Genomic DNA, 57,671 nt, shown 5'->3' on the forward strand with positions numbered 1-57,671 from the left:
GCTCCCTGCAGAGCCTGCATTAAAACCAAACCAACCAATATAAAGTACCGCTGTACCAGTAAAGACCATAGGTAAATTATGTGGTTTAATCGCAGTATGTTGATAATCACCTCGTTTACCTAGTAAGTAAGCACCAACAAGCGCTGCTACAGCGGCATTAATATGGACAACCGTTCCTCCCGCAAAATCTAATGCTCCATCATCGATAAGCCAACCACCTTCTCCCCATACCATATGGGCAATGGGAATATATGAAAAAGTAAACCAAATAACAGTAAAGATAAGCAGTGCTGAAAAACGAATACGTTCACCTAATGCGCCAACAATAAGGGCCACGGTGATCACCGCAAAAGAGCCTTGAAATACAACATGCACATATTGATTAATTGCACCAGCAACAGAATCGACTGAAATATTATTGAGAAAAGTAAGTGACCACCCACCCCAAATCTTATTTCCAGCAGTAAACGCCAAACTATAGCCAAACATAATCCAAAGGATAATCACTACACTGAAAATCAACATCACTTGCGTCATTAGTGATAATACATTCTTACTGCGTAGTAACCCGCCATAAAAGAGTGCGATACCGGGAATAGTCATAAAAAACACCAATGCACTACAGATCAGCATAAAACTGTTGTCCGCTTTATCTATGTCTATTGTGGTGGCTCCGATAGCTAACTGAGGTAATAAAAAGTATGTAAGTGCTAACGTAAAAAAATAACTAATAAATCGTTTCATTTGTTAGCTCCTCTACAAGGCTTCTTCACCAGACTCTCCTGTACGAATACGGATCGCCTGTAATAACTCTAAAACAAAAATTTTGCCATCTCCTACTTTACCAGTATCAGTAACTTGGCTTATGGCTTGTAGCACAGGCTCTAATTGCCCATCACAAACCGCTAATTCTATTTTTACTTTAGGAAGAAAGTTAACCTCATACTCAGCGCCCCGATAAAGCTCGGCATGTCCTTTTTGTCGCCCATATCCTTTTACTTCACTGATTGTCATTCCGTTAATCCCAAGCTCAGAGAGTGACTCTCTTACATCTTCTAATTTAAATGGTTTAATAATCGCGATGATATATTTCATATAATTGCTCCATACGGTTTTAGAAAGCGCCATACTGATAGAGCAAGAGATATGCCAATAGTTATTTCATTGATAAATAAATAAAAAATAAATATCACTCACTAACTTAGTGCAATAAATGCTCTTATCATGTCCACAATGCTAAAAATTGGGGCAAAAAGTGAGGCAATAAAAAACCCAGCATTGGCTGGGTTAGGATGAATGGAATTTAGATAATATCACTCAACAACGGCTGGCTCTTGAACTTGTAATGACTCTTTAACTTGTTGTAATTGGTACATATTGTAATAGCGACCTTTTTGTGCCAATAGTTGTGCATGTTTACCTTGCTCAACAATCTCACCACGATGAAGCACTACAATTTCGTCAGCATCGATAATGGTTGAAAGGCGATGAGCGATAACAATTAATGTGGTTTTTTCTCTTATTTCCGTAAGGGCTTTTTGAACAGCTTGCTCTGTACCCGAGTCGATATTTGCCGTTGCCTCATCTAAGATAAGAATACGGGGTGGAAATAATAATACTCGAGCTAATGCTAATAACTGTTTTTGTCCCGCGGATAAGCGACTACCCTGTTCACCTAAGGGGGTTTCTAAACCATCAGGTAATGTTTTTACCCAGCTATTTAATTGTACTGTTGCTAATACTTGCCATAAGTGAGCTTCAGAGCAGTGACGCCCTAAAGTAATATTGTCACGCAAAGTGCCTGATAATAAAACAGGATCTTGCTGTACCATCGCAATACCGCTTCTTAATGCCTGATGGGAATAACATTCTAATGGATGGTTATCTAAGTAGATATGTCCTTTCTGCCATGGATAATTTCCCATAAGCAAACTGGCTAAGGTACTTTTTCCACTGCCAGTATGCCCCACAAAAGCGACAAAGTGGCGAGCAGGTATATCAAGATTAATCTCTTTTAATACCCACTGCTGTTTTAGATACGCAAACCACAAGCCGTTAATGGCTATATCTCCTTGGTTAATGGTATAGCTTGCATTGCCATATTGCTGCATCGGGGCGTCCATTAACTCAAAGACTCGTTCACCGGAAACAACCGCTTGTTGTAATAAAGATTGTTGAGACGTCAGAGTAATAAGAGGTTCATTAAGACGACCTAAATAGCTGATAAAAGCATAAATTACTCCAACACCAATCACAGCACTACCTTGATATCCAAACAGTATCAATAAGCCACATAGCACCAATGCAGAGAGCATACTGAGTAACGGGCGCAATAATAACCCGTCAAGTTTTAGTGCTTTCATACGTGCTTGATAATGTTGCCAGCTATCATCTGACATTCTCTTACCGAAGCGAGCTTGTTGACGAAATTGCTGGATAACCGACATACCATTAATCACTTCATGAAAGCCATCATTAATATTGGCAAGATAATGACGCACATTGCGGACAATCGGTGTACTTAGCCGTTGATAAAGCATCATCACACCAATAACCGCTGGGAAAATCGTCATCGCCACTAATGCCATTTGCCATTCGAGTAGAAACATAGCGATTAACATCACAACCACCAATGCTATAGCACGAAATAGAGCAGGAAAGACGTTAACAAATAGATCTTTGATAGTTTCTGTATCATTGGTAACACGAGAAATCAGCTGTCCTACAGGCTGATTATCAAATGCACTTAATGGCTGTTTTAGCGCAGCACTCATCACATCTGCTCGTAACTGTTGTACCACCCCAACAGCGGCATAATTAAAGACGATTGTTTGGTAATAGTGCAATAGTGCCGCAATAATTTGTAATAGAATAAAAGCAGCAGCAAGACCTAATGCGCCTCGCCATTCAACTTGATGAGTCGCTACTTTAGCATCAATAAAATAACTAATAAGTAAAGGTCCACCCACTTCTGCAATCGCTGCCACCCATAACATCACCACACCTAATGTCATCGGTTTGCGATAGGTTTTGCCATAAGCTAATAATCTTTTTAAGGCCGGCAATAACGTTTTAATGGATTTATTATTATTTATCGTCATCTAATGCGGCCTCGAGTTGTTGATAATGGTACATATCTTGATACCAACCTGGCACTGCAATAAGTGTTTGATGAGTACCTTGCTCTATGATTTCGCCTTGTTTTAATACCAATATATTTGTTGCATCAACCAGTGCAGATAAACGGTGAGCACTAATAATAATGGTTTTCTCTTTACGCCATTGAGCCAGATTTTGTAAGATCTGGTATTCAGTTTGTCCATCAACGGCTGATAACGCATCATCTAATAACAAGATTTCCGCATCTAACAGTAAAGCTCTAGCAATGGAAATACGTTGCTTTTGTCCCCCCGAGAGCATGACCCCTTTTTCACCAACTTGAGTCAGATATCCTTCGGGTAAATTTAAAATATCATCGTGAATATTGGCGATTTTGGCTACTGCCTCTATCTCTTCTTTGGTAGCATCAGGGCGTCCTAAGGCTATATTTCCGGCAATCGTATCCGAAAAAAGAAACGGTGTTTGGTTGACAACAGCAAGTCTTCCCCGCCATTCATCCAATTTTAATTGGTAAAGGGGGACAGATTGAAAACGAATATCCCCTTCACTGACATCATATAAGCGCTGGATCAGCGCTAACAAAGTGCTTTTCCCCGCCCCAGTCATACCGCAAATACCCAACATCTCACCAGGAGAGAGTGTAAAATGAATGTTTTTTAGTACATCAACTTGCTGTTTGGGGTAATGAAACGCTTTAATATCTACCGCTAAAGTTCCTTTTTGATGCATTGGTGATAATTGACCATCAACCATAGCCGGTTGCTCATTGAGTAATGCATTGATCCTGCTATAAGCCGCACTACCACGCTCAACAATATTAAACATCCATGCCAGCGCTAACATAGGCCAAATCATTTGCCCTAAATACATTACAAAACTGGTTAATTCTCCCAATGTCATCGTGCCATTGAGAACAAAATAACTTCCTCCCGCCACAGCAAGTAAGTTAGCAAAACCAATTGCCATAAAAATCGTGGGGTCAAACAATGCATCGACTTTTGCCACTCGCATATTTTGTCGACCCGTCTCTTTTGCAACCGTTTCAAAACGTGAAGCATGTTGCTGTTCAAGACCGAAAGATTTGATCATACGAATGCTACTTAAACTTTCTTGCGCTTGATTATTCAATGAAGAAAATAGTGCTTGTGCACTTTTAAAGCGGTGATGTAGTTTATCGCCATAGCGTTTAATTAATATTGCCATTAATGGCATAGGTAACAATGAGATAAGTGTCAATTGCCAACTTAACTGAATACTCATCATCACTAACACCGCAAGTCCCATTACCATAGAGTCAACAAGGGTTAACACCCCTTCCCCTGCGGCAAAAACGACTTTATCAACATCATTAGTGGTACGTGCGATTAAATCACCCGTGCGATAGCGTTGATAAAAAGCCGATGATTGAAGGCTAAGTTGGCGATAGATTTGCATACGTAATTTCACCGCCAGTTGGTAAGAAGCACCAAATAACCACAGTCGCCAAATATAACGTAATAAATAGACAGCAAGGGCGATCAATACCATGATCCCGATCCACCCCATAATTTGCTGAAAAGACAGGCTATGGCTATCAACACCATCAACAATAATCCCGACGATTTTCGGAGGGATCACTTGTAGAACGGCGATAACCATCAATAAGAAAATAGCACCGACATAACGACGCCATTCGCTGATAAAATACCAACTGAGCTGTGAAAATAGAGCCACGCCTTAAATCCTAAGGTTGTACAAAAATAAAAGTGCCAGTTGGTAAAGAGGGATCTTATTCAGGTATCGGCATTGCCGTTGTGTATTTAATTTTTTCCATTGCAAAGTTAGAAGTTACGTCAATAAGCCCAGGAACGCCGTTAACCATGCGTTTGTAAAATTGGTCATAACTTTTCATGTCTACAACTTCAACATGCATTAGATAATCACACTCACCCGCCATTCGATAGAATGTCAGTACTTCTGGCATTTGCTTAACGAATGATACAAATTGTTCATACCACTCGCTATTATGTTGCTGTGTTCTTATCATAACAATAACTGTTAAGCCAAGCCCAATTTTTTCGCTGTCGAGTAATGCAACACGTTTACGAATATACCCTTCATCCTCGAGTCTTTTCAATCGTTTCCAGCAAGGTGTTGAGGTTAGGTTAACCGCCTCTGCCAAAGTATTCAGTGAGAGGCTTGAATCTTCCTGTAATAGCGTTAATAGTTTTCGGTCAATCTTATCTAACATAAATACTCCTTTAACATATGCCCCTACAAAAAATAGTAATTATCTACCCCTGCTATAAGAATAATCTCTTACTGATAATTTGGTGATAACTTGTCATAATATCTGCAATATTATGCGTATTAATCCTTAAAAAATATCAATATTCAGGAGTATTCTGATGAAAAAAACGGTCGTTGTCTTTAGTGGTGGACAAGATTCGACAACCTGCCTAATCCAAGCACTAGAGCAGTATGATGAAGTTCATTGTATTACATTTAATTATGGACAACGTCATAAAGAAGAAATTGAGGTAGCACAAAGAGTCAGTCAATTATTAGGTGCAACCGCACATAAAGTTTTGGATGTCAGTTTACTCAATGAACTCGCTATCAGCAGCTTAACACGTGACAATATTCCTGTGCCTGATTTTAAACAGAGTGAACAAAGCGATATTCCTAGTACCTTTGTACCTGGTAGAAATATTTTATTTCTTACATTAGCCGCCATTTATGCTTATCAGATTGGTGCTGAAAGCGTTATTACCGGCGTATGTGAAACTGATTTCTCAGGTTATCCAGATTGTCGCGATGAGTTTGTTAAGGCCCTAAATCATGCGGTAAATTTAGGTATTGCTCGTGATATTCAGTTTATCACTCCGTTGATGTGGTTAGATAAAGCGCAAACTTGGGCACTCGCTGACTATTACGGTAAGTTAGATTTTGTACGCCACAACACCTTAACTTGTTATAACGGTATTCAAGGTGATGGTTGTGGTCAATGTGCAGCTTGCCATTTAAGAGAGCGTGGACTTCATGGCTATTTACAAGACAAAAATGCCGTCATGGACGCCATGAAAAATAAAGTTGGCCTTAAATAATCTGTCAAAAATGTGTTAGCTTTGTTTTCTGTGCGTTTACACCCGTAGCAGTTATTTTTAATTCGTGACCTGTTTGGTTGCTAATAAAGTCGTCGAAGCCGTGATAACTAATTAACCAGTTTTACCCTGTTTTCCCCTGTGATTTTCTCCGCCCTGAAAACAACAGAGCGGGGAATTATTCTATACCAAAACCAATTGACCACCTCCATGCCCTAAAGGACGTGGCTCCCTACAGCGGTTCAGACCACCGTCTGACTCGCCTCGGTGAGTTCCTGCTTCAGCGGGTGGGCTGACTACTCCCCCTTTCCACAGGCAAGCACGGTATATCCTGCCGCTAATATGTTACGAGTACCGATAAAATTAGACGGTTGACCGGATAACATCAATGCTAATCAGCAGACTGGCGTACATACTCCAATTTTTCTCGTAACTGATCTGTAAGTGTTAATGCTTTTTTAGTATTGATATCAACGAGTACAAAAGTCACTAATGCATCTGAAATCAATGCACCATCTTGTTTTCTCACTATTTTTTGAGACAACACGCCACTTTTAATACCGACTTCTGCAATATCACAACTAATGATTAGTTCATCGCCTAAATTAGCGGGCAAACGATAGTTGATATTAATATTCGCGACAACGAGTGCTAGACCATGCCGTTTAAACCAAGCGAGATCTAAGTGTTGTTCAATCCAATCCCATCTCGCTTGTTCTAAAAATTCAAGGTAACGTGCATTATTCACATGCTCAAAAACATCTAAATGGAATCCATAAACTTTAATTAATGTACTCATATGACTTTATTACCTCTTGATATCCCTAACAAACTTTAGCTAAGAGAAATTTCTATGTAATATCTTAAATATAGTCAAAAATATCAAATAGGGTATATTTCATCCGATTATTTATTACCCAAATTAAAATACCATCTGATTATTAATATTATATAAAGGCAATTCTGTACCCCTTTTTGATCACAAAAAAGGGGTACAGTATTATCGAGTAATTAGTTGATAATAATTAGATCTTTATTTTGTTCAATAAGCTTCATACCAATACCAAAGACCTTAGCGAGATCATCAAAAGAAGCAAAACGCCCCACTTTTTCTCGATAATCGATAATGGCTTGCGCTTTTGCTTTTCCGATCCCTTTTAGCGTCATTAATTCATCAAGTGTTGCACTATTAATATCCAACTTTCCTTGTGCACTAGCGTTTACCTCACTGACAGCACTCTCTTTTTGATCCCCTTTTTCAATCAACATGGTTGATGTTGAAGGCGATATATCATCGGCATAAGAGAGTGGTGATAACCCTAAACCTAATGTTAAACATATTGATGCCATAAATGCTGATAGTGTTTTTTTATCCATTTTAATCATCTCCTTTTTGTAAAAATAACTGTATATTCAACAGCAAACAGCGATTACTGAATGCCATCAAATAATGCCAAGCCTTAAATAATTCAGCAATTAGCAACCATATGAATTACGAGAGAGTAAGAAAAATAAATTGAATAAAAAAATAGCGTTACAAAAAATGACGTGACTGCTCGCAATTTCTAATCTTGAATATAATTTTAGCCATAAAAAAACCCAGTCGAAACTGGGTTTTTATTCAATCAATCTAAGATAGTTTATTGATAATCTTTATCAAAAATCTCGATTTTTGCTTTTTCTCTTAAATCGCTGAGCATAAGTTGTAAAGCTTCTTCTCCCATTTGGGCGCGATAGAGATTAGTCATAAATTCAAGCTGTTCTGCCGTTGGCTTACCATCAGTGACACTATCTAATTGGATTAAGACCACTTTTGAACCCGGTACATTAGACATACCGTACTCTTTTTTACCTTCTGCTGGTTTTGGCATAGCAAAAATAGCACTTTGTATCGGATCTGTGGCTGATGAATGAACCACGCTTTCTACCTCACCAAACGAGATATTTGCTTCTTTCAATGCCGCCTCTCCTTTACCTTCTTTTAAGGCTGCAAGGAGTTTCTGAGCTTGCGCATTCATCGCTTGAGAAGCTTTTTGCTGTTTGACCAGTGTAATAACCTTGTCACGTACTTTATCTAATGGTTGGGTTGATGCAGGTTTATATCCTTCGACACGAACAATATAAGCACTATCATTACCAAGGGTAACCATATCTGAGTTCATGCCTGTAGGGCCATTGTCATCAACCAGTGAACCACCAAAGATAAGCTGTGTTAACTTTTCGTTATTCAAGGCTGCTGGTACATTGTTTTCATCAAACCAATCTGTATTGATTACAGTGACGTTCCCTGCTTTTGCTGCTGTCGCTAGCGTGTCGTTATCATTTGAAGCGGCTTGACTCACTTTTTGCTGCAATGCGAAGAAATCATCAATGGCTTTGTTTTCACGCATTTTTACTAATAAGTCAGCTTTAATGTCATCAAAAGGTTTTACCACCGAAGGTTTAATATCATCAAGACGGAAAATAGCATAACCGTTGCTGATTTTAACTGGCTGTGAAATTTGCCCCTTCTCAGTCAAACTCGCATTTGCTAATTCTGGTAGCTCTTGACCAATAGTGATCCAGCCTAATGAACCATCTTGTTTAGCAGAAAAAGTATCAATGGATTTTTCTTTTACTAAGGTGACGAAGTCAGCGCCATTTTTCAACGCATCTTCAGCTTCTTTCGCAGCGGTTTCATCTGCTAAGACAAGTAGACTGTATTTTTTTTGTCCGGGAACAGTAAATTCACTGATATTACTATCGTAATAAGCTTTAACTTCATCATCTGAAATAGTGATGTTGCTTAAATCTTTTTGGGCTTCTAACTGAATATAGCTCACTTTAACTTGTGCTGGAGCGATAAACATAGAGGTATTTTGGTCATAAAAGGCTTTTAATTCTTCATCTGATACCGTCTCTTTTTCAAGGAATGGCTGAATATCTAATGAAGCGAGACGCACATTACGGCTTTGCAGCATTAAGCCGGCAAAGTCCTTAACTTCACTCTCTAAAGCAAAGTCAGTGCCTTGAATAGAATAACGTAATTGTTGATTAATCAGGTTTTGACGAATTCCTTCAGCAAAGGCATCAGCGTCAATATTATTCGCCGTTAATAATTCAACGTATTTTTTGTTATCAAATTTACCATCAGTTTGGAAATAAGGTAGCGCAAAAATCGCGTCTCTGATTTGCTGGTCGCCAGCAGAAATACCTAACTCTTGAGCAAATTGATCCAGCAAAGCTTGGTTAATCAGCACATTCAATGCTTGTTGGCGGATCATTTTTTGTCCCTCATCTGATGATGCGAGGGAAGCAAAATTGTCACCCATGTCTTTTTGTAGTTGTGCTCGGCGTTGTTGATAAGCTTGCTCTAACTGAGCACGACTTATTTTATAACCGTTAACTTCAGCGGCATCATTAACACCAGAACTAAAGAGATATCCGCCCACACCAGTTAGGACGAAAGAGAGGATGATCACAGCTAATAGTATCTTAATAAAAGGATTATTAGCAGTTGAACGAATGTTGTCCATCATAACGAGACTAGGCTCCGTTTGGTGAAAAAATTATTTTTTATTGGTGTTACACGACTATTTTGAGCACAGCTAATTTAACATGCTCATCGCTGGCTTAATATCAAAATGTCGCAACACGCGACAATCCTTAGAAATAGCCAATCCCGTATAAAATTTGAGTCTTAACACACATCTTACAGATACAAAATAAACAGCTCTAATTGACTCATTGGTCAGTTAAGTCTTTAGCTAACCATGAGATGCTTTCATGTTGTCTATTTCAGTTATAGAACAACGCGCTATTCTATCAAATGACTACTTTAGTTTCACGTCTTATCACCAGAGAATACTCGGTTTAATCCCCTTTTCTGTGGTAAAAAAGAAAAGCGCATCCTTTAAAGATGCGCTTTATTTCTTAATCGATTCGTTTTCTGTTTATCCATAACGTCAACCCAATAACACATTAGGCAGAAAAACGATTTACTCAATTATTGATTTACTGCGTCTTTTAGACCTTTACCCGCACGGAATGCAGGCACTTTGGCCGCAGCAATTTGAATTTCTTTACCTGTTTGTGGATTACGGCCAGTACGTGCTGCGCGATCACGTACGGTAAATGTACCGAAGCCCACTAATGCAACGTCATCACCTTTTTGTAAAGATTCAGTGATTGAAGCTACCATTGCATCTACAACACGACCCGCTGCCGCTTTAGTGATATCTGCATTCGCAGCAATTTTGTCGATCAGTTGAGTTTTATTCACGCTTTTCATCCCCATAATTTATGCGTTATTTTTTACCATTAATGGCAAATTTTGCAAACGTCGTTATATCAAGCCTTTTTATATATAGCAAGACTGATAAAACAGGACTATTAATTAATAAACCCCATTAAATTAACGACACAAAAAAAGACTGGCAAGCTTTTATTGCTTATCCAGCCTTTTTTTTAGTGAAATATTATGATTCACATCACGATTTAGTGTTATTTGTTAGTCACTACTTCGATGCCAAATGGCGATTTCTCTAGGGCTAACGTTAAAACTTCCTCAATTGTTTTCACTGGGTGAATATCCAGATCAGCAACAATGTTTTCAGGAATTTCTTCTAAATCACGTTTATTTTCATCAGGGATAAGAACTGTCTTAATTCCGCCACGATGTGCCGCAAGTAACTTTTCTTTTAATCCACCGATTGGCAATACTTGACCACGTAAGGTAATTTCTCCCGTCATTGCAACATCTGAACGAACTGGATTACCCGTTAAACTGGAAACCAACGCGGTACACATTGCAATACCCGCACTTGGACCATCTTTTGGCGTCGCGCCTTCTGGTACGTGTACATGAATATCACGTTTTTCATAGAAGTCGCCATTAATGCCCAGTTTGTCAGCTCGAGCACGAACCACAGTCATCGCTGCTTGAATCGACTCTTGCATAACTTCACCTAACGAGCCAGTGAAGGTCAGTTTACCTTTACCCGGTACACTTGCCGTTTCAATCGTCAGTAGGTCACCACCAACTTCTGTCCAAGCAAGCCCTGTTACCATACCAATACGATTTTCTGTATCAGCACGACCATAATCGACTTTACGTACACCTAAATAATCTTTCAGATTATTTTCATCGATTTCAATATGCTTGATAGTACTATCCATCAGCAGTTGTTTAACCGCTTTACGACATAATTTAGAAATTTCACGCTCTAAGCTACGTACACCCGCTTCACGCGTATAATAGCGAATAATGCCCATAATCGCGCTATCGTGGATTGTTAGCTCATTCTCTTTCAGTGCATTACGTTCAATCTGTTTTGGTAACAGATGCTGTTTTGCAATGTTGAGTTTTTCATCTTCGGTATAACCCGATAAGCGGATCACTTCCATACGATCGAGTAATGGCGCCGGAATGTTCATGGAGTTAGATGTCGCCACAAACATAACATCGGATAAGTCGTAGTCCACTTCAAGATAGTGGTCATTAAAGGCGATATTTTGTTCTGGATCTAACACCTCTAATAGTGCTGAAGCTGGATCACCGCGCATATCTGATGACATCTTGTCGATTTCATCTAATAAAAATAGCGGGTTTTTAACGCCAACTTTGGCCATTTTTTGGATTAACTTACCAGGCATCGACCCAATGTAAGTACGACGGTGACCACGGATTTCAGCTTCATCACGTACCCCACCTAATGCCATACGCACATATTTACGCCCTGTCGCTTTCGCGATAGATTGACCTAGCGACGTTTTACCTACCCCAGGAGGCCCTACCAAACACAGGATTGGCCCTTTAATTTTGCTGACACGAGACTGAACCGCGAGATATTCAAGAATACGCTCTTTCACACGTTCTAAGCCATAATGATCCGTATCAAGTACTTCCTGCGCTTTCACTAAGTCTTTTTTCACTTTGCTACGGCTATTCCAAGGAACTTGTACCATCCAATCAATATAGCTACGGACTACTGTTGCCTCAGCAGACATTGGCGACATCATTTTTAATTTCTGAAGTTCAGCTTCTGTCTTTTCTCTCGCCTCTTTGGGCATTTTCGCCGCTTCAATTTTGCGTTTTAACGACTCCATTTCATCAGGTGCATCATCCATCTCACCTAATTCTTTTTGGATCGCTTTCATCTGCTCATTGAGGTAGTACTCACGCTGGCTTTTTTCCATCTGCTTTTTAACGCGGTTACGAATGCGTTTTTCAACTTGTAGCAGATCGATTTCTGATTCCATCATCGCCATTAAATACTCTAGGCGTTCTGTTACATCAGACATTTCAAGCACAGCTTGCTTATCTTTTAATTTCAAAGGCATATGCGAAGCAATGGTATCAGCTAACTTCGCAGATTCTTCAATCGCATGCAATGAGGCTAATACCTCTGGCGGAATTTTTTTATTCAGCTTGATATAACCTTCAAACTGATTGATCGCCGTGCGATTTAGTACCTCTTGTTCACGCTCATCAACAACGGGCGTGTCTAGATATTCCGCTTTAGCTTGGAAATACTCACCATTATCAGATAATGTGGTAATTTTTGCGCGGCGAATACCTTCAACAAGCACTTTTACGGTTCCGTCAGGCAGTTTCAGCATCTGTAAAACAGAAGCCACTGTCCCCACAGAAAAAAGATCATTAACACCTGGTTCGTCAGTAGATGCATCTTTCTGCGCAACCAGCATAATTTGTTTGTTGTCGTTCATCGCAGCTTCTAAGCAATGAATAGATTTTTCACGACCAACAAACAACGGGATCACCATATGTGGATATACAACGACATCACGTAATGGCAATACAGGTATTTCAATACGTTCTGGACGCTCAGGATTCATAGAGCTCTCTCTTCGTTTTTAGCTTAACGCTTTTACAGGTAATTTTATTCGCATCTCACCAAATAAAATTAATTCTACGGATTGTCAAAATATATAAGGGCAGTTTTCCGACATTCAATAGCATTCCCTATTAAAAAAACAAAATGAGGGAAAATTCCCTCATTTTTATTGCGTTGGCACGCGTTATCCTATTTTTTTGCCCTAAAAGGGAGAAAATAGATAATATCAGACAAGAGGTATTGCTGATTTTCGCTATATTATTCACCCGATGCCTGATTTTCAGGTTGACTATATATAATCAGCGGTTCAGATTTCCCATTGATTACATTTTCATCAATGACCACTTTCTCTGCATTTTCAAATGAAGGAAGATCGTACATTGTATCAAGTAATGCAGCTTCTACAATGGAACGTAAACCACGCGCCCCTGTCTTACGCGACATCGCTTTTTTAGCAATCGCGGTTAACGCATCTTTACGGAACTCTAAATCTACACCTTCTAATTTAAACAATGCTTGATACTGTTTAGTCAGGGCATTTTTAGGCTCTTGCAGAATTTGAATTAACGCATCTTCATTGAGCTCACCTAATGTTGCAACAACAGGCAAACGACCAATAAATTCAGGGATCAGACCAAATTTAATCAGATCTTCTGGTTCAACTTGCGCTAATAACTCCCCTTCACTCGCTTTCTCATTTTGGCTTTTCACTTCTGCACCAAAACCAATACCTGAATGGGTATTTAGACGTTGCGCAACTACTTTATCCAGTCCGGCAAAAGCACCACCACAAATAAAGAGGATCTTCGAAGTATCTACTTGTAAGAATTCTTGCTGTGGATGTTTACGCCCGCCTTGAGGAGGTACAGAAGCTACTGTCCCTTCAACTAATTTCAATAATGCTTGCTGTACACCTTCGCCAGAAACATCACGTGTAATTGATGGGTTTTCAGATTTACGAGTGATTTTGTCAATTTCATCAATATAAACAATACCACGTTGTGCTTTTTGCACATCGTAATCGCATTTTTGTAGTAGTTTTTGAATGATGTTTTCAACATCTTCCCCTACATAGCCCGCTTCTGTTAGCGTTGTCGCATCGGCCATGGTAAAAGGTACATCAAGATAACGTGCTAACGTTTCTGCTAATAATGTTTTACCACTACCTGTCGGGCCAATCAGCAGGATATTACTTTTCCCTAGCTCAACACCATCGGCTTTATCGCCATTACGCAGACGTTTATAGTGATTATAAACGGCAACTGCCAATACTTTTTTCGCCAGCTCCTGACCGATAACATAATCATCAAGATGTTTACGGATTTCATGTGGCGTTGGCAATTCACTGCGTTCATGATGAGGTGCTAATTCTTTTATTTCTTCACGAATAATATCAACACAAAGGTCGACACATTCATCACAAATATAAACCGACGGGCCAGCGATTAATTTCTTTACTTCATGCTGGCTTTTACCGCAGAAAGAGCAATACAGAAGCTTCCCAGAGCTATCTTTGCGCTTATCTGTCATCAGTTAACCTCACTTAGTTATTCCTCTTATCAGCGAATAAGAGGAAGAAAGACTTTTTTATCTAGAGATTAATAGCAGCTTTCTTTATATCAATCTATAACAAAGAAAACCTGTTAACTCCATAGCTATTACAACGGAATATGACTAGCTGCGTTGTGTATAAACTTTATCAACTAAACCATATTCTAACGCTTCGTTAGCGGATAAGAAACGATCACGCTCAGTATCTCTTTCTATTTCTTCAATAGATTTCCCCGTATGTTGAGCCATTAACTCATTCATACGCGATTTCACTTTCAAAATTTCTTGAGCGTGGATTTGAATATCTGTCGCTTGGCCTTGGTATCCACCTAAAGGTTGGTGGATCATGACACGTGAGTTAGGTAGACAAATACGTTTACCTTTTGCACCTGCAGATAATAAAAATGCACCCATTGAACAAGCTTGTCCCATACAAATAGTGCTAACATCCGCTTTGATATATTGCATTGTGTCATAAATCGACATACCTGCAGTGATCACACCACCCGGTGAATTAATGTACAGGTTAATATCTTTTTCTGGGTTCTCAGCTTCTAAAAACAACATCTGAGCAACAATGAGATTGGCCATATGATCTTCAACTTGGCCAGTCAGGAAAATGATACGTTCTTTTAATAAACGTGAATAAATATCGTAAGAGCGCTCACCTCGTGAAGTCTGCTCTATAACCATCGGCACCAAAGCCATATTAGGTGCGAATTGTTCCTGGGTGTCGTTAAATGACATATCTGTCTCCTATTGCATTCTTATTGGTGCCAATGACAACAATTTTACTTGAGATAATTGATCATGACCATTGCAAATGATCCAATCTCTCACAAGACATTCAAGGCGCCTCGCGAGGAGTGATAAAATGACTATAGAATTATCTGGAGATAATCGCTCAAATTTCAAGACAAAATTTGATAAATATACACAAACTGAAAAAAACCCGTGGTTTTTACCACGGGTTTTTGCTTAAAACCGATATCGCGGTTAAAAATTAACCCATCTGAACTTCGTTCATTAGTTCAGTGAAGTTAGTTTCTTTTTCCGTTACTTTAGCAGTTGCTAAGATTTTTTCTACCGCTTGCTCTTCTAATGCTAAATTACGGATGTTATTCATCAGTTGTTCGTTCTTATTGTAGAACTCAACAACTTCTGACGGATCTTCATAAGCTGAAGCCATTTCGTCGATCAACGCTTTCACACGCTCGTCTTCTGCTTTCAGTTCATTACTATTGATCACTTCACCTAACAGTAATCCAACGATAACACGACGTTTTGCTTGTTCTTCGAACAATTCACGTGGTAATTGCAGAGCTTGTTTTTCATCACCACCGAAACGTTGTGCTGCTTGACGTTGCAGAACTTCAATTTCGCTATCTACCGCAGCTGCAGGTACGTCAACTTCGTTAGCTTTCACTAAGCCATCGATAACTTGTGATTTAACACGTGTACGGATCGCATTTTTCAGCTCACGTTCCATGTTTTTACGTACTTCGGCACGTAAACCATCAACTGAACCATCTGCAATACCGAAGCGTTTGATGAACTCTTCAGTTAATTCTGGCAGTTCACGCTCTTCCACTTTTTTCAGGTTGATAGCAAATTGTGCTTTTTTACCTTTTAAGTTTTCAGCGTGGTAATCTTCTGGGAAAGTCACATCGATAGTGAATTCTTCACCTGCTTTATGACCGATAAGACCTTCTTCAAAACCTGGGATCATACGACCTTGACCCATTGCCAGTACGAAATCTTCAGCTTTTCCGCCTTCAAATTCTTCACCGTCAATAGAACCATTAAAATCAACAGTTACACGATCTTCTGCCGCAACTTCACCTTCTTTATCTTTCCACTCGGCTTGTTGTTTACGCAGAGTTTCTAACATGTTATCAACGTCTTCGTCTTTAACTGTCACGATAGGTTTTACCACTTCAATGCTTTCCAGATCTTTCAGTTCGATTTCTGGGAAAACTTCGAATTCTACAGAGTATACAAAGTCTTCACCTTCTTTGTATTGCTCTGGTTTGTAATCAGGTGCACCTACTGGGTTAACTTTGTTTTCGATGATAGCGTTGATGAAATTACGCTGCATCAGATCACCCAGAACATCATTCAGAACAGACATACCGTAACGTTGTTTAACCATAGACATTGGTACGTGTCCTTTACGGAAACCATCAATGCGAACAGTTTTAGCAGCTTTTTTCAGTTCGCTGTCTACAGCTTTTTGGATATCAGCGGCTGGTACGGTGATTGTGACACGACGCCCTAGGCCTTGAGTCGTTTCAACAGAAACTTGCATCTTGTTACCTCAAAATAAGTTTTAGTGCTCGGTCTACTTTAAAGGAAGCTAATCTACGGCAAGTAGTATTAGACTTAATACTCCTTTCAGAACCGGGGCCGCCACATTTAAAAAAACGAGGATCCCTGATATCAGAAGCATCCCGAAACCTTACTGAAAATTAGACGCGACATTATAACGATCTAGAGGGGTTGAGTCGAGAAAGAGCCGTTTTATTCCTCAATTTTTTCATAAAAACAAGGTTAACACTGCTTTTTAGCCCCATAAAGAACAAAAAATACGCATCTTAGTCATCATTTACTCACGATTAACAATCTTCTTATTAATCTTGTTGGCTTCCACCACGACATCCTGGAGAGTGTAATGCTTTATCTTGTTGTTCATCCCACTCGCTCAAGGTAAAAGTGTGCAGAGCTAAAGCATGAACGCCATTATCTAATTCATGAGATAACGTTTGATAAACATCACGATGACGTGACACACTGCGTTTATCATTAAATAAGTCACTCACAATAACGACTTTAAAATGGCTCTCCGAGCCTGCAGGTACATTATGACGATGGCTTTCGTTAATGACTTGCAAAAAATGGGGAGAAAAGCGTGAAATCAGCTTATTCTCAATATCATCACGGATCATCTCAGTCCTTATAACATAACAATCAAAAAAAGAAGTTATCTGTTAGTTAAGTGAATAAATAACTTTTCGTAATACAGATAAATGGCTTTCTTGTCTTAAACATTACCTATGATAATCGCTTATTTTTTCTCTTGAGTAAAATGCTCACCTTAACAAGAGAAATGGAGTGAGTTATAAATCTGTTCTTATCGCAATAAAACGCATTGATAAAAATCAGATAATTTCGTTCATTAAAGGGATATTAGCTACGCTTTTGCAGTGGTATGATAGGCAAAATAGCCACCCTTATCTGCTGAGAAAACGGCAGAATTACTTAATCGAGACACTATCATGATAAAAAATTTACTTTGTGCCGTGTTTGCGCTGACACTGCTAGCAGGATGTGCAACACCAAGCAATAAATTATCGATTGAGCCAGTGATGTCTGTACCACCATCAGATCCAACTATGCGCCCAATTACACTTAGTATCACCAGCCAAGATAAACGACCTTCGAAAAACTTAGCGGAAATGAGTCGTAATGGTAAGTTAGAGGTTTTAGTACCTACACGTGATTTAGCTTTTCTAATGCAAGAAATCGTTCAAAAACAGATGATGGCACGTGGCTATACTTTTGGCTCTCCAGCCGCAGCTGACGTAATTGTGGTGATAAATAAACTGAACGCAGATATTAGTGAAGGAAGTCTACGCCATAATATTAGTGCTAAAGCCGATATTTCCGTTGTTGTCAGCATGCCTAATGGCAGCACAAACACCAAAACCTATCGTACTAGCTACAATGTACAAGGCCCATTTGGCGCATCCAATGATAAAATAGCGGCAGCGATTAATAATGTTTTATCTGAGCTTGTCAGTGATATGGCAAAAGATCCTTCCGTCAGCCAATACATCAAATCTAACGCTCGTTAATTAATAAAAAAACGGCTTGTAAAGATAGCAAGAAACAAGCCGTTAAAAGGAATTTTGCATGCTTCAAGCCGCCTTTAAACAGACCACTTGGTATAAATCTTTTATTTTACTGTTACTTGGTTTCACTTCGGGCTTACCCCTTGCATTAACAGCAGGAACCTTACAAGCATGGATGACAGTAGAAAATATCGATTTAAAAACGATTGGTTTTTTCTCATTGGTTGGCCAAGCTTACGTGTTTAAATTCCTCTGGTCGCCGTTTATGGATCGCTATACACCTTCATTCTTAGGCCGCCGCCGGGGATGGATGTTATTAACACAAATCGGTCTTGTGTTAGGTATTGCGGGTATGGGCTTTTTAAACCCTAGCCATCATTTATGGTGGTTAGCCTCGTTAGCCGTCATCGTCGCTTTCTGTTCTGCCTCACAAGACATCGTCTTTGATGCCTATAAAACCGATATCCTAAAAGCCGATGAACGAGGCACAGGTGCAGCAGTCTCTGTCCTGGGCTATCGAATAGCGATGCTGGTTTCTGGGGGCATGGCGCTATGGCTTGCAGATAAATATATTGGCTGGCAAAACATGTACTGGCTAATGGCTGCCTTAATGGGCATTGGTATTATCGCCACGCTATTAGCTCAGGAGCCAGAAACCGCCGTCAAACCTCCACGTACACTCTATGAAGCCGTTATAGAGCCTTTATATGAGTTTTTCTCTCGTAATAATGCATGGTTAATTTTACTACTTATTGTGCTTTACAAAATGGGCGATGCCTTTGCGTTAAGCTTAAGTACTACATTCCTTATTCGTGGCGCCGGATTTGATGCAGGTGAAGTGGGATTAGTCAATAAAACGCTTGGATTGGCAGCAACCATTGTCGGAGCCTTATTAGGCGGTTTATTAATGCGCCGTTGGACTTTATTCAAGGCGCTGATGATCTTTGGTATTTTGCAAGGAGGTTCAAATATCGGCTATTGGTATTTAGCTATCTCTGAGCAAAATATTTATAGCATGGGAGCGGTAATCGCTTTCGAAAATATTTGTGGTGGTATGGGAACGGCGGCTTTCGTTGCTCTACTAATGACACTATGCCATCAATCTTTTTCAGCAACACAATTCGCCCTTCTTTCCGCCTTAGCGGCTATCGGCCGAGTCTATGTCGGTCCTGTTGCAGGCTGGTATGTAGAATCCCATGGCTGGGAAGCGTTCTATCTGTTCTCTATTGTTGCCTCTGTTCCCGGTATTCTTTTGCTGATGATCGCTAAAAATACACTCACTTATACGCAAAAAACTGGCGAATTTTTACAACGAACATTATTTATTAAACAATACCGTTTAGCGATTTATGGTTTACTCTTTGCCGTATTACTATTTTTGTGTAGCTTAATATTACTTATTATTAATTCGCTACCAAATTTAGAGATGTTTCAGTCAGTTGATTTTATACAATCTATTAATAGTGAATTATTAAGCGAGCTTACTTCTACACTCTTCTTATATGGTGTCATTATTGGCGCCGTTAGCTTAATTATCGGGACTATTTTAGATTACTTGGCACTGAAAAAAACGGCTAATTAAGTTGCCTCAATCTATTATCTATTCAAGGACAGCCTAGGCTGTCCTTTTTCTATGTTATCTCTTTATGCTCAAACAGAAAATGATAGGTGATATAACAAATTATCTAAACAGTCTGACTTTTACTGATTTACCTTTAATTTTACCTTGTTGAAGGCTTTTCCATACCTGTTTAGCAATGGACTGTTTTACCGCTACATAGGCATGAGTTGGATGGATATTTATCTTACCAATATCTTCTCCACTAAACCCTAAATCTCCAGTTAATGCACCAAGGATGTCCCCTGGACGCATTTTTGCTTTTTTACCGCCATCAATACATAGTGTTGCCATTGTCGCAACCAATGGTGTGATTGATAAACCTGAAGGGGCTGATTGCCAATCCAGTTTTATATTCAACATTTCTTCCAGAGCATTGGCGCGAGGGATCTCTTCTGGTGCGCAAAAACTAATCGCTAAACCACTTTCTCCCGCTCTGGCTGTTCGTCCAATTCGATGTATATGAACTTCCGGATCGTGTGATAATTCATAATTAATCACCATTTCTAGCGCTTTGATATCTAAGCCTCGCGCAGCGACATCTGTGGCGACTAACACTCGACAGCTACCATTAGCAAAACGGATCAATGTTTGGTCGCGCTCTTTTTGCTCCATATCGCCATGTAACGCAAGGACACTTTGGTTGCTTTCGGTCAAAGCTTCATACACATCTTGGCAATCTCTTTTGGTATTACAAAATACCACACAAGAATTAGGTTGATGATGACTCAAAAGCTCTTGTAATAATCCCAATTTGCCATAACGGGAGATCTCATAAAATTGTTGTTCAACCGCTGGCAATTCATCCGGTGAATTAATCTCAATAGTGACAGGATCGTGTTGAATTTTTCGACTAATTTTAGCGATTTCATCCGGCCAAGTTGCAGAAAAGAGCAAAGTTTGACGTTGTGTCGACATTTGAGAAATGATGTCGCTAATATCATCAAAAAATCCCATATCCAGCATTCTATCTGCTTCATCAAGTACTAATGTTTTTACATCAGCAAGTGTGACAGTCTGCTTGTTTAAATGATCTAACAAACGCCCCGGAGTCGCGACAATAATATGAGCAGCATGAATTAATGAATCCCGTTGAATGCTAAAAGGCACACCACCACACAGAGTCAGAATTTTAATGTTAGGCAGAAAACGAGCCAGTCGACGTAACTCATTAGCGACTTGGTCAGCTAATTCTCGTGTTGGACATAATACTAATGATTGAGTATTAAATTGTTTTGCATCAATACGTTGCAATAAACCTAAGCCAAAAGCTGCTGTTTTGCCACTTCCGGTTTTTGCTTGGGCTCGAACATCTTTCCCGGCAAGAATAGCAGGTAAAGACGCTTCTTGGACGGGAGTCATCGTTAAATAGCCAAGCTCATTAAGATTAGTAAGTTGCTCAGCAGGAAGTGCATGAAGATCAGCAAATGAGGTCACAATAAAATTCCGAATTAATAAGAAAAAAACAGTTATCTGTCATGATACTATCCCTTTTTTACGGTGTCGTGAGATATTTCACCTCACCTTCGTCATTTCTGTTAATTAAAACTTATTGCCATCATTATTCTTCTTCTCTCACTCTATATTCTTTTCATTAACACACCAAAATAATAAAAACAAACTAATCAATACTAAACTTCCGATAAACAAAATACAGATCAATATTCTAGAATATGATCATATTTTAGATACAAAACACTATAAAAAAACACTTTATAAATTATAGTATCAAAACAAACAGTGAGAATAATTCACACCACAAACAATACAACAGAAAAACTAATTATACGTTATGATAAGAAAATCAATTTTATTGTTTATTACAACAACATGCACTTTACCTGCACAGGCTAATTATCTCGGTGGATTTGCTAATATCAGTATCAATTATCTTGACTGGGCGACACATACCACCCATAAAACAGGCCAAACTTCCCATAAAGATGATTTTGCTTATTTAGAACTTGAAGGGGGAGCCCACTTTTCATGGGGTGAGTTTTATGGCTTTTTTGATTTAGAAAATCCTTTTAATAATCGACAAACACAGCCCGGCGATAATCAGCGCTATACCGTCAAAGGAACTAGTCGTATTTATTTAGCTGACAGTGGGTTAAACCTTTATGGCCATGTATATGGTACTTGGTCACTGCCCGGAAAAGAATATGGCGGTAATTTCCATGAGGTTAATACACTTTATGGTATTGGGTATAACACACAATTAGCAGATATCTGGTTTAAACCTTTTATAGCTTTACATTATGTCGATCAAACTTATTATTCAGGAAATAATGGCTATGTGGTTGGCTGGGTCGCCGGTTATGATTTTAACTTGATAAATCAAAAGTTTAGCATCACAAATTGGCATGAGATGGAGTTTGATCGTAATAAACGTTATGGCAATGGCGGAAAAAATGGCTTTAATGGAGCTGTCGCTATTTGGTGGCACCCCACGGCTTCCATTACTACAGGCATTCAATACCGCTATGCTTATAAAAAGTTAGGAGAAAACTTTTTACAAGATGGTGTGATCTATAGCTTAAAATATAACTTCTGATGGTTAATTGTTAATTTTTGTGACAGCGAATCACTTTTTATTCGCTGTTTGTCATTTTTAGCAGTTAATAAAAAATTTCTTCTATAATAGAAATATTCAATAAACAATCAATCTGCGATATAAAAAATCATATAGCGATTAAATAAAGATACGAAACATCAAGATAAAACGAAATTTGCTTTCTAATACTCCTCAGACCTGTATTGTGTTTACTTTTTAAACAAAAAACGTTTTCTTACACTTTTTGCTGTAATTTTTTTTGTAAAAATATGTATTTATTTTAAAAACATGCTACTTTATGAAATTATAGTTAATTCACAATAATTAAATTAACATTTATTTAATAGTTTAATTACTTGTGATCACATTAACACAAAAGACTAACCAATCACTTACTTACCATTACAATTGTTTACACTGTCGCAACCTTACCGTAAAATGTCCTTACTGATACTGATGAAACAACAATAGAACCTTTATCATTTGGGTCGTTGGATGAGACTTATGAAATACATAAAAAGTATTGGGACACTCTCGCTATTAGCAGCCGCTGTTCTTTTAAGTGGTTGCGATATGGCGTTAATGAATCCCAAAGGCGCTATCGGCGCTGAGCAAAAAACATTAATCCTCATTGCGCTTGGTTTAATGTTGATTGTTGTGATACCGGTAATTTTGATGGTGATTGTTTTCGCTTATCGCTACCGTGAATCCAATACTAAAGCAACTTATCGCCCTAATTGGGCTCACTCAAATAAAATTGAGCTTGTCGTATGGACCGTGCCGATTATCATTATCGTGATATTGGCAACCATCACATGGAAAACAACCCATGAACTTGATCCCTATAAACCACTAGTTTCAGATGAGAAACCGGTTACCATTGAAGTGGTTTCAATGGACTGGAAATGGTTGTTTATCTATCCAGAACAAGGTATTGCAACCGTTAACGAACTGGCTTTCCCAACCAATGTTCCTGTTAATTTCAAAATTACCTCTGATTCTGTCATGAACTCATTCTTTATCCCGCGCTTAGGTGGACAAATCTATGCCATGGCTGGAATGCAAACCAAACTTCACTTAATTGCTAATGAACCAGGTGAATACCAAGGTATGTCAGCAAGTTATAGCGGACACGGTTTCTCTGACATGAAGTTTACCGCCATTGCGACACCTGATCGTGCAGGCTTTGATGCATGGGTTGCAAAAGTAAAACAGTCATCAGATACGTTAAATACCACCGCTGCATTTGATGAACTTGCTAAACCAAGCCAGAAAAATCCAGTGACCTACTATTCAAGCGTGAAGCCGATGTTATTCCAAGAGACCATCTCTAAATTTGGTCATACAGGTCATGGCGCTCACACCGGTAGCAATCAGACTGAACACTCTGATGCAACAATGAATATGAACATGAGCCACGCGGCACATGCAGGAGCAGAGGAATAAAGGCATGTTCGGAAAATTAACTCTCGATGCAATCCCGCTACAAGAACCCATTGTTGTCGTAACCCTAATCGGCATCATTCTTGGCGGTCTTGCTGTTGTTGGCGCTTTAACCTATTTCCGTAAGTGGAAATGGCTATGGAGCGAATGGTTAACCAGTGTTGACCATAAAAAAATTGGTATTATGTATATCATCGTTGCAATGGTCATGATGTTCCGTGGCTTTGCCGATGCCATTATGATGAGAAGCCAACAGGCACTCGCCTCAGCGGGTGAAGCTGGTTTCTTACCACCTCATCACTACGATCAGATTTTTACCGCACACGGCGTTATCATGATTTTCTTCATGGCAACACCTTTCGTTGTCGGTCTGATGAACCTTGTTGTACCTTTACAAATTGGTGCGCGTGATGTGGCATTCCCATTCCTAAACTCACTGAGTTTCTGGTTCTTTGTCGTCGGTGTACTGCTTATCAATATCTCTTTAGGTATTGGTGAATTCGCACAAACAGGTTGGTTAGCTTACCCACCACTTTCGGGCTTGGAGTACAATCCTGGGGTCGGGGTCGACTATTGGATATGGAGTTTACAGATATCCGGTATTGGTACGCTTCTGACGGGGGTTAACTTCTTCGCCACTATCCTGCGTATGCGTGCACCAGGCATGACAATGATGAAAATGCCAGTGTTCTCATGGGCTGCATTATGTACTAACGTACTGATTATCGCTGCATTCCCAATTTTAACCGTCACTATCACACTACTGACGTTAGACCGCTATCTTGGTACACACTTCTTTACCAATGATATGGGCGGTAACATGATGATGTACATCAACCTTGTTTGGGCTTGGGGTCATCCAGAAGTTTATATTCTTATTCTGCCAGTCTTTGGTGTGTTCTCTGAAGTTACCGCGACGTTCTCTAAAAAACGTCTATTCGGTTATACCTCTTTAGTCGGTGCGACCGTTGTTATCACCGTCTTATCATTTATCGTTTGGTTACACCACTTCTTTACCATGGGCTCAGGTGCCAACGTTAATGCCTTCTTCGGTATAGCCACCATGATCATCGCTATACCCACAGGGGTTAAAATCTTTAACTGGCTGTTTACCATGTATCAGGGCCGTATCGAGTATAAAAGCCCTATGCTATGGACAATCGGTTTCTTAGTCACCTTCTCAGTAGGGGGGATGACTGGGGTACTATTAGCGGTTCCTGGCGCAAACTTTGTATTACATAACAGCTTGTTCTTAATCGCTCACTTCCACAACGTTATTATCGGTGGTGTGGTGTTCGGTTGTTTTGCTGGTATGACTTACTGGTTCCCTAAAGCATTTGGCTTCACGCTTAATGAAAAATGGGGTATCCGCGCATTCTGGTTCTGGTTTATCGGTTTCTTTATGGCCTTTATGCCACTGTATATCCTTGGCTTTATGGGTATGACTCGCCGTTTAAGCCAAAATATCAACCCAGAATTCCACCCAATGCTGATGGTTGCTGCAGGTGGTGCCGCTCTGATTGCTCTTGGTATTGTTTGCCAAGTTATCCAAATTTACGTCAGTATCCGCGATCGCCACTTAAACCGTGATTTAACAGGTGATCCATGGGGTGGACGTACTCTGGAATGGTCAATTTCTTCTCCTGCACCTTTCTATAACTTTGCCGTTGAACCGCAAGTGAAAGCTCGTGATGAGTGGTGGGATCAGAAAGAAAAAGGTACTGCTTATCAGCGCCCTGCAAAATATGAACCTATCCATATGCCAAAAAATACCGCAGCAGGCGTCATTATCTCTGCATTTAGTTTAGTGTTTGGCTTTGCCATGATCTGGCATATCTGGTGGTTAGCTATTGTTGGGTTCGCAGGAATGATAGTCACTTGGATCGCGAAAAGCTTCGATACAGATGTTGATTACTATGTCCAAGTACCTGAAATTGAAGCCATCGAGAATAAGCATTATGAAGAACTGAAAAAAGCAGGTGTGAAATAATGTCAACTCAAACTTTAAATAACGCAAACGCCCATGAGCATCATGGGCACCACGATGCAGGAGCGACGAAAGTTTTCGGCTTCTGGATCTATCTAATGAGCGACCTTATCCTGTTTGCCAGCTTATTCGCCACTTATGCGGTGCTTGTTAACGGGATTGCTGATGGTCCTTCTGGTAAAGAAATCTTTAGCCTGCCTTTTGTTTTAGTTGAAACCTTCTTACTACTGTTTAGTAGTATCACTTTTGGTTTCGCCATGCTTAGCATGAATAAAGGTAGTGTTAGCCAAGTCAATCTGTGGCTATTCGTTACCTTCTTATTCGGTTTAGGCTTCGTGGTAATGGAAGTATATGAGTTCCATGAACTTATCGCTGAAGGTTATGGCCCAGATCGCAGTGCATTCTTATCGGCATTCTTTGCCTTAGTATCAACACACGGTCTGCACGTAACAGCGGGATTAGTTTGGATTATTATTATGATGATCCAAGTATCACGCCGTGGTTTAACTGATGTTAATCGCACCCGTTTAAGTTGCTTAAGCCTGTTCTGGCACTTCCTTGATGTTGTCTGGATCTGTGTGTTCACCGTAGTTTATCTGATGGGAGCGATGTAATGAGTCATCCAAATACTTCTCCTTCAGGCGCAAGCCACGGCAGCATGAAGTCCTATCTGATTGGCTTTATTCTGTCCGTTATCCTCACCGTGATCCCATATTGGATGGTGATGGAAGGAACAGCTACAACCTCAACTATCTTATGGACAGTCGTTGGTATGGCCGTCGTACAGATTGTTGTTCATTTAGTCTGTTTCTTACATATGAACACGTCCTCAGAAGAGCGCTGGAACGTTATCGCATTCCTATTCACCTTGTTGATTATCGGCATTGTTGTGATTGGCTCACTGTGGATTATGTACAACCTGAACATCAATATGATGATGGATTAAGAGTTGTCGCTATGATTAAGCAATACCTACAAGTCACCAAACCAGGAATTATTTTCGGAAATTTAATTTCTGTGATAGGTGGTTTCCTTCTCGCCTCAAAAGGCGAGATTGACTACCCCCTATTTTTCGCGACTCTACTTGGGGTGTCTCTGGTCGTTGCTTCTGGTTGTGTTTTTAACAACTATATTGACCGTGATATTGACCGTATCATGGAAAGAACGAAGAATCGTCCATTAGTTCAAGGATTAATCGACCCGCAAATTAGCCTTATTTATGCCTCAGTATTAGGTATTGCAGGTGTTGTGCTGCTCTATGTAGCAGCCAACCCACTTGCAATGTTTATCGCTGTATTCGGCTTTATTATTTATGTTGGGGTTTATAGCCTCTATATGAAACGTAAATCTGTTTATGGCACACTGATTGGTAGTTTATCAGGCTCTGCACCACCGGTTATCGGCTACTGTGCTGTTAGCGGTGAATTTGATGCGGGTGCAGCAATTTTATTACTTATCTTTAGTTTGTGGCAAATGCCTCACTCTTATGCCATTGCGATTTTCCGTTTTAAAGACTACCAAGCAGCCAATATCCCCGTATTACCTGTTATTAAAGGGATCTCAGTCGCTAAGCGCCATATTATTCTCTATATTCTGGCCTTTATGATTGCAACGCTGATGCTAACTTTAGTGGGATATGCAGGGTATAAATACCTGATTGTTGCCTCTGCAGTCAGTATCTGGTGGTTGGGCATGGCATTATCTGGTTATAAAGCAACCAATGATAAAGTGTGGGCAAGAAAATTATTTATATTTTCTATCATTGCCATTACATCATTAAGTGTAATGATGTCTGTTGATCCCACCAGTTCAACAGAAACGGTTCTCGCTTATCTGAGATAATGTAATTTCAATTGCAAAAAATGCTAATGCCAGTCAATCATGACTGGCATTTTTAGTTTAAATGCCACATTCAGCCTTATCAGTACAATTTCGTCTTTTTTTGTATCCCATTTATTGATTAACCTCGTGACAAAATACTATTACAATGAGGTATCAGTAATACGAGGTAATCCATGAATGATAATAAAATGACTCCATTAGAGCGCAAAGCGACATGGGGACTAGGAGCTGTTTTCTCTCTTCGCATGCTTGGCATGTTTATGGTACTTCCCGTTTTAACCACCTACGGACTGCAACTACAACATGCGACAGAATCGCTAATTGGATTAGCTATTGGTATTTATGGATTAACTCAAGCAATCTTCCAAATTCCTTTTGGATTTTTCTCAGACAAATTTGGCCGAAAATCAATGATTGTTTTCGGCTTAATTATTTTTATTGTTGGTAGCATTATTGCTGCTTTAAGTGACAGCATTTATGGCATTATCATCGGGCGAGCATTACAAGGTGCTGGAGCTATATCTGCCGCAGTGATGGCTCTGTTATCTGATCTAACCCGCGAACAAAATAGAACCAAAGCAATGGCCTTTATTGGCATTAGCTTTGGTATTACGTTTGCCTTAGCCCTTGTTTTAGGGCCAATACTCACACATATTTTTGGCTTACAAGGCCTATTTTGGGGCATTGCCCTACTCGCTTTCTGCGGGATTATGATCACCCTCATTACCGTACCGAATAGCGAACATCATATACTTAATCGAGAATCAAGTTTTGTACGAGGAAGTGTCAAAAAAGTTTTATTTGATGCGCAATTATTAAAGCTTAATGTCGGGATTTTTTCACTACACACTTTATTGATGGCCGCTTTTGTCGCACTTCCTTTGATCATGCATAATGCCGGATTAGTTAATGAGAAACATTGGGTTGTCTATCTAGTCACTATGCTGATTGCCTTTATTTCAGTATTACCCTTTATTATCTATGCAGAAAAAAAACGTAAAATGAAACAAGTGTTCTTACTGTGTATCTTTCTGCTGATTATTGCTCAAGCTATCTTTATGATTTCAGGAACTAGCTTGTGGCTAATTATTTTAGGTATTCAGATATTCTTTATTGGTTTTAATATTATGGAGGCACTGCTACCTTCATTAATTAGTAAAGAAGCACCGGCAGGTTATAAAGGCACGGCAATGGGGATTTATTCCACCAGCCAATTTCTAGGTGTAGCATTAGGTGGTATTTTAGGTGGATGGCTCTACCAACATTACGATGCTCAAGCAGTCTTTGCTGGATGTTTATTGATTGGCTTAGTTTGGTTTGCCATTAGCTTAACATTACGTCAACCACCTTATGTTAGTAGCTTACGTATAGAATTGCCGGCACATTTATCAAATGCTCAACAACAACAATTAGAGCAGAAATTTAAGCAACAACCTGGTGTTAATGAAGTGGTAATTATGGCACACGAACAAAGTGCTTATATTAAAGTGGATACCAAGCAGACACCAAGAGCGACATTAGAATCGTTAGTGCTCGGCGTTTAAACCTCATATACCCTGTAAATGCGCTGAATAAACCAAACAGCGCATTTTTTTATACTTTCGTCATTAATCACGAAAATTGGTAAATTGGAAAGGCTGACCTAATTCACCCTCTCTAACTAATTTCATCACAGCTTGCAAATCATCACGTGATTTACCTGTTACTCGTACTTGCTCACCTTGGATCTGTGCTTGTACTTTTAATTTGCTGTCTTTGATCATTTTAACGATTTTTTTCGCTAAAGGAGTATCAATACCTTGTTTTAAGGTCGCTTCTACACTGTATGTTTTTCCGCTGTGAGTCATCTCTTCAGGGATATTTAAAACAGCACCATCAATCCCTCTTTTTGCCATTTTCTCACGCAGAATATCTAATAACTGCTGCACCTGAAATTCAGATACACTAGTTGTTTTTACTGACTCAGTTTTTTCGTTTAATTCAAAACTTGCTTCAACATTACGAAAATCCCAACGAGTAGTCAGTTCACGTTGTGCGTTCTCTACCGCATTGCGCACTTCATGCAAGTCAACTTCAGATACGATATCAAAAGATGGCATTCGTTCTTCCTCAATAAATAAAAACAACCTGAATAATAGCTGTTTTTCACTCAGCAAAAAAGCCATACTCATGTCATTACTCTTGACTTTCCATATAACAAAGCAGAGATAGCTTCAGCAAGTGAAGATAAACGATGTTATAATTTGATATAGCTCTCAATTTGCATTGATAAAATTACCGAACTGTTAATAATATTAGGTTAATGTTAGATGAATAATATGGAGCGCCTGTTTACCATTTAGCAGGAGAAAAATGATGAAAATAACCGTATTAGGATGTGGTTCAATTGGTAAACTTTGGATTGCAGGATTAACGCAACAAGCCCATGAAGTACAAGGATGGTTAAGAATACCTCAACCTGATTTTGACGTTAACGTTGACTCCATTAATGGTATCCCATTTCAACAACGCATTATAGCCAACCAAAAAACATGGCTACAACACAGTGAGTTACTGCTTGTTTGCTTAAAGTCTTGGCAAGTTTCAGACGCGGTTAATGCACTTATCCCTCACCTCTCTGCTGATTGCCCGATTTTACTGATCCATAATGGTATGGGAACACTAGATGAACTCACCCTACCTGAAACACCGACTAAAAGAGCGATATTACAAGGTATAATCACTCATGGTGCTTATCAACAAGATCAAAAAGTGCTCCATACAGCAGAAGGGATCACCCACATTGGCCCACTAAATACAACAGCACGTCAATACGGTTATTTAGCTGAAATTTTACATCAAGCTTTACCGGATGTAGCTTGGCACAATGATATTCATACTATTAGCTGGCTAAAATTAGCCGTAAATTGTGTTATCAACCCTTTAACGGTGTTTTATCAATGTCGCAATGGTGATTTATTAAAATACCCTGAGCATATCCAGAAAGTCTGTGATGAAGTTTATCAGGTAATGGAGCGAGAAGGTGTTATACCTACCTCTAGATCACATTTACATGGTTATATTATCGATACCATAGAGCAAACTGCTAATAATTACTCATCTATGTATCAAGATGTGAAATATCAACGCCATACCGAAATCGATTATATTACAGGCTATCTATTACGTAGGGCATCAGAGCAAGGACTCGTGTTGCCCGAAAATAAGCGACTTTTTCAATTTATAAAACAGAAGGAAGGCAATTATGACCATATCCGCACTCATCTGTCTAGCTAATGGTAGTGAAGAAACAGAGGTTGTTACCACCGCTGATTTACTCGTTAGAGCTGGAATTAAGGTCATACTTGCTAGTGCTGAAGATGATGTTGATGACTTAGTGATCACCTGCTCACGAGGGATCAAATTAATTGCTGATGTCCCATTAGTTCGTGTTGTTGATCACCATTATGATGCCATTATTTTACCCGGAGGATTAATAGGTGCAGAAACCTTACGAGATAGTCCTCTTGTTGTTGAAAAAGTACGCCGCATGCACAGTGAAAATAGACTAGTTGCCGCTATTTGTGCAGCTCCTGCGATCATCTTAGAGTCTCATAACCTCTTTCCAATAGGCAATATGACAGGTTTCCCCGGCTTAAAAGATAAAATCGAACCTAAAAAATGGGTTGATTATCGGGTTTACTTTGACGAAAGAGTCAATCTGATTACTAGCCAAGCCCCTGCTACCACTATAGATTTCGCACTTAAAATTATTGAGCGCCTAAAAGGTAAAGCAGTTGCAGCTGATGTCGCTAAACAACTTGTATTACCACCAGGTATTTATAATTATCAAGATGAATTTACTGGGTTTGGGGATAGGTAAATACCATATATAGGATCTCTTACTTAACACCTAATCTTATTAATAAACATATTATTTAATAGTTATAAATCTATTTTTAAGACTTATTTCAATGTTTGTTTCTTGTTTTTGATTTCAAAAAACATACTAACAGGTTAAAATGTAAAATAACTTCTGGAGGATAAGGCATAATGAAAACTCTCCAATATCACAAGAACTTACCCAAACTTGTTACTTTAATTTCTATGGGATTAGCCTCAGTGCCAGCAGAAAGCTTCAAACATAACCAACTATCATTTACACCGGATATCCAATATTCTTTCAGTTCAGCGCAATTTAACCAATTCGTTGCTATCCCTATTGATGAAGCTACTGAAAAAATGAATATTTTAGCCGAATCAATTAATAAATATTTAATTCATTTAAAAGAAAAATGGATAAATCCTCCTCATTATTTTATTAATGAAGATGATTATTATCAAATAAACAAAAGTATAAAACGTTTAGATAATTCTTTAACTGATATCAAAAATATTCTTCTTTCATTACCAAAGAGTGATGCACAAAAAAAACAAAGTGTACTCTTATTTGGTCGTTCTTTAGCTCATTATCGGAGTGTATTAACAGAGTTTATTTCATTTATAGAACAAACTCATCAACCATCAAAAACAACTAATAAGAAACCTAATATAATAAGTGCTGATATGCAAAGATTAATACAAACAGAGCATAAAAAGTTAGGTCTAAGTAAACCTAAATTTAATAACCATTAATAAATATGATCGAAATTTCAATACATCCTGATATTGAAAATAAAACTATTGCTAATGAATACGCTAAATTATTAAAACTTTGGAAAGAAAAAAAAGTATTATCTTGTTATTTAGGTGCTGATGGTAAATGGGAAAATAGTGCGAAATTATGTCAATCTCTCATTTCTAAAATACATATTAGAATACCTAATGAACCTAAGTGGCATGAAAATATGCCTCAAATACAAAGAAAATCAAATCATTACTTAGTTTATTGTCAACATTGGCTTTACCCAAATAGATATCAAATTATTGCTATTATGTCACCTAATGCACACGAGTTAGAAAAAACATCATTCCTAGCAGAGTTGGAAAAAAGGGCTGAAGAATTTCAAAATAATTTTTAATAAACACTGCATTTTAATATATCCCCCCAAAATCATATTAGCATCCTAATTATTGGGGGGTATCTCTATTATATTATTAATACGACTTTCATAAAAAATAACTATATTACTTCTTACGATACACTTTTACGTTATTAAAGCCTTGTTCACGTAAATATAGTGCTTGTAAACGACTCATCATACCTCGCTCACAATAGAGCAAATAAGTTTTGCTGTTATCTAAATCACCAAATTGTGTACTTAATTTATAAAATGGTAATTCTTTAACATCTACACCCTCTAATTTTAGAGGTGAGTTTTCTTGTTCTTCTGGAGAGCGGATATCCAGTACAACGTCATTCGTTGCAAACTCAGAGACCATTTCAACTTCTGTTACTTGCTGTACCGTCTCTTCAGCAATACGGCGAATATCCATATTCTTAGCATTTTCAACAACACTATCGAGAATAGAAAAATCAAATTTTTCTTCTTCAGCTTCGATTTTGGCTTTAACCGCTTTTACTGTAGGATTCTTGGAGATAACACCACAAAACTCTGGCATAGTACGAGCAAAATCTTCCGTACCAATTTGGCGAGCGATATTAATGATATTTTCTTTATCGTGTGTGATAAGAGGACGCAGAATTAAGGTATCCGTCGCATTATCAATTAAACGTAGATTGGTTAATGTTTGGCTAGAAACCTGCCCTAATGCTTCACCTGTTACAATAGCTTGTACACCATAACGCTCAGCAACACGAGATGCCGCACGCACCATCATACGTTTCAGAACAACCCCCATCTGGCCATCATCAATTTTCTCTAAAATTTCTGCCACAACGGGTTCAAAATCAACGGCAACAAAATGTACTTTATGAGAGCGTCCAAAGCGGTTCCAAAGATAATGTGCAACTTGTTTAACACCAATTTCGTGGGCTGAACCACCAAGATTAAAAAAGCAGTAATGAACACGACTACCGCGGCGCATCAACATATAACTTGATACACCAGAATCATAACCACCAGAGATAAGTGATAATACATCTTCTTGTGTACCAATAGGGAAACCACCAATACCTTCATAGCGAGCATTAACTAGGATCAGCTTATCATCTTCAATTTCTAGATTAATGGTCACATCCGGACGAGTTAATTTTACTTTTGCACTTTCAACGTGTTGGTTAAAACCACCACCCACATAACGCTCTACTTCATTAGAAGTAAAACTGTGTTTACCACGGCGTTTAGCTCTTACGCAAAACGTTTTGTTTTCAACTAAATGACCAAAGGCAGCAAAGGTCTGTTCAAAAATATTATGTAAATCGGTATAGCTATGCTCTTCAACTTGTAAAAAGTGATGAATACCTGGGATACGAGTTAGCGCATCACACACCGCTTCGCTTTTACTTTCGTCTTTACTGACAACCACAATGTTGTCCCAGTGGCGAACAACCGTGATATCATCACCTAATGTACTTAATACATTGCGAATATTACTGGTCAGAATTTTGATAAAACGTATACGAACAGATTGGCTTTTGATCGTGATTTCGGGGAATAATTTAATAATAAACTTCATAGTCAATGGTCATAGGTTATTAAGTAGAGACATAAACTACAGTGATATTAATTGACTGGAGTTTATAAAAGTCACAAAGTATATCACCAATATTTAGGCCTCACCCGCAAAAATCGCTGACTGAATAAGAAATTTTCTTCTCAATTGTAGTAAGATGATCACTATTATTCAGCTAACATGCTTTATCATCAAAAATATTATGGCTAAAAAAACGACATCAATTAACCAAGACACCACGCAAACTCCAAGTTTTGAAGCTTCGATGCAAGAACTTGAGCAAATAGTTAACCGCTTAGAATCAGGTGAATTACCTTTAGAAGAGGCCCTTAATGAGTTCGAACATGGTGTTCGTTTAGCTCGTGTGGGACAAAAAACATTACAAGATGCTGAACAACGTGTTCGTATCTTACTCAAAGAGGATGATGACGCTACACCTGATGATTTTATCCAAGAGGCTGAATAATTGAGTAACGCAACTTTATGTACGGATGCGTTCCGTCAAAAATTACATTCTGCACATCAGCGTGTTGATGAAGCACTCAACCAAGCGCTACAAACGTTGCCTTTTTCTGATATGCCACTCAGCCAAGCAATGCGCTACGGAGCACTCTTGGGGGGGAAACGTTTACGCCCATTTCTCGTTTATGCGGTAGGAGAAATGTTTAACGTACCTGTTGCTAATCTTGATGTGCCAGCAGCCGCTATTGAGTGTATTCATGCATATTCACTGATCCATGACGACTTACCTGCAATGGACAATGATGATTTACGTCGAGGAAAACCCACTTGTCATATTGAGTTTGGCGAAGCCAATGCCATTTTAGCGGGTGATGCATTACAAACCTTGGCCTTTGAAATTTTGGCCAAAAATGCGATGCCTGATGTCGCCATTGCCGATCGCGTAGCCATGATTGCTGAATTAGCCACAGCCAGTGGTTTAGCGGGTATGTGTGGTGGACAGGCACTTGATCTTGATGCCGAAGATAAATCAATTGATCTTGCTGCTCTTGAGAAAATTCATTTACATAAAACAGGTGCGTTAATTCGTGCAGCGGTTCGCCTAGGGGCACTTAGCGCAGGGCAAAAAGGGCACGATGTGTTACCTGCACTGGATAAATATGCCCACTCCATAGGCTTGGCTTTCCAAGTTCAGGATGACATTTTAGATGTTATTGGGAGCACTGAAGAGACTGGAAAGCGACAGGGAAGTGATCAAGAAGCTGGAAAAAGTACTTATCCGGCTCTACTTGGTTTAGCACAAGCACAAAAGAAAGCACAGGAATTGTATAACGAAGCATTGGATGCCTTAGCGTTTCTTGAACAATACGAGTACGATACCTCTACGCTAAAACAATTAGCGAATTTTATCGTAGAACGGAAAAACTAATAAAAAATAAAAAGAGCAGCTTACCTGCTCTTTCCCTATTACAAGTCATTAATTAATAGGCATCACATGAGCATTGATATCGAAAAATATCCCACATTGGCGTTGGTTGAAACACCCGAAGATTTACGCCTATTACCAAAAGAGAGTTTACCTAAACTCTGTGATGAGCTAAGGCTATATCTTCTTAACAGTGTCAGCCGCTCAAGTGGTCACTTCGCCTCAGGTTTAGGTGCTATTGAGTTAACGGTTGCGCTTCATTACGTTTATAAAACTCCCTTTGACAATCTGATTTGGGATGTGGGCCATCAGGCTTACCCTCATAAAATATTAACGGGTCGTCGTGATCGCATTGATACTATTCGTCAAAAAAACGGCTTACATCCCTTCCCTTGGCGTGATGAGAGTGAATATGACAAACTCTGTGTTGGTCATTCATCCACCTCTATCAGTGCTGGGCTGGGTATGGCTGTTGCTGCAGAGCAAGAAAACCTAGGCAGAAAGACTGTTTGTGTGATTGGTGACGGTGCAATTACTGCAGGAATGGCATTTGAAGCCATGAATCATGCCGGTGATATTAATCCAGATATGCTAGTGGTACTTAACGATAATGAAATGTCGATTTCAGAAAATGTCGGGGCACTAAATAACCACCTTGCACAACTTCTATCTGGCAAACTGTATACCACGCTACGTGAAGGTGGCAAAAAAGTCTTTTCTGGTATTCCCCCAATTAAAGAATTACTGAAAAAGACAGAAGAACATATTAAAGGCATGGTTGTGCCCGGCACCATGTTTGAAGAGTTAGGTTTTAACTATATTGGTCCAGTTGATGGTCACGATGTTATTGCTTTAGTACAAACGCTCACGAATATGCGCGATCTAAAAGGGCCGCAACTTTTACATATTATGACCAAAAAAGGTCGGGGTTACGCTCCCGCAGAGCAAGATCCAATCAGTTGGCATGCGGTACCTAAATTTGATCCGAAGACCGGTACTTTACCTAAAAGCCCCAATGCACGCCCGACGTTTTCAAAAATTTTTGGGGACTGGTTATGTGAAGAAGCCGCCACTGATGAAAAATTAATGGCAATCACCCCTGCTATGCGTGAAGGCTCTGGTATGGTGCGCTTTTCTAAAGAGTACCCCGCACAATACTTTGATGTCGCAATTGCGGAGCAACACGCCGTCACCTTCGCTGCTGGATTAGCCATTGGTGGTTATAAGCCGATCGTGGCTATTTACTCCACCTTCTTACAACGCGCTTATGATCAAGTGATCCACGATGTGGCTATCCAAAAACTCCCGGTACTCTTTGCTATCGATCGTGGTGGCATTGTTGGTGCGGATGGTCAGACCCACCAAGGAGCTTTTGATCTCTCTTTTTTACGCTGTATCCCTAATATGATTATTATGGCACCTAGCGATGAAAATGAGTGTCGCCAAATGTTGCATACAGGTTACCATTATCAAGAAGGGCCTGTCGCTGTACGTTATCCTAGAGGTTCAGGGGTTGGTGCGCCATTACAACCGCTGAGCGAACTTCCTATAGGAAAAGGTATTATTCGTCGCCAAGGTAAAAGTATTGCAATTTTAAACTTCGGAACCTTATTACCCGAAGCCTTAGATGTTGCAGAAAAACTGGATGCAACAGTTGCAGATATGCGCTTTATCAAACCACTAGATAAAGAACTGATCCTTTCCCTTGCCAAACAACACGACATACTGGTCACCTTAGAAGAAAATGCCATTATGGGTGGCGCAGGTAGCGGCGTTAACGAGTTATTAATGCAAGAGCGTTGTTTAGTGCCCGTACTCAATTTAGGGTTACCTGATCTTTTTGTGCCACAAGGTGGACAAGAAGAGATCAGAGCCGATTTAGGACTTGATGCAACAGGCATTGAAAAATCGATTAAAGCTTATCAGGCTCATTCTTTGAGCTAATATTTCAAAAGTCTCTCTTGCTTGTAAAGCCGGAGAGACTATTGATAAGGTTAATAAATTCTGACTTTATTTTCTTGTAAAAACTGCCCTTATTTCTTTTCTTTTTTAATTATTTTCAAATCTTGTTAAAGATCACTTTTTAATGAAATTAACTGTAATTTATCAATTTTAAAATTGAATCCATTCAGCGTTAATTGATTCAATCAGTTAGATTTTTCCTTTTTTCTTTCCTTTAACGAAACGTTTCGATCACCTTCACAATATAAATAAATCCAACTTGTTTTCCTATTTTCATTTCCTACTATGTAGAACAGCGAAACGTTTCGCTGAGGAGGCAAAGATGAAAAAAGGTGTATTACTTAATAGTTCAATTTCTAGCGTAATTGCACGTTTAGGACATACTGACAAAATAACGATTGCAGATGCTGGATTACCCATACCCTCCTCTGTTGAGCGTATCGATCTTGCTTTAACTCAGGGGATCCCTGACTTTATGTCAGTGTTACAAACGATCACCCATGAAATGCAAGTCGAAGCCGTTATGCTTGCCATAGAAATTAAAAATATAAACCCACTTCTTTTTAGTGAGATAACCCGTTATTTGCATTTATTAGAACAACAACAAAAAAAACCTATCGAGATCATTTATGTCACTCATGAAGAATTTAAAAAACAACTTCCAGATAATAAAGCGGTGATAAGAACAGGTGAATGCTCTCCTTATGCCAATATCGTGCTGTTTTCTGGTGTGACTTTCTGAGGCCAATATGGAAGCATTACTTGAATTAAAAAATATTGATAAATCATTTCCAGGCGTAAAAGCATTATCTGGTGCGACGTTACGAATTTATCCTGGCCGAGTGATGGCACTTGTTGGTGAAAATGGCGCAGGTAAATCCACACTAATGAAAGTGCTAACAGGTATCTACCAAAAAGACGCAGGTGAAATTATTTATCAAGGGGAACGTTGCTCTTTTAATGGTCCTAAGTCTTCTCAAGAAGCCGGAATAGGTATTATCCATCAAGAACTCAATCTTATCCCTGAATTAACCATTGCAGAAAATATCTTTTTAGGTCGCGAGTTTACCCGTGCATTTGGTGCCATTGATTGGAAAAAAATGTATGCAGAAGCGGATAAATTACTTGCTCGCTTAAACCTTCCTTATCGCAGTCATCGCTTAGTTTCTGAATTATCCATTGGTGATCAGCAAATGGTTGAAATTGCCAAAGTACTCAGTTTTGGCTCTAAAGTGATTATTATGGATGAACCGACAGATGCATTGACAGACACCGAAACTCGCTCTCTGTTTAGTGTGATAACTGAATTAAGAAATCAAGGTTGTGGCATTGTCTATATCTCACATCGATTAAAAGAAATTTTTGATATTTGTGATGATGTAACTGTGTTGCGCGATGGTCAATTTATTGGCGAAAAGCCCGTTTCTTCATTACAAGAAGAGACACTTATTGAAATGATGGTAGGCCGTAAATTAGAAGATCAATACCCTCGCATCCATATTCCTGCAGGAAAAACTAAACTTAATGTCTCTCACTTAAGTGGTGCAGATATACATGATGTCAGCTTCTCCCTATATGAAAATGAAATTTTAGGTATTTCAGGGTTAATGGGCGCAGGCCGTACTGAATTAATGAAAATGATTTACGGTGCATTGCCAAAAACACAAGGTAGCGTGGCGTTAGAAGGTAAAATTTGTCAGATCAAAAAGCCTGCAGATGCACTTGCCCAAGGTATTGTTTATATCTCTGAAGACAGAAAACGCGATGGTTTAGTGCTAGGAATGTCAGTAAAAGAGAATATGTCACTGACGGCGCTACCTTATTTTAGTCGCACTATGGGGATCTTAAATCATAAAGAAGAGCAATTAACTGTCAGTGACTTTATTAAATTGTTCAACATAAAAACCCCGTCCATCAATCAGATCATTGGTTTTTTATCAGGCGGTAATCAACAAAAAGTCGCTATTGCTCGCGGACTAATGACCCGTCCTAAAGTACTTATTCTTGATGAGCCTACCCGCGGTGTTGATGTGGGGGCGAAAAAAGAGATTTACCAATTAATTAATAAGTTTAAACAAGAGGGATTAAGCATCATTTTGATCTCTTCAGAAATGCCAGAGGTAATGGGAATGAGTGACCGCATTTTAGTTATGCATGAAGGTCGTATCAGCGGTGAGTTTTCTGCCAATAATGTCACACAAGAGATGCTAATGGCGGCGGCTGTTGGTAAACAATATGGTGCTACAGTAGGAGTTTGAGATGAGTACAAAATCAATACCAGCGTCAAAACGATGGTTCTCTAAGGCTTGGTTATTAGAACAAAAATCACTCATTGCCTTATTGTTGCTTATTGTCGTGGTTTCAACACTCAGCCCGAATTTTTTTACCTTAAATAATATTTTTAACATTCTACAACAAACCTCTGTTAACGCAATTATGGCTGTAGGTATGACATTAGTCATTTTAACCTCTGGTATCGATTTATCGGTAGGTTCATTACTCGCTTTAACCGGTGCTGTTGCTGCTTCTATGGTAGGGGCTGATGTTAATGCGTTAGTGGCTGTTGTCGGTGCTTTAGCATTAGGAGCCGCTATTGGTGGCGTTACAGGTGTCATTATCGCTAAAGGTAAAGTGCAGGCATTTATTGCCACATTAGTGATGATGCTGTTATTGCGTGGTGTCACGCGTGTTTATACTGATGGCAGTCCAATAAATACAGGATTTAGCGATAATGCCGACCTGTTTAGCTGGTTTGGTATTGGACGCCCCTTTGGGATCCCCACCCCTATTTGGCTGATGATGATTGTCTTTTTAAGCGCGTGGTATGTATTGCATCACACACGCTTGGGTCGCTATATCTATGCCCTTGGAGGAAACGAAGCAGCAACCCGTTTATCTGGTATTAGTGTCGATAAAATCAAAATTATTGTTTATGCGCTTTGCGGTTTATTAGCGGCCCTTGCCAGTGTCATTGAAGTTGCTCGTCTTTCTTCCGCCCAACCAATGGCTGGCAATGGTTATGAACTGGATGCTATCGCCGCTGTCGTCTTAGGTGGTACCAGTCTTGCTGGCGGCAAAGGACGCATAATGGGCACACTTATTGGTGCGTTAATTTTAGGCTTTCTCAATAATGCACTCAATTTATTAGGCATATCATCCAATTATCAAATGATAGTCAAAGCTGTTGTCATCTTACTTGCCGTGCTGGTTGATAACAAAAAATAATACGCTTTCTCTTAATCCGAACCCCGACAGGAATATATTATGAAACTAAAAAAAATAGCAACGCTTCTCTCAGTGGTTGCTCTAAGCGCTACCATAAGTGCCAATGCATTAGCAAAAGAGTCTATCGCCCTCGTTATTTCAACGCTCAATAATCCTTTCTTTGTCACCATGAAAGACAGTGCACAAAAAGAGGCGGATAAATTAGGTTATGACTTAGTCGTACTTGATTCAATGGATAATCCAGCCAAAGAATTGGCAAATGTGCAGGACTTAACCGTAAAAGGCACCCGTTTAATGCTCATTAATCCAACGGATTCTGATGCTGTAGGTAATGCCGTGTTAATGGCAAATAAAGCTAAAATTCCTGTAGTAACCCTAGATAGAGTAGCCAATAAAGGTGAGGTTGTTAGCCATGTTGCTTCTGATAACCGCCTAGGAGGAAAAATGGCGGGAGATTATATTGCGGAAAAAGTGGGTAATGATGCCAAAGTGATCCAACTAGAAGGGATCGCCGGAACCTCCGCTTCTCGTGAGCGTGGAGAAGGCTTTAAACAAGCTGTTGATGCTCACAAACTTAATATATTAGCAAGCCAACCTGCTGACTTTGACCGTACTAAAGGCCTTAATGTTATGCAAAATCTATTAACCGCTAATCCTTCAGTGCAAGCGGTATTTGCTCAAAACGATGAAATGGCATTAGGGGCATTGCGTGCATTACAAACTGCAGGTCGTACCGATGTCTTAGTTGTTGGCTTCGATGGCACAAATGATGGCATTAAAGCGGTTAACCGAGGTGTTTTAGGTGCGACTATTGCACAACGCCCCGATCAAATTGGTATTATTGGTATTCAAACCGCTGATAAAATTCTGAAAGGGGAAAAAGTGGATCCCACTATTCCTGTTGAGCTTGAATTAGTCACTCAAAAATAATCACCCATCTAACCACGTAGTACTTTCACTGCGTGGTTAGTTTCGTTATAAACTAGGTTTTCAAAGGATAAAGGCTATGACAACTCCCCGCCTTGCTGTTTTAGGTAGCATTAACGTTGACCATATTATGAATATTGCACAATTTCCCAAGCCCGGAGAAACCGTGATTGGTCATGACTATAAAATAGCATTTGGTGGTAAAGGGGCAAATCAAGCCGTCGCTTGTGGACGTAGTGGTGCCGATATCACGTTTATAGCCTGTGTGGGAGATGATGCTATTGGTCGCGAAATCATCGCTCAATTAAAAACAGATAATATTGATACTGATGCAATTCGTATTATTCCCAAGACACCTACAGGTGTAGCAATGATCCTAGTTAATGAACAAGGCGAAAATGTCATTAGCATTGTTGCCGGAGCAAATAGTGCTCTCACTCCAAGCCATTTGCATCAGTATCGTCATATTATTGAACAAGCAGATGCTTTATTAATGCAATTAGAATCCCCTCTAGACACTGTCTTTGAGGCAGCAAAACAAGCCAAAGCACATCAAACAAAAGTGATTTTAAATCCCGCTCCTGCACAGCCGTTATCTGATGAATTTCTGAGTTTTATTGATATTATTACGCCAAATGAGACAGAAGCCGAAATATTAACCGGTATTTCTGTGCATGATGAAGTGGGTGCAGCTAAAGCGGCTAATATTTTGCACAGCAAAGGCATAAAACACGTTTTAATCACTTTAGGCAGTCGTGGCGTATGGTTTAGTGAACAAGGCACCGGTATGATCATTCCCGGTTTTCGTGTTGAAGCAGTTGATACTATTGCCGCAGGTGATACCTTTAACGGTGCATTTGTTACAGCGATATTAGAAGGTAAATCAGCTCATGATGCGATCCGTTTCGCCCATGCAGCCGCGGCAATTGCAGTGACACGTCATGGCGCGCAATCCTCCGTCCCTTGGCGTGATGAAATTAAGTCATTTTTAGCAGAGCGAGCATAATATTTTGGCAACAATGAAAGATGTCGCCCGTTTAGCGGGTGTTTCAACATCCACCGTTTCCCATGTTATCAATAACAATCGTTATGTGAGTGAAGGTATCCGCGCAAAGGTTAATCATGCAATAGCAACCTTAAATTACGCCCCTTCAGCATTAGCTCGTAGTTTAAAAATGAACTGCACACGTACCATAGGGATGTTAGTTACCGCCAGTAATAACCCCTTTTATGCTGAAGTCGTTCGAGGTGTTGAACGAAGTTGCTATGAACAAGGCTATAGCCTCATTTTATGCAACACCGAAGGCGACTATGAGCGCATGGATACTAGCCTGGAAACCTTGCTACAAAAGCGTGTCGATGGGCTGTTATTAATGTGTACTGAAGCCCGCGCACCATCAAGTGAAGTATTAAATCGTTATCCACGGTTACCCATGGTGATGATGGATTGGTCTCCATTTGAATACAGTAGCGATATTATTCAAGATAACTCCCTATTAGGGGGAGAATTAGCCACGAATTATTTAATTGAAAAAGGTTTTACTGACATCGCCTGTATTGCGGGTCCCCAAGATAAACTTCCCGCTAAACATCGCCTACAAGGCTACTATAATGCGATGCAACAAGCTGGGTTACCCATTCGTAAAGAGCTGGTTTTAACCAGTGATTTTGAGTTTGCGGGTGGCTTTAGTGCAATGCAAACACTGCTCTCACTCCCTATACAACCACAGGCCGTATTTACCTGTAATGATGCAATGGCGGTCGGTGCTTACCAAGCGATTTATCAAAAAGGACTACGTGTGCCTGATGATATTTCTATCGTCGGTTATGATGACATCGATTTAGCCTCTTATATGATCCCCCCTTTAACGACTATTCATCAACCCAAAGATGAATTGGGCAAACTTGCTGTAAGCCAATTATTACGTCGTATGGAAGATATTGAAGCACAAGCCAATCTATTAGTGTTAACACCCAAACTGATTGAACGAGGGTCAGTGATAAATTTTATAAAATAATAACAAGAAGATTAACACTATTATTACTGATACTCTCTTTTAAAGAGAGAGTAGTTATTTTATCTAAGTTAACAAAATAAATAATTATAAAATCAATAAGTTAATTTATGTTTTTAAATGATATTATTTCTTATTATTTTGTGTATTACCTTCTATATTTTATCTACTTTTTCTCATCTTTTATCTAATAATCCATGAAAGATGCAAAACTCTATCAGATCTATTATACTCTTATCCTTTCGCATTATCTGTGGCAATACTATTTTTGGTCATTTGGGTCATCATATTAGACTTTTTACGCTGAAACGATAATGTGTCCTTTTGTTTATCGGGCAAGTGTTATCCTCTTTGTGACGATTAATCACTTCCCATTTTGAAAAAATTTGAGAGTATTATTATGTCATTACCTTCTTGTCCTAAATGCAACTCAGAGTATACCTATGAAGATGGGGCAATGTATGTCTGCCCTGAATGTGCCCACGAATGGAACGATGCTGAGCCAACAACTGATAGCGATGAGCTGATTGTTAAAGATGCCCATGGTAATTTATTAGCCGATGGGGATTCAGTGACAGTCATTAAAGATCTAAAAGTAAAAGGTAGCTCAACGCCACTCAAAATTGGTACAAAAGTTAAAGGGATACGTTTAGTGGAAGGCGATCATAATATTGATTGTAAAATTGATGGCTTTGGACAAATGAAATTAAAATCTGAATTTGTGAAGAAAAGCTAATCTTGAATTATCATTAAAATGATTAATAACATTATTTTGATTTCAGAGGCGCTCATTAAGCGCCTTTTGTTTATAGCGATATGATTTATTTATTATCACCAAAGTGATCAAACCCTTTCAGATTAGGGTGCACTTCTTTACCTTCACGTAAATAACGTATACCTTCTGCAATTGGCATAATTTGCCCTATGCAATGAAAGTCAGCTCCCGTATGGGCTAAAGCAATATCTAAAGCCCCACGATTTATTTCAGGCACGGTAAAGCATAGTTCATAGTCTTCGCCACCACTTAATGCCCAAATTTCAGCTTGCTCTTTACTCACCTGTGATTTCATTGCCGCAGAATAAGGCAACGCATCTAAGTTAATACGAGCACCACAACCACTTGCCGTTAAAATATGGTTTAGATCTGAAATAAGACCATCAGAAATATCAATAGCAGCACTTGCTAAAGATCTTAATGCTTGCCCTTGTAAAAGACGAGGCTGCGGACGCAAATGCCTAGTAATAAAATAGTCTCGGCTTTCTGGTTGACTAGGTTGTAATCTATTTTGTAAAACCGCGAGTCCTGCCGCGCTATCCCCTAAAAAACCTGTAACATAAATCCAGTCACCAATTTTAGCCCCTGAGCGTAATAGTGCCATACCTTGAGGAACTAAACCTTGTATTGTGATGGTTAAGCTCAATGGCCCTTTGGTTGTATCCCCACCAATCAATTGAATAGAATAATACTCTGCTAATGCAAATAGAGAGCGACTAAAGGCCTCAAGCCAATCATTATCAACTTTTGGCAATGTTAAAGCTAATGAAGCCCAAGCAGGATCTGCCCCCACCGCGGCTAAATCACTAATATTGACCGCTAATGCTTTATACGCTAAATCTTCAGGGGAAATGGTTGGTAGGAAGTGTATTCCACTGACTAAGGTATCAGTACTAATTGCCACTTGTTGCTTTTCAGGTACAGTCAATATTGCACAGTCATCCCCAATTCCCATACTCACATCTTTGCGTTTAACTGGCTGAGAAGTGAAATATTGTTTAATGAGGGAGAATTCACCACAAGGCATTATCAATTTCCTATGAAGCAATGCTTATTAAATAAAAGGCCGGAGTAACCGGCCTTGGATTATTAATTTACCATAGAGGAAACGTGAAGAACGTTATTTTTTACGTACAGTTGGTGCAGCTTTATCTAACACGCCATTGACAAATTTATGGCTGTCATCAGCACCAAACACCTTAGCCAATTCAATCGCTTCGTTAATGGCTACTTTATAAGGAACATCTTCACGGAAGCTGAGTTCAAACATAGCTAAACGTAAAATCGCTTTTTCAACTTGGCCTAGCTCTTCCAGTTGACGTGATAAATAAGGCTCCATCGCCTTATCTAAACGTGCTGCATTGATTGCAACACCCACTAAAAGCTCACGGAAATAAGCAATATCTACACCTTGGGTATCCTGCTCGGATAAAAACTCCAATTCCACATCCGCGATGTCATTTCCGGATAATTGCCATGAGTAGATAGCTTGTACAGCACACTCACGAGCACGACGACGAGCAGCAGGTTTCACAAAATTCCCCTTTAGTTAAAACAGATGATTAGCCTTTAATGGCTTTAAGTACATTGATCATTTCAAGTGCTGTCATTGCAGCTTCAGCACCTTTATTGCCCGCTTTAGTACCAGCTCGTTCAATTGCCTGCTCAATGCTTTCAGTGGTTAATACACCAAAAGTCACAGGGATCTCACTTTGCATTGCAACATGAGAAAGGCCAGAGCTGCATTCGCCAGCAACGTATTCAAAATGTGCGGTTCCACCACGGATAACAGTACCTAACGCGATAACTGCATCATATTTGTCGCTTTCTGCTAATGCTTTTACAGTTAATGGCAACTCATAAGCGCCAGGAACCCAAACGACGGTAATATTTTCTGAGGAAACTTGTCCGATACGCTCAAGTGCATCAACGGCACCTTCTAACAAGCTATCATTAATAAAATTATTAAAACGGGCAATTGCAATCGCTACACGTGCGTTTGGCGCCGCGACAACACCTTTGATTACGTTCATAGGTTACCTTTTTCTCCTATCCGCGGGGCGCGGATTTTATCACATTCTTTCCTTTACTGCGCTCAGTTTTATGATAACACAGCAAAGGAGCCAAAAATCCTTGATAAATCAAGGTAGTTAGTTGGCTGATAACAATGTCGTAACGACAGGGAATAACACACACGGCGCTATTTTACTACAAATAGCGCCATAGACACACATATTTGCATCTATTAATAACGAGGTTTTAAACAAACGCGGATATCAGGGCCGATTTGTTGAAGAGAATCTATTGTAAATTCAGGGGCTTCAGATAATGACGACAGTGGTGAAATGGATAATAAACCTCGAGCATCATTGCCTAAAATTTTCGGAGCAATATAAATGATAAGCTCATCAACAAGACCAAGCTCTAATAGTGCGCCAGCAAAATGTGCGCCACTCTCAACCCATACACTATTAATATTGCGTTTACCTAACTGCATCATTAATAACACTAAATCGACACTACTATTTTTGCCATTAGTAGGAAGCAAAATTTCTGAGACATCACCTTGCCAATCTTCTTGCTGAGAGTGAGTCCGAGCAAGCAAGCACTCACCTGCAAGTTGTGTAATTTTATAGTCGGGAGTTACCCTATTTTGGCTATCGGTAATAATGCGAATAGGCTGGCGCAATGACTCTAGTGGATAAATCGCTTTTATCTCATCGGATAATGCTTCCCAACGCACATTCATTGCAGGATCATCGGCTAAAACAGTGGCACTCGTTGTTAAAATAGCACTAGCTTGCGCGCGAAAATTTTGCACATCTTGTCGCGAAGCGTTAGAGGTTATCCATTGACTTTCCCCTGATGCTAATGCCGTTTTACCGTCTAAAGAGGCGGCCAGTTTTAATTGAATATAAGGAAACCCTGTTCTCATACGTTTAAAAAAGCCGATATTCAATTTTTCAGCTTCTTGCATTAATACGCCATGAGAAACATCAATACCTGCAGCGACTAATTTATGTAAACCACGTCCTGCCACTTGAGGATTGGGATCTTGCATTGCAGCAACAACACGTTTTACCCCGGCGTTGATTAAAGCATCAGCACAAGGAGGCGTTTTACCAAAGTGGCTACATGGCTCAAGCGTAACATAGACGGTAGCACCTTTGGCATTTTCACCCGCCATATTTAATGCATTCACTTCTGCATGTGGACCACCTGCATGATGGTGATAACCTTCACCTATAATCTTCCCTTCTTTCACAATCACGCATCCCACATTTGGGTTAGGTGATGTTGTAAAACGTCCTAATGCAGCTAACTCTATCGCTCGACGCATATAGGTTTCATCATTAGCCGGCTCATTGCCCGTAAGATTGTTGCTGTTGTTAATTGTCATCATAGATTTATTATTATATCGTTATTTTCAAATAGTCGTGTGAAGCGAATGATTAATCTTGTAATTTTGCAATTTCTTCGCCAAAATCCCGCACATCTTCAAAACTGCGATAAACCGAAGCAAAACGGATATAAGCAACTTTATCCAGTTTCTTTAGTTGTTCCATAACAAAATTACCGATCTGTTTGGAAGGTATCTCTCTTTCGCCCGTTGCCCTTAATTGTGATTTGATATGATTAATAGCAGCTTCAACATCATCAGAACTCACAGGGCGTTTTTCTAATGCTTTGAGCATTCCTCTACGTAGCTTTTCTTCATCAAAAGGCTCACGGATTTCATCACTTTTCACAACACGAGGCATCACAAGCTCTGCGACTTCAAAGGTAGTAAAGCGCTCATGGCAAACAAGGCATTGACGACGACGGCGCACTTGTGAGCCATCACCAACAAGTCTCGAATCAATTACTTTGGTATCTACGGCTGTGCAAAATGGACAATGCATAGTTATTCCTACTGTTGACAAAACTCCTAAACAGTGTACCTGTTCAGTGAACAAAAAACACCCTGTCAGTCATTAACTGGCAGGGTGTTTGCGATGTTTATGTCAGAAAAACGCTCTATTAAGGTAAGAGTGTTGTCTGATCTGCACCCTCTTTTTCCACTTTTTGAACAATCAGGTGTTCGCGTTTCATGCCCATTTTCAGTGCTAATGCAGAAGCCACATAAATAGATGAAACAGTACCGAATGAAACACCGATTAACATCACTAAAGAGAAGCCTTTAAGCATTGAACCACCAAAGATATAGAGCATCAACACAACTAATAATGTTGTTGCTGATGTCATGATGGTACGGCTTAATGTCTGTGTTAGTGAAACGTTCATGATCTCATAAGAGGTACCACGACGAATTTTACGGAAATTCTCACGAATACGATCTGATACCACGATACTATCGTTCAAGGAATAACCGATAACAGACATCAATGACGCGACAATGGTTAAATCAACCTCAATTTGGAAGAGTGATAAAATACCCAAAGTGATCACCACGTCATGGGCAAGTGAAATAACAGCCCCTAATGCTAGACGCCACTCAAAACGGAATCCAACATAGATCAGAATACAGATAAGTGCAGAAAGTAACGCCATTGCCCCTGTTTGAGCCAATTCACTCCCGACACTTGGCCCAACAAATTCAATACGTTTGACTGTTGCATCATTATCAATTTCAACATTGATAATATCGATGACTTTCTTACCTAATTCTTGACCAGCCTGTCCTTCAACAGGAGGCATACGCACCATAATATCGCGGCTGCTACCAAAGTTTTGTAACAGAGGATCTTTATAGCCGGCGGCTGCCAAGCTATCACGCATTTTATCTAGATCGGCCGGTTGACTGAGATTGATCTCAATAACCGTTCCTCCAGTAAAATCTAATCCCCAGTTAAATCCTTTCACGGAAATGATAGCGATGGATGCTACCAAAAGCAGAAACGAAATAGTAAAGGCGACGTTGTCCCAACGCATAAAGTCAATGACTTTACGACCATGGTTTAATTGTTCAACAGTATAATCCTGTGCCACAACGTGCTCCTTAAATAGACAGTTTCTTGATGCGTTTACCGCCATACAGCAGGTTTACAATCGCACGTGTACCCACAATAGCGGTAAACATGGATGTCGCAACCCCGATAGCAGTTGTGATAGCAAACCCTTTAATGGAGCCAGTACCGACTGCATAAAGGATCACGGCAGTAATTAACGTGGTTAAGTTCGCATCAATAATACTGGAGAAGGCACCTTTATAACCTTCATGGATAGCTTGTTGTACTGAGCGACCATTACGTAACTCTTCTTTAATACGCTCGTTGATCAGTACGTTAGCATCGACCGCAACCGCAAGGGTTAAGACAATACCCGCAATACCAGGCATGGTTAACGTTGCACCGGGTAATAATGACATGACCCCCACAATTAACACCAAGTTTGCTAATAGCGCCGTACTCGCGATCACACCAAATTTACGATAATAAATAATCATAAAGGCAACAGAGGCTATCAGACCCCATAAACAAGCTTCTAAACCTTGAGTTATGTTCTGAAGACCTAATGTTGGCCCAATGGTTCTCTCTTCAACGATTTGAATAGGTGCAATCAATGCCCCAGCACGTAATAACAGAGATAATTGACGTGCTTCATTCGCATTAGAGATACCAGTAATGCGGAAGTTATTACCTAAACGGGTTTGAATATTAGCCACGTTAATAACTTCTTCATTTTTTACCAAAATTGCGCGATCGTTTTCATCACGTTTACCGCTGTCTTTATACTCTACAAAAAGAGTAGCCATCGGTTTACCGACGTTATCTTTGGTAAAGTTAGACATAATAGAGCCACCAGCACTATCAAGTGAAATACTTACTTGAGGCTGGCCGTACTCATCGGCTTGTGACGTTGAATCGGTAATATGGTCACCCGTCAATACAACACGTTTATAAAGAATGGTTGGTCTACCATCTCGAGTGTATTTCACTTCTGAGTCACCCGGGATGCGTCCTGTTTCTAAGGCGGAAGGATCAACATTAGTATTCACTAAACGGAATTCTAATGTTGCTGTTGCACCTAGGATTTCTTTCGCACGAGCCGTATCTTGAATACCCGGTAATTCAACAACAATGCGGTCAGCACCTTGGCGTTGAACTAATGGCTCAGCAACCCCTAATTGGTTGACACGGTTACGTAGGATGGTGATATTTTGTTGTACCGCATAAGTACGCGCATCACGTAAACGCTCGTCGGTAAAAATAGCTTTTAACGAGTTATTATCCCCATTTCTAAAAATGAGATCTTGGTTACGACGCGCAAGATAATCTGATGCTTTAGAACGGTCATCAGCGTTGCGGAAACGGATTTCAACACCATAATTATCCGTTTTGCGGATAGAAGAATATGGAATGCCTTCGTCACGTAATAAAGTACGTAAACTATCAACATTTTGTTCTTGAAGTTTACCTAACGCGGTTTCCATATCAACTTCCATTAAGAAGTGAACACCACCACGTAAGTCTAACCCTAATTTCATCGGCTCACCGCCAATGGCTTCTAACCATTTTGGCGTAGCTGGTGCAAGGTTAAGTGCAACAACGAACTTGTCACCTAACGCAGGTAACAACGCTTCACGGGCACGTAACTGAATGTCAGGGTTACTGAAACGAGCCAAAATCGCACCATTTTCAAGGGCGATTGATTTCGCTTCAATTTTTTCTTTATCTAATAAAGATCGAACTTGATCCAGTGTTTGCTCATTGGCGGCGGTTCCCCGCGCGCCAGTGATTTGAACAGCCGGATCCTCACCATATAGGTTAGGAAGTGCGTAAAGCAGACCGATGAGGATAGCGAATATCAACATCAGATACTTCCACAAAGGATAACGGTTTAGCACGGCAGTTCCCTTTTCCCTTTGGGGAAATCAAATTAAATAGCTTTCATTGTGCCTTTTGGTAATACAGCGGCAACAAAGTCACGTTTGATAGTTACTTCAGTTGTTTCATTCAGAGCAACAACGATATAGCCGTTATCTGAAACTTTAACAACGCGGCCGATTAAACCACCAGTAGTTAACACTTCATCACCTTTACCAATAGATTCCATCAGTTTACGGTGTTCTTTAGTACGTTTTTGCTGAGGACGTAGGATCATAAAATAGAAAATTAAAATAAAGATCACTAACATCGGTAAAATAGACATAAAGCTTGCTTCAGGTGCTGCTTGTCCAGCAGAAGCAACAGCATCAGAAATGAAAAAACTCATTCACTTTTTCCTCATTGTTGTCGATATCGACGATACTCAAGTTATAAGCCCAATATCATACACAGAATTGGGCTTTCTCGTATACATTAATCGCACTTACTCGCACTGCTATTTAGTGGTGGAACTGGTTTACCAATACGTTCGTAGAACTCATGCACGAAATCTTCGAAACGTGACTCATCAATTGCTTGACGAATTTCAGCCATTAGACGCTGATAATAGCGTAAGTTATGGATAGTATTCAGCCTTGCTCCTAAAATTTCGTTACAGCGATCAAGATGATGTAGGTAAGCGCGACTATAATTTTTACAGGTGTAGCAATCACAATGTTCATCCAGAGTTGATGTATCTGAACGATGTTTAGCATTACGAATTTTAATGACACCATTTGTTACAAACAGATGTCCATTACGTGCATTTCGTGTTGGCATCACACAGTCAAACATATCGATACCACGACGAACACCTTCAACTAAATCTTCAGGTTTACCTACACCCATTAAATAACGAGGTTTATCCGCAGGGATTTGTGGACAAACATGTTCTAAAATACGGTGCATATCTTCTTTAGGTTCACCAACAGCTAGGCCCCCAACAGCGTAACCGTCAAAGCCGATTTCCACTAGCCCTTTCACTGAGATATCACGTAAATCTTCGTAAACGCCGCCTTGAATAATACCGAATAATGCATTTTTGTTGTTTAATTCATCAAAGCGTTGACGACTACGTTTAGCCCAGCGTAATGACATCTCCATGGAATTTTTAGCATAATCCCAATCTGATGGATATGGTGTACACTCATCGAAGATCATCACAATATCTGATCCAAGATCGTACTGAATTTCCATTGATTTTTCTGGGCTTAAGAAAATCTTTTCGCCATTAATTGGGTTACGGAAATGCACACCTTCTTCTTTAATTTTACGCATTGCGCCTAAACTAAAGACTTGGAAACCACCTGAATCGGTTAAAATTGGCCCTTTCCACTGCATAAAGTCATGCAAATCACCGTGTAATTTCATGATCTCTTGACCAGGACGTAACCATAAATGGAAAGTATTGCCTAAAAGGATTTGTGCACCTGTGGCTTCAACTTCTTCAGGTGTCATCCCTTTAACTGTACCGTATGTCCCTACAGGCATAAATGCAGGTGTTTCAACGACACCGCGTTCAAACTTAAGACGACCACGACGGGCATGACCATCTGTTTTATCTAATTCGTATTTCACTCATCCTCCAAGCATCAGAAAAACAGTCCAATGCATAATAAAAACAGCACATTCTAATCATTTGTTAGACGGCTGTATATGTTACATCAACAAAAGCTGTGCTTAGTCAAAGAGATCAAGCAGCAAAATTGACATAACCGGTCATAAAATGAAAAAAAACGTTAAAAAATAGAATAAAGCCCTACTCTTCACCCACTTTTTCATTGATAGCTAAAGGATTACGCGTAATAAACATCGCATCACCATAACTGAAAAAACGATACTTCTGTTCAACCGCTACGTTATAAGCATTCATGGTATTTTTATAACCAGCAAATGCAGAAACCAGCATAATTAAGGTTGATTCTGGCAAATGGAAGTTAGTTATCAAAGCATCAATAACTTGATATTGGTAACCTGGATAAATAAAAATTTGCGTATCATCAAAAAAAGGAGCAATTAATGCATCTTTGGCTGCTTTAGCCGCACTCTCTAAAGAGCGAACAGACGTTGTACCCACGGCAATCACCCGATTACCTCGTGCCTTACAAGCGAGCACGGCATCTACCACCTCTTGAGGGACTTCAGCATACTCGGAATGCATAGTGTGTTCTTCGATATTATCCACACGAACAGGCTGGAAAGTGCCAGCACCAACATGCAAAGTGACAAAGGCCATCTCAACGCCTTTGTTACGTAACGCTTCTAATAACGGCTCATCAAAATGCAATCCAGCTGTGGGTGCAGCTACTGCACCGGGACGCTCATTATAGACCGTTTGATAAAGCTCTTTATCGGATCTTTCATCTGGACGATCGATATAAGGAGGAAGAGGCATATGACCGATACTATTTAAAATAGTCAGCACATCTCTTTCATCATCAAAACGGATTTCAAATAGTGTATCATGGCGTGCAATCATGGTTGCTTGTACACTTTCGTCTTCCCCTAAAATCAGTGATGCGCCCTCTTTGGGTGATTTTGATGCACGAACATGGGCTAACACACGATGTTCATCTAGCATACGCTCCACTAATACTTCTATCTTGCCACCGGAGGCTTTACGACCATAAATACGCGCGGGGATCACTCTAGTATTATTAAATACAAGTAAATCACCGGCATTGAGTTTATCTAATACATCCGTAAAGACACCGTGAGATAAATTGCCCGTTTTCCCCTCTAGGGATAATAATCGGCACCCACTACGTTGGGGGTGAGGATAGTGAGCAATTAAGGACTCAGGCAGGTCAAATCTAAAATCGGATACACGCATAATTAAACGACTACTTTCATAAAAAACAGGCGCACTAGTCTAGTGCTGCATGTTAATCAGTGCAACAAAGAAGCACTTTTTTATTTAAAAAGCGCTATGATAGTACAATGAACTATCTTGCTCACTTACACCTCGCCTTTAGAGCGAAAAGCTCCTTATTAGGCAATATGATGGCGGACTATGTAAAAGGTACGCCGAGTAACGATTACAGCCAAGCGGTAATTGACGGCATTCGCATGCATAGGCGTATTGATGTGCTGACTGATACTCATCCATTAGTTAAACAAGCTCGACAACTTTTTCCGAATGAATACCGCCGCGTTGCACCCATTACTTTGGATATATTTTGGGATCATTTTCTCTCACTACATTGGGATAAATTTGAACCTGACATACCGCTCTTGGAATTTGTTACTTATGTGCGCAATACCATTGAACCGGATTTATGGCGAACTCCGGAAAAATTTCAAGAGCTCAATGAATATTTATGGCCCCAAGCGTGGTTGACTCGTTATGCTGATAAAACTTATATAGCACAGACGTTAAAAGGCATGGCAAAAAGAAGACCGCGTTTAAGTGCGCTTGCAGGCTCTTATATTGCACTAGAAACGCATTATAAAGAGTTAAGTGAGATTTTTTGGCAATTTTATCCACAATTGTTAGAAAGAGCACAACATCATCAGCTGGATGACTGATACATTAAGGCTCTTTTTATTCATCTGTTTGTCATGGTTAAGCATTACATTGAATCGAGCAAACAGAGACTACGTCAATTTATCTTTTTATTGGTAACGATCCGTTAACAAGCGTAGTATTCATTTATAAAGTTGATTAGAATAGATAGTTATACAAGGAGTCATAAATAAGTCATTTTTGTTGTATAAAATTCATCGTTATAACCTATCAAATAGATTGTTCTGTATGATTTTATCAATAACGATTGATTATTTATGCTGTATACATCATTTAAAAACAGGGCATCACCCTAAATTTAAAAACAGGGTATCCCCTAAATTTACTCTAAATAGTTCGAGTGAACGCAGTCAACAACGCGACAACTTGAAATATGACGAGTATAAACTCTTTCAATTTACAGGAGTACATTATGGTTCTGGTTACTCGCAAAGCCCCAGATTTCACAGCAGCTGCTGTTTTAGGTAACGGTGAAATTGTTAATGATTTCAACCTGCATTCATTTATCAAAGGCAAACCTGCGGTTATTTTCTTCTGGCCAATGGACTTCACTTTTGTTTGCCCTTCAGAACTGATTGCATTTGATCACCGTTTTGAAGAGTTCCAAAAACGTGGTGTTGAAATCATCGGCGTTTCTATGGACTCAGAATTCGTACATAACGCATGGCGTAAAACAGCTATCGATGATGGCGGTATTGGTGAAGTAAGATACCCAATGGTTGCTGATATCAAACACGATATCATTAAAGCATACGGTATCGAACATCCAGAAGCGGGTGTTGCACTACGTGGTTCATTCCTGATCGACAAAGAAGGTGTCGTTCGTCACCAAGTGGTAAACGACCTGCCATTAGGCCGTAATATTGACGAAATGATCCGTATGGTTGATGCACTACAATTCCACGAAGAGCACGGTGATGTTTGCCCTGCACAATGGGAAAAAGGCCAAGAAGGTATGGGCGCATCTCCAGACGGTGTTGCTAAATATCTGAAAGCGAACTCAGGCAAACTGTAATATTCCAGTAAGCTAAACAAATATTTGCTAAAAGCCTGTGAAAACAGGCTTTTTTATTAATACTCCATCTATTCTTTTGCCTTTCAACTCAATTTATTAAGATTACTATTTGTACATAACATTATTATTTATTCGCTTAAAGATGATTTTGTGATCATCTCTTCAAAAAAAATTCTCGTCATTAATAACTTCTCTCTATACTTATTGTTACGTAATTGTTAACCACATTAATACTAGCGTATACACACCTACTTTCACTTATCTCTATTGAAACTAACCCACTGTTATTAATGGATATAATCATGATTACTATAAAAAAAACGCACCTGCTGTTACTTACCACACTTTTTTCACCTGCACTCTATGCCGCCTATGAGCCAGCGGTTGAAGCACAACAAGGTATGGTGGTCTCTTCACAACATTTAGCCTCACAAGTAGGAAAAGATATTTTGCAAAAAGGAGGGAATGCCATTGATGCAGCTGTTGCTGTTGGCTATGCACAAGCTGTGGTAAATGCTTGTTGTGGAAATATTGGCGGTGGTGGTTTTATGACTATACACCTTGCTGATGGCACCAATACCTTTATTAATTTTCGAGAAACGGCGCCTACGGCAGCATCTAAAAATATGTATTTAGATAAAGACGGTAACTTGATTAAAGAGGCAAGCCTATACGGCTATCTTGCCTCAGGGGTGCCGGGTACAGTGAAAGGACTTGATGCAGCATTAGAAAAATATGGCACTCTTTCACGCCAAGAAGTGATGGCTCCCGCTATTAAACTAGCCAGAGAAGGCTATATTTTAACCCGTGCTGATACTGACGTATTAGACACCACCACAGAGCGATTTAAACAAGATCCTGAATCAGCAAAAATTTTCTTAAAGCCTGATGGAACACCATGGCAGCCTGGCGATCGCCTCATTCAAACAGACTTAGCCAATACACTTGAACTTATCGCCAACCAAGGTGCTGATGCTTTCTATCAAGGGGAAATCCCTAAAAAAGTAGAACAAGCTTCAAAACAGCATAATGGGTTATTAACCAAAGAAGATTTTGCGAACTTCACTATTACCGAAACACCTCCCATTACCTGTACTTATCGAGGTTATGAATTTATCTCTGCTCCTCCTCCCAGTTCAGGGGGCGTCACTATTTGCCAAACACTGAATATTTTAGAAGGCTACGATCTGAAATCGATGGGTTTTAACTCTGCCGAATATGTTCACACGCTCACAGAAGCTATGCGTCATGCTTATATGGATAGAAACACCTTTCTTGGCGATCCGCAATTTATAAACAATCCAACAGAAAAGTTATTAAGTAAAGCCTACGCCGCAGAGCTTCGCCAACAAATTACACCGAATAAAGCCACCCCATCAGAAAAGGTACAACCCGGTATTGCACCTCATGAAAGCCCTGAAACCACGCATTATTCGGTGATTGATAAAGATGGTAATGCCGTTTCAACCACTTACACCATCAATGGTCGTTTTGGTGCTGTCGTTATCGCCCCGGGGACTGGCTTTTTCCTCA

54 protein-coding genes (2 of these 54 only partly in view) are annotated in these 57,671 nt (G+C 39.6%); 27 read left to right on the top strand and 27 right to left on the bottom strand.

The features are described 5' to 3' along the window. From amtB to AACQ49_RS11815, 5 genes are all read right to left on the bottom strand, one after another. On the bottom strand, nt 1-744 hold the 5' portion of the coding sequence (gene amtB / locus AACQ49_RS11795) for an ammonium transporter AmtB (protein ID WP_017827765.1). The gene continues 555 nt to the left of window position 1, outside the view; the window shows 744 of its 1,299 coding nt (coding positions 1-744); the start codon lies at nt 742-744; its stop codon lies beyond the left edge, outside the window. Nucleotides 745-756: 12 nt separating this feature from the next. Beyond that, nucleotides 757-1,095, bottom strand: a complete 339-nt coding sequence (locus tag AACQ49_RS11800) for a P-II family nitrogen regulator (protein WP_004247234.1) — start codon at nt 1,093-1,095, stop codon at nt 757-759. Nucleotides 1,096-1,313: 218 nt separating this feature from the next. Continuing rightward, nucleotides 1,314-3,101, bottom strand: coding sequence for a SmdB family multidrug efflux ABC transporter permease/ATP-binding protein (locus AACQ49_RS11805; RefSeq protein WP_017628273.1), 1,788 nt, complete (start codon nt 3,099-3,101; stop codon nt 1,314-1,316). Beyond that, nucleotides 3,088-4,833 carry a SmdA family multidrug ABC transporter permease/ATP-binding protein gene (locus AACQ49_RS11810; protein ID WP_017827763.1) on the bottom strand — a complete coding sequence of 582 codons (1,746 nt, stop codon included), beginning with the start codon at nt 4,831-4,833 and terminating at the stop codon, nt 3,088-3,090. The genes AACQ49_RS11805 and AACQ49_RS11810 overlap by 14 nt, the downstream gene beginning before the upstream one ends. Before the next feature lie 55 nt (nt 4,834-4,888). Then, on the bottom strand, nt 4,889-5,350 hold the full coding sequence (locus AACQ49_RS11815; protein WP_004245080.1) for an Lrp/AsnC family transcriptional regulator: 462 nt from the start codon (nt 5,348-5,350) through the stop codon (nt 4,889-4,891). Nucleotides 5,351-5,507: 157 nt separating this feature from the next. Here AACQ49_RS11815 and queC point away from each other — a divergent pair, with 157 nt between their 5' ends. Continuing rightward, nucleotides 5,508-6,206 (top strand): 7-cyano-7-deazaguanine synthase QueC, encoded by a 699-nt coding sequence (gene queC / locus AACQ49_RS11820; protein WP_004245081.1) that lies wholly within the window; start codon nt 5,508-5,510, stop codon nt 6,204-6,206. Between the two features lie 388 nt (nt 6,207-6,594). Here queC and AACQ49_RS11825 read toward each other — a convergent pair whose 3' ends face one another. From AACQ49_RS11825 to bolA, 9 genes are all read right to left on the bottom strand, one after another. Further along, entirely contained in the window at nt 6,595-7,002 is a 408-nt protein-coding gene (locus tag AACQ49_RS11825; protein WP_004245082.1) for an acyl-CoA thioesterase, read from the bottom strand. Nucleotides 7,003-7,214: 212 nt separating this feature from the next. Then, a complete protein-coding gene (locus tag AACQ49_RS11830) occupies nt 7,215-7,589 on the bottom strand; it encodes a ComEA family DNA-binding protein (RefSeq protein ID WP_004245083.1) in 375 nt (124 codons plus the stop codon). 254 nt (nt 7,590-7,843) lie between these two features. After that, entirely contained in the window at nt 7,844-9,721 is a 1,878-nt protein-coding gene (ppiD, locus tag AACQ49_RS11835) for a peptidylprolyl isomerase (RefSeq protein WP_004247230.1), read from the bottom strand. A gap of 467 nt (nt 9,722-10,188) precedes the next feature. After that, nucleotides 10,189-10,464 carry a nucleoid-associated protein HU-beta gene (gene hupB, locus AACQ49_RS11840; RefSeq protein WP_004247229.1) on the bottom strand — a complete coding sequence of 92 codons (276 nt, stop codon included), beginning with the start codon at nt 10,462-10,464 and terminating at the stop codon, nt 10,189-10,191. 221 nt (nt 10,465-10,685) lie between these two features. Then, a complete protein-coding gene (gene lon, locus AACQ49_RS11845; RefSeq protein ID WP_004245086.1) occupies nt 10,686-13,040 on the bottom strand; it encodes an endopeptidase La in 2,355 nt (784 codons plus the stop codon). 257 nt (nt 13,041-13,297) lie between these two features. After that, nucleotides 13,298-14,569, bottom strand: a complete 1,272-nt coding sequence (gene clpX / locus AACQ49_RS11850) for an ATP-dependent protease ATP-binding subunit ClpX (RefSeq protein WP_004245087.1) — start codon at nt 14,567-14,569, stop codon at nt 13,298-13,300. 144 nt (nt 14,570-14,713) lie between these two features. Next, nucleotides 14,714-15,337, bottom strand: a complete 624-nt coding sequence (clpP, locus tag AACQ49_RS11855; RefSeq protein WP_004245088.1) for an ATP-dependent Clp endopeptidase proteolytic subunit ClpP — start codon at nt 15,335-15,337, stop codon at nt 14,714-14,716. A 256-nt stretch (nt 15,338-15,593) separates the two neighbouring features. After that, complete coding sequence (gene tig, locus AACQ49_RS11860; RefSeq protein WP_004245089.1) at nt 15,594-16,898, bottom strand: trigger factor; 1,305 nt, start codon at nt 16,896-16,898, stop codon at nt 15,594-15,596. A 322-nt stretch (nt 16,899-17,220) separates the two neighbouring features. After that, entirely contained in the window at nt 17,221-17,535 is a 315-nt protein-coding gene (gene bolA / locus AACQ49_RS11865) for a transcriptional regulator BolA (RefSeq protein WP_004245090.1), read from the bottom strand. Between the two features lie 330 nt (nt 17,536-17,865). Here bolA and AACQ49_RS11870 point away from each other — a divergent pair, with 330 nt between their 5' ends. Next, nucleotides 17,866-18,444 (top strand): YajG family lipoprotein, encoded by a 579-nt coding sequence (locus AACQ49_RS11870; RefSeq protein ID WP_004245091.1) that lies wholly within the window; start codon nt 17,866-17,868, stop codon nt 18,442-18,444. A 58-nt stretch (nt 18,445-18,502) separates the two neighbouring features. Further along, the gene (gene ampG, locus AACQ49_RS11875) at nt 18,503-20,023 is read left to right on the top strand and encodes a muropeptide MFS transporter AmpG (RefSeq protein ID WP_036919780.1); all 1,521 of its coding nucleotides are present in this window, start codon (nt 18,503-18,505) and stop codon (nt 20,021-20,023) included. A 99-nt stretch (nt 20,024-20,122) separates the two neighbouring features. On the opposite strand, the gene dbpA is transcribed toward ampG, so the two are convergent. Beyond that, nucleotides 20,123-21,496: an ATP-dependent RNA helicase DbpA gene (gene dbpA / locus AACQ49_RS11880; protein WP_161779053.1), complete on the bottom strand. Its 1,374-nt coding sequence runs from the start codon at nt 21,494-21,496 to the stop codon at nt 20,123-20,125. Nucleotides 21,497-21,851: 355 nt separating this feature from the next. On the opposite strand from dbpA, the gene AACQ49_RS11885 reads away from it, so the two are divergent. The 7 genes from AACQ49_RS11885 to AACQ49_RS11915 all read left to right on the top strand — a co-directional run bounded on the left by AACQ49_RS11885 (nt 21,852) and on the right by AACQ49_RS11915 (nt 29,429). Continuing rightward, nucleotides 21,852-22,613, top strand: a complete 762-nt coding sequence (locus AACQ49_RS11885; RefSeq protein WP_161779054.1) for a nucleoside-specific channel-forming Tsx family protein — start codon at nt 21,852-21,854, stop codon at nt 22,611-22,613. Between the two features lie 495 nt (nt 22,614-23,108). Then, a complete protein-coding gene (cyoA, locus tag AACQ49_RS11890) occupies nt 23,109-24,059 on the top strand; it encodes a cytochrome o ubiquinol oxidase subunit II (protein ID WP_004245101.1) in 951 nt (316 codons plus the stop codon). 4 nt (nt 24,060-24,063) lie between these two features. Further along, complete coding sequence (gene cyoB / locus AACQ49_RS11895; RefSeq protein ID WP_004247222.1) at nt 24,064-26,046, top strand: cytochrome o ubiquinol oxidase subunit I; 1,983 nt, start codon at nt 24,064-24,066, stop codon at nt 26,044-26,046. Then, entirely contained in the window at nt 26,046-26,657 is a 612-nt protein-coding gene (locus AACQ49_RS11900; RefSeq protein ID WP_004245104.1) for a cytochrome o ubiquinol oxidase subunit III, read from the top strand. The genes cyoB and AACQ49_RS11900 overlap by 1 nt, the downstream gene beginning before the upstream one ends. Further along, nucleotides 26,657-26,989, top strand: a complete 333-nt coding sequence (locus AACQ49_RS11905) for a cytochrome o ubiquinol oxidase subunit IV (protein ID WP_161779055.1) — start codon at nt 26,657-26,659, stop codon at nt 26,987-26,989. The genes AACQ49_RS11900 and AACQ49_RS11905 overlap by 1 nt, the downstream gene beginning before the upstream one ends. A gap of 11 nt (nt 26,990-27,000) precedes the next feature. Beyond that, nucleotides 27,001-27,885, top strand: coding sequence for a heme o synthase (gene cyoE / locus AACQ49_RS11910; RefSeq protein ID WP_017827760.1), 885 nt, complete (start codon nt 27,001-27,003; stop codon nt 27,883-27,885). Between the two features lie 173 nt (nt 27,886-28,058). Continuing rightward, nucleotides 28,059-29,429, top strand: coding sequence for an MFS transporter (locus AACQ49_RS11915; protein ID WP_004247220.1), 1,371 nt, complete (start codon nt 28,059-28,061; stop codon nt 29,427-29,429). Between the two features lie 63 nt (nt 29,430-29,492). On the opposite strand, the gene AACQ49_RS11920 is transcribed toward AACQ49_RS11915, so the two are convergent. Further along, a complete protein-coding gene (locus AACQ49_RS11920; protein ID WP_004245110.1) occupies nt 29,493-29,984 on the bottom strand; it encodes a YajQ family cyclic di-GMP-binding protein in 492 nt (163 codons plus the stop codon). A 256-nt stretch (nt 29,985-30,240) separates the two neighbouring features. Between AACQ49_RS11920 and panE the strand changes: the two genes are divergently transcribed. From panE to AACQ49_RS11940, 4 genes are all read left to right on the top strand, one after another. Continuing rightward, nucleotides 30,241-31,161, top strand: coding sequence for a 2-dehydropantoate 2-reductase (panE, locus tag AACQ49_RS11925; protein WP_004247218.1), 921 nt, complete (start codon nt 30,241-30,243; stop codon nt 31,159-31,161). Then, nucleotides 31,130-31,747, top strand: a complete 618-nt coding sequence (yajL, locus tag AACQ49_RS11930) for a protein deglycase YajL (RefSeq protein WP_004252560.1) — start codon at nt 31,130-31,132, stop codon at nt 31,745-31,747. The genes panE and yajL overlap by 32 nt, the downstream gene beginning before the upstream one ends. Before the next feature lie 170 nt (nt 31,748-31,917). Beyond that, on the top strand, nt 31,918-32,499 hold the full coding sequence (locus tag AACQ49_RS11935; RefSeq protein WP_088206813.1) for a hypothetical protein: 582 nt from the start codon (nt 31,918-31,920) through the stop codon (nt 32,497-32,499). Nucleotides 32,500-32,504: 5 nt separating this feature from the next. After that, on the top strand, nt 32,505-32,885 hold the full coding sequence (locus AACQ49_RS11940) for a type II toxin-antitoxin system YafO family toxin (protein WP_113976768.1): 381 nt from the start codon (nt 32,505-32,507) through the stop codon (nt 32,883-32,885). A gap of 106 nt (nt 32,886-32,991) precedes the next feature. On the opposite strand, the gene thiI is transcribed toward AACQ49_RS11940, so the two are convergent. Further along, nucleotides 32,992-34,443, bottom strand: coding sequence for a tRNA uracil 4-sulfurtransferase ThiI (gene thiI, locus AACQ49_RS11945; protein ID WP_004245118.1), 1,452 nt, complete (start codon nt 34,441-34,443; stop codon nt 32,992-32,994). A gap of 199 nt (nt 34,444-34,642) precedes the next feature. Here thiI and xseB point away from each other — a divergent pair, with 199 nt between their 5' ends. From xseB to AACQ49_RS11995, 10 genes are all read left to right on the top strand, one after another. Beyond that, nucleotides 34,643-34,906: an exodeoxyribonuclease VII small subunit gene (gene xseB, locus AACQ49_RS11950; protein WP_004247215.1), complete on the top strand. Its 264-nt coding sequence runs from the start codon at nt 34,643-34,645 to the stop codon at nt 34,904-34,906. Beyond that, on the top strand, nt 34,907-35,830 hold the full coding sequence (ispA, locus tag AACQ49_RS11955; protein ID WP_049196469.1) for a (2E,6E)-farnesyl diphosphate synthase: 924 nt from the start codon (nt 34,907-34,909) through the stop codon (nt 35,828-35,830). 66 nt (nt 35,831-35,896) lie between these two features. Further along, entirely contained in the window at nt 35,897-37,771 is a 1,875-nt protein-coding gene (dxs, locus tag AACQ49_RS11960) for a 1-deoxy-D-xylulose-5-phosphate synthase (RefSeq protein WP_004245121.1), read from the top strand. A 340-nt stretch (nt 37,772-38,111) separates the two neighbouring features. Continuing rightward, complete coding sequence (rbsD, locus tag AACQ49_RS11965) at nt 38,112-38,531, top strand: D-ribose pyranase (RefSeq protein WP_020945202.1); 420 nt, start codon at nt 38,112-38,114, stop codon at nt 38,529-38,531. Between the two features lie 7 nt (nt 38,532-38,538). After that, complete coding sequence (gene rbsA, locus AACQ49_RS11970) at nt 38,539-40,047, top strand: ribose ABC transporter ATP-binding protein RbsA (RefSeq protein WP_004245123.1); 1,509 nt, start codon at nt 38,539-38,541, stop codon at nt 40,045-40,047. A 1-nt stretch (nt 40,048) separates the two neighbouring features. Next, complete coding sequence (rbsC, locus tag AACQ49_RS11975) at nt 40,049-41,014, top strand: ribose ABC transporter permease (protein WP_004245124.1); 966 nt, start codon at nt 40,049-40,051, stop codon at nt 41,012-41,014. A gap of 39 nt (nt 41,015-41,053) precedes the next feature. Further along, nucleotides 41,054-41,944, top strand: a complete 891-nt coding sequence (gene rbsB / locus AACQ49_RS11980) for a ribose ABC transporter substrate-binding protein RbsB (RefSeq protein WP_004247214.1) — start codon at nt 41,054-41,056, stop codon at nt 41,942-41,944. Nucleotides 41,945-42,020: 76 nt separating this feature from the next. Next, complete coding sequence (rbsK, locus tag AACQ49_RS11985; protein ID WP_004245126.1) at nt 42,021-42,947, top strand: ribokinase; 927 nt, start codon at nt 42,021-42,023, stop codon at nt 42,945-42,947. 4 nt (nt 42,948-42,951) lie between these two features. Beyond that, nucleotides 42,952-43,959, top strand: a complete 1,008-nt coding sequence (gene rbsR / locus AACQ49_RS11990) for a ribose operon transcriptional repressor RbsR (protein WP_170832171.1) — start codon at nt 42,952-42,954, stop codon at nt 43,957-43,959. Between the two features lie 397 nt (nt 43,960-44,356). Then, complete coding sequence (locus AACQ49_RS11995) at nt 44,357-44,692, top strand: zinc ribbon domain-containing protein YjdM (protein WP_004245134.1); 336 nt, start codon at nt 44,357-44,359, stop codon at nt 44,690-44,692. An 85-nt stretch (nt 44,693-44,777) separates the two neighbouring features. On the opposite strand, the gene thiL is transcribed toward AACQ49_RS11995, so the two are convergent. The 10 genes from thiL to queA form a co-directional block, all read right to left on the bottom strand. Continuing rightward, nucleotides 44,778-45,758 carry a thiamine-phosphate kinase gene (gene thiL / locus AACQ49_RS12000; protein ID WP_104731496.1) on the bottom strand — a complete coding sequence of 327 codons (981 nt, stop codon included), beginning with the start codon at nt 45,756-45,758 and terminating at the stop codon, nt 44,778-44,780. Between the two features lie 93 nt (nt 45,759-45,851). Continuing rightward, nucleotides 45,852-46,265 carry a transcription antitermination factor NusB gene (nusB, locus tag AACQ49_RS12005; RefSeq protein ID WP_004245136.1) on the bottom strand — a complete coding sequence of 138 codons (414 nt, stop codon included), beginning with the start codon at nt 46,263-46,265 and terminating at the stop codon, nt 45,852-45,854. A 28-nt stretch (nt 46,266-46,293) separates the two neighbouring features. Further along, nucleotides 46,294-46,764: a 6,7-dimethyl-8-ribityllumazine synthase gene (gene ribH, locus AACQ49_RS12010; RefSeq protein ID WP_004245137.1), complete on the bottom strand. Its 471-nt coding sequence runs from the start codon at nt 46,762-46,764 to the stop codon at nt 46,294-46,296. Nucleotides 46,765-46,976: 212 nt separating this feature from the next. Beyond that, on the bottom strand, nt 46,977-48,134 hold the full coding sequence (gene ribD / locus AACQ49_RS12015) for a bifunctional diaminohydroxyphosphoribosylaminopyrimidine deaminase/5-amino-6-(5-phosphoribosylamino)uracil reductase RibD (protein WP_161779056.1): 1,158 nt from the start codon (nt 48,132-48,134) through the stop codon (nt 46,977-46,979). Between the two features lie 49 nt (nt 48,135-48,183). Further along, nucleotides 48,184-48,633 carry a transcriptional regulator NrdR gene (nrdR, locus tag AACQ49_RS12020; RefSeq protein WP_004245139.1) on the bottom strand — a complete coding sequence of 150 codons (450 nt, stop codon included), beginning with the start codon at nt 48,631-48,633 and terminating at the stop codon, nt 48,184-48,186. A gap of 118 nt (nt 48,634-48,751) precedes the next feature. Next, nucleotides 48,752-49,720 carry a protein translocase subunit SecF gene (gene secF / locus AACQ49_RS12025; RefSeq protein WP_004247209.1) on the bottom strand — a complete coding sequence of 323 codons (969 nt, stop codon included), beginning with the start codon at nt 49,718-49,720 and terminating at the stop codon, nt 48,752-48,754. A gap of 10 nt (nt 49,721-49,730) precedes the next feature. After that, entirely contained in the window at nt 49,731-51,578 is a 1,848-nt protein-coding gene (gene secD, locus AACQ49_RS12030; protein ID WP_012367466.1) for a protein translocase subunit SecD, read from the bottom strand. 32 nt (nt 51,579-51,610) lie between these two features. Then, nucleotides 51,611-51,946 carry a preprotein translocase subunit YajC gene (gene yajC / locus AACQ49_RS12035; protein WP_004245142.1) on the bottom strand — a complete coding sequence of 112 codons (336 nt, stop codon included), beginning with the start codon at nt 51,944-51,946 and terminating at the stop codon, nt 51,611-51,613. A gap of 86 nt (nt 51,947-52,032) precedes the next feature. Beyond that, nucleotides 52,033-53,175, bottom strand: coding sequence for a tRNA guanosine(34) transglycosylase Tgt (gene tgt, locus AACQ49_RS12040; RefSeq protein ID WP_004245143.1), 1,143 nt, complete (start codon nt 53,173-53,175; stop codon nt 52,033-52,035). A gap of 181 nt (nt 53,176-53,356) precedes the next feature. Next, a complete protein-coding gene (gene queA, locus AACQ49_RS12045; protein ID WP_004245144.1) occupies nt 53,357-54,430 on the bottom strand; it encodes a tRNA preQ1(34) S-adenosylmethionine ribosyltransferase-isomerase QueA in 1,074 nt (357 codons plus the stop codon). Between the two features lie 107 nt (nt 54,431-54,537). On the opposite strand from queA, the gene AACQ49_RS12050 reads away from it, so the two are divergent. From AACQ49_RS12050 to ggt, 3 genes are all read left to right on the top strand, one after another. After that, entirely contained in the window at nt 54,538-55,125 is a 588-nt protein-coding gene (locus AACQ49_RS12050; protein ID WP_004245145.1) for an acyl carrier protein phosphodiesterase, read from the top strand. Between the two features lie 410 nt (nt 55,126-55,535). Further along, on the top strand, nt 55,536-56,138 hold the full coding sequence (locus AACQ49_RS12055; RefSeq protein ID WP_004247207.1) for a peroxiredoxin C: 603 nt from the start codon (nt 55,536-55,538) through the stop codon (nt 56,136-56,138). A 302-nt stretch (nt 56,139-56,440) separates the two neighbouring features. After that, nucleotides 56,441-57,671 carry the 5' portion of a gamma-glutamyltransferase gene (ggt, locus tag AACQ49_RS12060; protein WP_036894229.1) on the top strand. 530 nt of this gene lie beyond the right edge of the window, so only the first 1,231 of its 1,761 coding nucleotides appear in the window; its start codon is at nt 56,441-56,443; its stop codon lies off the right edge, out of view.

The sequence above is a fragment of the Proteus sp. G2675 genome (assembly GCF_963886535.1).
GTDB classification, from domain to species: Bacteria; Pseudomonadota; Gammaproteobacteria; order Enterobacterales; family Enterobacteriaceae; genus Proteus; species Proteus mirabilis.

Excerpts from the sequence above, each read along its gene's own strand:
- AACQ49_RS11800 (WP_004247234.1), bottom strand. The coding sequence starts at position 1,095 with ATGAAATATATCATCGCGATTATTAAACCATTTAAATTAGAAGATGTA.
- AACQ49_RS11805 (WP_017628273.1), bottom strand. The coding sequence starts at position 3,101 with ATGACGATAAATAATAATAAATCCATTAAAACGTTATTGCCGGCCTTA.
- AACQ49_RS11815 (WP_004245080.1), bottom strand. The coding sequence starts at position 5,350 with ATGTTAGATAAGATTGACCGAAAACTATTAACGCTATTACAGGAAGAT.
- queC (WP_004245081.1), top strand. The coding sequence starts at position 5,508 with ATGAAAAAAACGGTCGTTGTCTTTAGTGGTGGACAAGATTCGACAACC.
- AACQ49_RS11825 (WP_004245082.1), bottom strand. The coding sequence starts at position 7,002 with ATGAGTACATTAATTAAAGTTTATGGATTCCATTTAGATGTTTTTGAG.
- AACQ49_RS11830 (WP_004245083.1), bottom strand. The coding sequence starts at position 7,589 with ATGATTAAAATGGATAAAAAAACACTATCAGCATTTATGGCATCAATA.
- ppiD (WP_004247230.1), bottom strand. The coding sequence starts at position 9,721 with ATGATGGACAACATTCGTTCAACTGCTAATAATCCTTTTATTAAGATA.
- lon (WP_004245086.1), bottom strand. The coding sequence starts at position 13,040 with ATGAATCCTGAGCGTCCAGAACGTATTGAAATACCTGTATTGCCATTA.
- clpX (WP_004245087.1), bottom strand. The coding sequence starts at position 14,569 with ATGACAGATAAGCGCAAAGATAGCTCTGGGAAGCTTCTGTATTGCTCT.
- clpP (WP_004245088.1), bottom strand. The coding sequence starts at position 15,337 with ATGTCATTTAACGACACCCAGGAACAATTCGCACCTAATATGGCTTTG.
- tig (WP_004245089.1), bottom strand. The coding sequence starts at position 16,898 with ATGCAAGTTTCTGTTGAAACGACTCAAGGCCTAGGGCGTCGTGTCACA.
- bolA (WP_004245090.1), bottom strand. The coding sequence starts at position 17,535 with ATGATCCGTGATGATATTGAGAATAAGCTGATTTCACGCTTTTCTCCC.
- AACQ49_RS11870 (WP_004245091.1), top strand. The coding sequence starts at position 17,866 with ATGATAAAAAATTTACTTTGTGCCGTGTTTGCGCTGACACTGCTAGCA.
- ampG (WP_036919780.1), top strand. The coding sequence starts at position 18,503 with ATGCTTCAAGCCGCCTTTAAACAGACCACTTGGTATAAATCTTTTATT.
- AACQ49_RS11885 (WP_161779054.1), top strand. The coding sequence starts at position 21,852 with ATGATAAGAAAATCAATTTTATTGTTTATTACAACAACATGCACTTTA.
- cyoA (WP_004245101.1), top strand. The coding sequence starts at position 23,109 with ATGAGACTTATGAAATACATAAAAAGTATTGGGACACTCTCGCTATTA.
- cyoB (WP_004247222.1), top strand. The coding sequence starts at position 24,064 with ATGTTCGGAAAATTAACTCTCGATGCAATCCCGCTACAAGAACCCATT.
- AACQ49_RS11900 (WP_004245104.1), top strand. The coding sequence starts at position 26,046 with ATGTCAACTCAAACTTTAAATAACGCAAACGCCCATGAGCATCATGGG.
- AACQ49_RS11905 (WP_161779055.1), top strand. The coding sequence starts at position 26,657 with ATGAGTCATCCAAATACTTCTCCTTCAGGCGCAAGCCACGGCAGCATG.
- cyoE (WP_017827760.1), top strand. The coding sequence starts at position 27,001 with ATGATTAAGCAATACCTACAAGTCACCAAACCAGGAATTATTTTCGGA.
- AACQ49_RS11915 (WP_004247220.1), top strand. The coding sequence starts at position 28,059 with ATGAATGATAATAAAATGACTCCATTAGAGCGCAAAGCGACATGGGGA.
- AACQ49_RS11920 (WP_004245110.1), bottom strand. The coding sequence starts at position 29,984 with ATGCCATCTTTTGATATCGTATCTGAAGTTGACTTGCATGAAGTGCGC.
- panE (WP_004247218.1), top strand. The coding sequence starts at position 30,241 with ATGAAAATAACCGTATTAGGATGTGGTTCAATTGGTAAACTTTGGATT.
- yajL (WP_004252560.1), top strand. The coding sequence starts at position 31,130 with ATGACCATATCCGCACTCATCTGTCTAGCTAATGGTAGTGAAGAAACA.
- AACQ49_RS11935 (WP_088206813.1), top strand. The coding sequence starts at position 31,918 with ATGAAAACTCTCCAATATCACAAGAACTTACCCAAACTTGTTACTTTA.
- AACQ49_RS11940 (WP_113976768.1), top strand. The coding sequence starts at position 32,505 with ATGATCGAAATTTCAATACATCCTGATATTGAAAATAAAACTATTGCT.
- thiI (WP_004245118.1), bottom strand. The coding sequence starts at position 34,443 with ATGAAGTTTATTATTAAATTATTCCCCGAAATCACGATCAAAAGCCAA.
- xseB (WP_004247215.1), top strand. The coding sequence starts at position 34,643 with ATGGCTAAAAAAACGACATCAATTAACCAAGACACCACGCAAACTCCA.
- dxs (WP_004245121.1), top strand. The coding sequence starts at position 35,897 with ATGAGCATTGATATCGAAAAATATCCCACATTGGCGTTGGTTGAAACA.
- rbsD (WP_020945202.1), top strand. The coding sequence starts at position 38,112 with ATGAAAAAAGGTGTATTACTTAATAGTTCAATTTCTAGCGTAATTGCA.
- rbsA (WP_004245123.1), top strand. The coding sequence starts at position 38,539 with ATGGAAGCATTACTTGAATTAAAAAATATTGATAAATCATTTCCAGGC.
- rbsC (WP_004245124.1), top strand. The coding sequence starts at position 40,049 with ATGAGTACAAAATCAATACCAGCGTCAAAACGATGGTTCTCTAAGGCT.
- rbsB (WP_004247214.1), top strand. The coding sequence starts at position 41,054 with ATGAAACTAAAAAAAATAGCAACGCTTCTCTCAGTGGTTGCTCTAAGC.
- rbsK (WP_004245126.1), top strand. The coding sequence starts at position 42,021 with ATGACAACTCCCCGCCTTGCTGTTTTAGGTAGCATTAACGTTGACCAT.
- AACQ49_RS11995 (WP_004245134.1), top strand. The coding sequence starts at position 44,357 with ATGTCATTACCTTCTTGTCCTAAATGCAACTCAGAGTATACCTATGAA.
- thiL (WP_104731496.1), bottom strand. The coding sequence starts at position 45,758 with ATGCCTTGTGGTGAATTCTCCCTCATTAAACAATATTTCACTTCTCAG.
- ribH (WP_004245137.1), bottom strand. The coding sequence starts at position 46,764 with ATGAACGTAATCAAAGGTGTTGTCGCGGCGCCAAACGCACGTGTAGCG.
- ribD (WP_161779056.1), bottom strand. The coding sequence starts at position 48,134 with ATGATGACAATTAACAACAGCAACAATCTTACGGGCAATGAGCCGGCT.
- nrdR (WP_004245139.1), bottom strand. The coding sequence starts at position 48,633 with ATGCATTGTCCATTTTGCACAGCCGTAGATACCAAAGTAATTGATTCG.
- yajC (WP_004245142.1), bottom strand. The coding sequence starts at position 51,946 with ATGAGTTTTTTCATTTCTGATGCTGTTGCTTCTGCTGGACAAGCAGCA.
- queA (WP_004245144.1), bottom strand. The coding sequence starts at position 54,430 with ATGCGTGTATCCGATTTTAGATTTGACCTGCCTGAGTCCTTAATTGCT.
- AACQ49_RS12050 (WP_004245145.1), top strand. The coding sequence starts at position 54,538 with ATGAACTATCTTGCTCACTTACACCTCGCCTTTAGAGCGAAAAGCTCC.
- AACQ49_RS12055 (WP_004247207.1), top strand. The coding sequence starts at position 55,536 with ATGGTTCTGGTTACTCGCAAAGCCCCAGATTTCACAGCAGCTGCTGTT.